Consider the following 42,338-nt stretch of genomic DNA (forward strand, 5'->3'; position numbering starts at 1 on the left):
GCCCGCACCACGCTGCTGTCGTTCCGGCTGCAGCCGACGTTGACCGTGCTGCTGGCCGCCGCCGGCGTGTTCGGCTTCGTCGAAACCGCGCGAGTATTGGCCAAACGCAGCCGCGCCGTGCTCCCAGTGGCCGGCGCGATTGGACTGGCCGGGGCGATCGCGTTCAGCCAGGACATTCCCGACGTGCTGCGCCCCGACCTCACCATCGCCTACACCGATACCGACGGCTACGGCCAGCGCGGTGACCGCCGGCCGCCCGGCTCGGAGAAGTACTACTCGGCGATCGACGCCACCATCCGGCGCGTTACCGGTACGCCGCCGGATCTGACCGTCGTGCTGACCGCCGACTACAGCTTCCTGTCGTACTACCCCTATTGGGGTTTTCAGGGATTGACGTCGCACTACGCCAACCCGCTCGCACAGTTCGACAAACGCGCCGCCCAGATCGAGAGCTGGGCCAAGCTCAAGACCGCTGACGAGTTCGTTGCCGCGCTGGACACGCTGCCGTGGCCGCCGCCGACGGTCTTCCTCATGCGCCGCGGTGCGAGCAACACCTACACCCTGCGGCTGGCCGAAGACGTCTACCCCAACCAGCCCAACGTCCGGCGCTACACCGTGGAGTTGAGAGCAGCGCTGTTCGCCGAGCCCCGTTTCGCCGTCGAAACCATCGGGCCATTCGTGTTGGCGATTCGCAAACCGATGACGAGCGGCTGATGGCCACCGAAACCGCACCGGCTGCAATTGGCCAACTACGATCTACCTCCGTGAGCGACGCGGGAGCAAACTACCGGATCGCTCGGTTTGTCGCCGCAGTGGCAGGTCTGCTGGGGACCGTCTTGGCGCTGGCCACCCCGCTGCTGCCGGTCAACCAAACCACCGCTCAACTCAACTGGCCGCAGAACGGCGCCTTCGCTAGCGTCGATGCACCGCTGATCGGCTATGTAGCAACCGAACTCAACATCACCATCCCCTGCCAGGCCGCCGCCGGTCTAGCCGGACCGCCCAACCCCGGCAGGACCGTACTGCTGTCGACCGTGCCCAAGCAGGCCCCCAACGCCGTCGACCGCGGCCTGCTTATCCAGCGCGCCAACGACGACCTGGTGCTGGTGGTACGTAACGTCCCGGTGGTAACCGCCCCGCTGAGCCAGGTGCTCAGTCCGTCCTGCCAGCGCTTGACGTTTACCGCGCACGCCGACAAGATCACCGCGGAGTTTGTCGGGTTGCAGCAGAGACCCAATGCCGAGCATCCCGGCGAAGCACTACGCGGCGAGCGCGGTGGCTATGACTTCCGGCCGCAGATCGTCGGCGTGTTCACTGACCTATCCGGGCCAGCGCCGCCGGGCCTGAGCTTCGCGGCGACCGTGGACACCCGCTACAGCAGCAGCCCGACCCTGCTGAAGATGGTCGCGATGATTCTCGGCCTCCTGGCCACTGCCGTCGCCCTGGTTGCGCTACACATCCTCGACACTGCGGACGGGACCCGTCATCGACGGATTTTGCCGCCGCGTTGGTGGTCGATCGGCGGGCTCGACGCGCTGGTGATCGCCGTGCTGGTGTGGTGGCATTTCGTCGGAGCCAACACCTCCGATGACGGCTACATCCTCACGATGGCCCGAGTGTCGGAGCACGCCGGCTATATGGCCAACTACTACCGCTGGTTCGGCACACCCGAGGCGCCCTTCGGCTGGTACTACGACCTGCTGGCTATGTGGGCACACGTCAGCACCGCCAGCATCTGGATGCGGCTGCCCACCCTGGCCATGGCACTGACCTGCTGGTGGCTGATCAGCCGCGAGGTCCTCCCCCGGCTGGGCCACGCCGTCAAACACAGCCGCGCTGCGGCGTGGACGGCGGCCGGCATGTTCCTGGCTGTCTGGCTGCCGCTGAACAACGGCCTGCGGCCGGAGCCGATCATTGCCCTCGGCATTCTGCTGACCTGGTGTTCGGTGGAGCGCGCGGTGGCCACCAGCCGACTGCTGCCGGTGGCGCTCGCCTGCGTCATCGGTGCGCTGACGCTGTTCTCCGGGCCCACCGGCATCGCCTCCATCGGCGCGCTGCTGGTCGCGATCGGACCGCTACGGACCATCCTGCACCGGCGCTACCAGCAGTTCGGCGCGCTGCCCCTGCTGGCGCCGCTGCTCGCCGCCGCGACCGTCACCGCGATCCTGATCTTTCGCGACCAGACTTTCGCCGCCGAAAGCCAGGCCAGCATGCTCAAACGCGCCGTGGGGCCGAGCTTGAGCTGGTTCGACGAACACATCCGCTACGAGCGGCTGTTCATGGCCAGCCCGGACGGATCGGTGGCCCGGCGTTTCGCCGTCCTGGCGTTGATCGTCGCGCTGGCCCTAGCGGTGGCGATGTCGCTGCGCAAAGGACGGATTCCAGGCACGGCCGCCGGTCCCAGCCGCCGCATCGTCGGCATCACGATCATCTCGTTCCTGGCGATGATGTTCACTCCGACCAAATGGACCCACCACTTCGGGGTATTCGCCGGGCTGGCCGGCTCGCTTGGGGCGCTGGCCGCGGTCGCAGTGACCGGCGCAGCGATGCACTCCCGACGAAACCGCACCGTGTTCGCCGCGGTGGTGTTGTTCTTGACGGCACTTTCGTTCGCCAGCGTCAACGGCTGGTGGTATGTGTCGAATTTCGGTGTGCCATGGTCGAATTCGTTCCCAGAGTGGCACTACGGCTTTGCCACCATGCTGCTCGGGCTGACGGTGCTGGTGCTGGTGCTGGCCGCCTGGTTTCACTTCGTCGACACCGAAAACGGGCCGCCGAAAACCCGGTACGGGGCACGGCTGGCCGGAATTATCCAATCTCCCTTAGCAATAGTGACGTGGCTGCTGGTGCTGTTCGAGGTGGTGTCACTGACTCTGGGGATGACCGCCCAGTACCCGGCGTGGTCGGTGGGCCGGTCCAACCTGCAGGCGCTGGTCGGTTTCACGGCCGGTAAGACCTGCGGGCTGGCCGAAGACGTGCTGGTGGAGCTGAATCCGGACGCCGGCATGCTGCCCCCAGTGAGCGCTCCGGCGGCCGAAGCTCTCGGAGCAGGGCTGTCAGAAGCCTTCACCCCCAACGGGATTCCCGCTGACGTGTCCGCTGACCCGGTCATGGAACGTCCGGGCGATCGCAGCTTCATCAACGACGACGGCATGATCACCGGCACCGAGGCCGGTACCGAAGGTGGCACCACAGCCGCCCCGGGGATCAACGGCTCGCGCGCCCGGCTGCCCTTCAACCTCGATCCGGCCCGCACTCCGGTGCTGGGCAGTTGGCGCGCCGGCATCCAGGTGCCGGCCATGCTGCGGTCGGGCTGGTATCGCCTGCCACCCAAGGAGCAGCGGCGCCAGACGCCGCTGCTGGTGGTCAGCGCGGCGGGCCGGTTCGACCCCCGCGAAGTCCAGGTGCAGTGGGCTACCGATGAGCAAGCATCAGCCGGAAAGCATAGTGGCTCAATGGGATTTGCCGACGTCGGCGCGGTGCCGGCCTGGCGGAATCTGCGAGCTCCGCTGTCGGCGATCCCCGACAGCGCCACGCAAATTCGCCTGGTCGCCGACGACGACGACCTGGCTCCCCAACACTGGATCGCCCTGACACCGCCACGGATTCCGCAGCTGCGCACGCTGCAGGATGTGGTGGGCTCCAACGAGCCGGTGTTCCTGGACTGGCTGGTGGGGCTGGCATTTCCGTGCCAGCGGCCATTCGGCCATCAAAACGGTGTCGATGAAACTCCGAAATGGCGCATCCTGCCGGACCGGTTCGGCGCCGAGGCCAACTCCCCCGTCATGGACAAGAACGGCGGCGGCCCGCTGGGCATCACCGAATTGCTGCTGCGCGCCACGACGGTGGCCAGCTACCTCAAAGACGACTGGTTCCGAGATTGGGGCTCACTGCAGCGATTGACGCCTTACTATCCCGAGGCGGAGCCGGCACGGCTGCAGTTGGGCACGGTGACCCGCAGCGGTCTATGGAATCCGGCGCCGTTACGCAAGGGTTAGCAGTTAGCACTATCGCGTCCGGGTTGGGCGCCCGAACAAGTGTTGCGCACACTCATCCCTGACCAACTAGCTCCACTACGACATCGGCTCAGCGTGATTGAATTAACGCACAAGGGCCGCTGAACGCTTTGAAATCTGGCGGTAGCCACTGCGTCGAGCCGTCGCTCGCAAGCACCGACCGATCCGTCAATACGGCCCCAAAAGCCATGCATTACAAGCGATTTCGATTCGATCTACAGCGCTAGTTCGGCGCGCTAACGGTTCATCAATTCGGCAATCGGGATCGTACAGCATACGGCATGTGCGGGGTGCGCACCACCGAGGACTTGCTACGCGTCCATGTTGCAGCCCGGGATTCATATAATTTCTTATAACTATAGTTTCCTCATGCAACTAAAGCCTGCGGCTTGCGCGCCGCTTACGAAGCGGGCGCCGGTCGCGGGAGAAGACATGGGCCGCTGCTGCCTGCTTCGGCATCTCGAAGTGCGACCACCGCTCAACTTCGCGGCGAGGACCAAGTTCGATCACCGTAAGAAGGCCCTGCGGTTGGCAATCCAGTATGTGGTTGTGCTCGCGTCAACTCACGCGATTGGTCTCCTCGATGCCGCCGCCATCCTGCTTCCCCTGCGCGGTAACGCTTCGGGTATTGCGCTGGCCTATTTCACCTGTAGCAACAAGAAAACTTTGTTCATGCTGCTGCTACTGGGAACGGCCCTCACCACCATCGGTGGAGTAATACTCCTCACTCCGACACTGCGCTGGTTCGTCACCGCGCAAGTGCCTACCGCGAAGCAACGGCGGAGCGCTATGCAACTTACCGGCCGTCAGTCAGCAGTCTTGGGTGCGGTTTGGGGTATCTGTGGAGCAATCTTGGTCCTGACAAACATCGATGATGCCGCGCGACTAGATACGGGTGCGAGCAAAGTTGAGTTTCTGGGCTCAATTGTGCTGTTCGCCACGCTCGGCGGATCTGCTTCGGTGACCACGGGACTCCTTCTCGTCCACCGCTTCGTGCGTCCCATCTTGATCGCCGCCACGCCGGATTCAGAGGTTCGTTCCGTGTCCCCGGGCGTGTTCGGGCGCCTGATCATCGTGTGGTTCCTGTGCAGCGTATTGCCGATCGGCGTGATCGCCGCTCTGGTGGTGATGTACTCGGAAGACTGGATTATCAGTAAAACTGGATCGCTGATAGTGCCGGTGTCGACAATGGCAATCGGCGCAGTCGTCTTGGGGCTGCCGACGATGATGCTGACCGCTCGAACCATTTCAGATCCGGTTAGCGAGGTCGTCGACGCGATGACCGAGGTCGAATACGGGCGAATCGGAAGCGGGGTCGCAATATATGAGCGCGCCCAACTAGGCCGCCTGCAACGCGGATTCAATCGGATGGTCGCCGGGCTTGTTGAACGCGACCTGCTCACCGACCTGTTTGGCCGCCACGTCGGGCGCCACGTCGCCCGTTACGCCATTGACAACGGCATCTCATTGTCCGGCGATGTGGTGGAGGTGGCGGTCCTTTTCATCGACCTGGTGGACTCGACGCGGCTGGCGGCGAGTCTCCCGCCACAAGATTTTGCGCAGGTGCTCAACAGTTTTTTTCGAATCGTCGTCGACGCCGTCGACAAACATCACGGGCTGATCAACAAGTTCGCGGGCGACGCCGCGCTGGCCATCTTTGGGGCACCACTACAAACGACCGAACCGGCATCTGCGGCACTGGCTACCGCGCGCGTGTTGCGCTCTCAATTGCGCCGCCTACCCACCGTCGACTTCGGCATCGGCGTGTCAGCGGGCCCAGCCTTTGCCGGCAACATCGGCGCTGAAAACCGATACGAATACACCGTGATCGGCGACGCCGTGAACGAAGCAGCGCGGCTAGCTGACCTTGCCAAAACTTCGCAGCGACGGACCTATTGTTCGTCTGCCGCGCTCGACCGCGCCGATGCGGACGAACGTTCGCGTTGGACTGAGCAGTATTCCACCGTGCTGCGCGGCCGCAAGGAACCTACCCATATTTCCTCGCCAAAAGACCTCACCACCTGATGAAGGGTAATTAGTGACCACAATACGGCAATGCCCGAAAACGGCTGGGGCTGATGAGCGAAACGCGCTGCGGAGTCTTCCGATGCTCGGCGAGATCGACGACGAACAACTCGACTTACTCTCGAGCGCCGTAGAGCGCCGCCATATCCACGCCAACGAGTGGCTGTTTCATTGGGGCGAACCATCGGACTCCATCTACATCGTCGACTCGGGACGATTTGCCGCCGTTGCTCCCGATGGACATGTGATTGCTGAAATGGCTTCCGGTGATTCGATCGGCGAGCTGGGCGTGATCGCCGACGCCACTCGCTCGGCCGGAGTACGAGCTCTTCGGGACGGCGTCGTCTGGCGGATAGCAGCCGACATGTTCACCAAGGTGCTCGCGACGACTCCGCAACTGCAGTCGACAATGCTGCAAGCGATGGCTAGGACGCTGCGCAAGTCTCGATCTCAGCCGGCATCACGACGTCCTCGGGTCATTGGCGTGCTGTCGACGGGGGACGATACAGCGGCCCCGATCGTTGAGACGATAGCGACTGAACTGGGTTCCCACGGTCGAACCGCGGTGGTCGCGCCGCCACCGGACACCACTGCAGAAGTTGGCAATTACGCTGACCTCGTCCGGGATTTCAGCGAGACCCTTGATCGCGCAGAGCGAAGCAACGCTTGGGTCCTGTTGGTGGCCGATCGAGGCTCGGGTGAACTTTGGCGTCGATACGTTGTCACACAATGCGATCGGCTGGTGGTGCTGGCAAATCAAACACATCCACCAGAAGTGGTCAATTCACTTGCCGCCCACGGGCCAATCCACCTGATCACATGCACGGCAGGACCGGATCCGAGTTGGTGGGATCTGCTGCAGCCCGTCTCGCATCACCCCTTCACCAGCTCGGGCATCGGCGCTCTCGCGCGCAGAATCGCTGGTCGGTCCCTCGGCCTGGTGATGGCCGGTGGTGGGGCTCGCGGGCTGGCACATTTTGGCGTCTACGAGGAGCTCACCAAGGCAGGCGTCGTCGTCGATCGATTTGGCGGTACGAGCGCGGGTGCTATCGCTGCGGCGGCCTTCGCGATGGGGATGGACGCCGAGGATGCGACCGCCGCGGCACGAACCTTCATTGCCCAGAGCAGCCCGCTTAGCGACTACACGATCCCCGCGATAGCTCTGACCCGAGGTGGACGCATCGGTCGTCTACTAGAAGGATTTTTTGGCAGTACCATGATTGAGCATCTGCCAACCGGATTCTTCTCCGTCTCTGCAGATATGGTCACCGGCGATCAAATTGTCCATCGGCGTGGGTCTGTGTCGGTTGCTGTTCGGGCATCGATCTCGATTCCTGGTCTCGTGCCGCCGGTGCAGCATGGCGAGCAGCTTCTGGTCGATGGTGGACTGATGAACAACCTGCCGGCAGACGTAATGTGCGCCGACCCGGACGGCGAGGTGATATGCGTCGATCTTCGTCGAACATTCGCGCCGTCAAAAGGCTTTGGTCTGCTGCCGGCGATCTTTCAGCCTCCCGGAATCGTCCGCCGCCTCGTGACGGGCACCGACGTCGCCCTACCGCCACTGCAAGAGACGTTGCTTCGCGCCTTTGACCTTGCGGCCTCAACAGCGAATTTGCGTGACCTTCCTCGAACTGCTGCCATCATTGAGCCCGACGTCACCACGATTGGTCCCTTGGATTTCAAGAAGATTGATGCCGCCCTGGATGCCGGGCGGATCGCGGCTCGCACTGCACTCGAGGCACAACCCAACCTCGTTGGCTGACCAGCGGTGAATTGACCCTAAGACTCAGGTGGTCCATCATCGGACCACCTGAGCGTGCGGATTGAAGCAAGGGATCGAGACGATTCATGGGGCAACGTTGCGGCCCCGCATCCAAAAGCCACTCAGCCGCGTCGCCTACGATCGAGCCTCGTGCCCCTCGACGGTAATGAGCGATCCCGCCGGATCGCTCGCCTCACAGCCGTCGTCACCGGTATCACCGGACTGCTGCTGTGCGCGTTGGTTCCGCTACTTCCGGTGCAGCAGACGACCGCGACGATCCTATGGCCTCAGGGCAGCACCCCAGGCGGGAATATCACCCAAATCACCGCCCCCCTGGTATCGGGGGCACCGCGGGCCCTGGACATCTCTATCCCGTGCCCAACCATCGCCACCCTGCCCGCCAACGGCGGCTTGGTGCTGTCCACCTTGCCGACCGGCGGGGTAGATCCCGGCAAGCACGGCCTCTTCGTCCGCGCCGACAAAGACACAGTCGTGGTCGCATTCCGAGACACGGTGGCCGCGGTGGCACCCCGCACGGCGATCGCCGAGAGCCGCTGCAGCGTGCTGCACATCTGGGCCGACGCCGGCGGCGCGCACGCGGATTTCGTCGGGATTCCCGGCGCCGCTGGAACGCTGCCTGCCGAGAAGAAGCCGCAGGTCGGCGGAATCTTCACCGATCTCAAGGTCACCGCTGTGCCTGGGCTAGTAGCTCGCATCGACATCGATACCCGATTCATCACCAAACCCACCGCGGTCAAGACGATCGCGATGACTCTGGGTGTGCTGGCCGTGCTGGGCGCCATCCTGGCCCTGACGGTGTTGGATCGCCGCAGTCGCGGCAGCCATACGCTGGTCAATTGGCGCGCCCCCATCGCCTGGCTGTCCCGATACCGCCCGCGGGCGCGCCGGGTGCGCGCGGGCTTGGCGACCTGGCTTGCCGACGCCGCAGTCATCGCCACGCTGCTGCTTTGGCATATCATCGGCGCCACCTCATCCGATGACGGCTACAACCTGACCATCGCCCGGGTCGCCCCCCAGGCCGGCTACGTCGCCAACTACTACCGCTACTTCGGCACGACAGAGGCGCCGTTCGACTGGTACCTCGGGGTGCTGGCCAAGCTGGCGTCGATAAGCACCGCCGGCGTGTGGATGCGGCTGCCGGCCACGCTGGCCGGAATCGGCTGCTGGCTGCTTATCAGTCGCTTTATGTTGCGGCGCCTGGGGCCGGGTAAGGGCGGCCTGGCGTCCAATCGGGTGGCGGTGTTCACCGCGGGCGCGGTGTTCCTGGCCGCGTGGCTGCCGTTCAACAATGGCCTGCGGCCCGAACCGTTGATTGCTCTTGGCGTGCTAGTCACCTGGGTGTTGGTGGAACGCTCCATCGCCCAGCGCCGGCTGGCCCCGGCCGCGGTGGCCATCATCGTCGCGACGCTCACCGCGACACTGGCGCCGCAGGGCTTGATCGCGATCGCCGCATTGTTGACCGGCGCCCGTGCCATCGCCCAAACCATCCAGCGGCGGCGGGCCACCGACGGCCTGTTGGCGCCCCTAGCGGTGCTGGTGGCCTCGCTTTCAGTGATCACCGTGGTGGTGTTCCGGGCTCAGACGCTGGCCACGGTCGCCGAGTCGGCGCGTATCAAGTACAAGGTCGGACCGACGATCGCGTGGTATCAGGACTTCCTGCGCTACTACTTCCTGACCGTCGAGTCCAATGCCGACGGGTCGATGTCGCGGCGATTCGCCGTGCTGGTGCTGTTGCTGTGCCTGTTCGGCATGCTGTTCGTGCTGTTGCGGCGAGGCGCTGTGCCGGGTCTGGCCAGCGGACCGGCCTGGCGGCTGATCGGCTCGGCGGCGATCGGACTGCTGTTGCTGACGTTCACGCCCACCAAGTGGGCAATACAGTTCGGTGCGTTCGCCGGACTGGCCGGCACGCTCGGTGCGGTCACCGCGTTTACCGTCGCCCGCATCGGCTTGCACAGTCGCCGCAACCTGGCGCTGTATGTCACCGCGTTGCTGTTCGTGCTGGCCTGGGCCACCTCGGGCATCAACGGCTGGTTTTACGTCGGCAACTACGGCGTCCCCTGGTTTGACATCCAACCCGTGATCGCGAGCCGCCCGGTCACGTCGATGTTCCTCGCATTATCTGTCCTGACCGGCCTGCTGGCCGCCTGGTACCACTTCCGCCTGGACTACGCCGGGCACACCGAGGTCAAGGACAATCGGCGTAATCGCATCCTGGCCTCCACACCGCTGCTGGCGGTCGCGGTGATCATGGTCTTGGGGGAAGTTGGCTCGCTGGCCAAGGCAGCCGCGTTCCGTTACCCGCTCTACACCACCGCCAAGGCCAACCTGGCCGTACTGAGCTCCGGCCTGTCCAGCTGCGCCATGGCTGATGACGTGCTGGCCGAGGCCGATCCCAATGCCGGTATGCTGCAACCTGTTCCGGGCCAGACGTTCGGCCCGGACGGACCGCTCGGCGGGATCAATCCGGTCGGCTTCAAACCCGAGGGGGTGGGCGAGGACCTGAAGTCCGACCCGGTGATCAGCAAACCCGGCGTGGTCAATTCCGACGCCTCACCCAACAAACCCAATGCCGCCATCACCGACTCCGCCGGAACCGCCGGCGGCAAAGGCCCGGTCGGGATCAACGGGTCGCATGCCGCGCTGCCGTTCGGGCTGGATCCCGCTCGCACCCCGGTGATGGGCAGCTACGACGAGAACACCTTGGCCGCCAGGGCCACCTCGGCCTGGTATCAGCTGCCGCCCCGCACCGCCGACCGGCCGCTGGTCGTGATCTCCGCCGCCGGCGCGATCTGGTCCTACAAGGAGGACGGCGACTTCGTCTACGGGCAGTCCCTGAAACTGCAGTGGGGTGCCACCCGCTCCGACGGCAGCATCGTGCCCCTAGGTCAGGTCTTCCCGATCGACCTCGGCCCGCAGCCCGCGTGGCGCAACCTACGGTTCCCGTTGGGCTGGGCACCGCCGGAGGCCAACGTGGCCCGCATCGTCGCCTACGACCCGAACTTGAGCCCCGAGCAATGGTTCGCGTTCACCCCGCCGCGGGTGCCGGTGCTGGAAACGCTGCAGCAGCTGATCGGCTCGCAGACCCCGGTGTTGATGGACATCGCGACCGCGGCCAACTTCCCCTGCCAGCGGCCGTTCTCCGAGCACCTCGGCGTCGCCGAACTTCCCGAATATCGCATCATGCCCGACCACAAGCAGACGGCGGTGTCGTCGAACCTGTGGCAGTCCAGCTCTGCCGGCGGGCCGTTCCTGTTCACCCAGGCGTTGCTGCGGACCTCGACGATCTCGACGTACTTGCGCGGCGACTGGTATCGCGACTGGGGAGCGGTGGAGCAGTACTTCCGGCTGGTGCCGGCCGATCAGGCGCCGAATGCCGTTGTGCGACAAGGTGTGATCACGGTACCCGGCTGGAGCCGGCAAGGACCGATTCGGGCCCTCCCATGAGCATGACCGAAGCGTGCCGTGACATTCGGGTGACGCGCTGGGTCGCGATCGTCGCTGGCTTGATCGGCTTCGTGTTGTCCGTCGCCACGCCGCTGTTGCCCGTCGTGCAGACCACCGCGATGCTCAGCTGGCCACAGCAAGGCCGTCTTAATAGCGTGACCGCGCCGTTGATTTCGCTGACGCCGGTCGACGTGACGGCTTCGGTGCCTTGCGATGTGGTGCGCGGCATGCCGCCGGCGGGTGGGGTGGTGCTGGGCACCGCACCCAAGCAAGGTAAGGACGCCAACCTGCAGGCGTTGTTCGTTGTGGTCAGCAGCCAGCGTGTCGACGTCACCGACCGCAATGTCGTGATCCTTAGCGTCGCGCGTGACCTGGTGGTCGGCGGCGCAAATGCGCCGGGGTGTTCAAGCATCGAGGTCACCTCGACGCACGCCGGCACGTTCGCCACCTTCGTTGGGCTCAAGGACCCCGCGGGACAGCCGTTGCGGGGCGGCTTTCCCGACCCGAACCTGCGCCCGCAGATCGTCGGGGTGTTCACCGACCTGACCGGTCCAGCGCCGCCCGGATTGCGGCTGTCGGCGACCATCGACACCCGGTTCTCCACCACCCCCACGACCCTGAAGCTGTTGGCGGTCCTCGGCGCTATTGTGGCCACCGTCGTCGCGCTGATCGCGCTGTGGCGCCTCGACCAGCTGGACGGGCGGGGCTCAATTGCCCGCCTCCTGCTCAGGCCGTTCCGGCCTGCATCGTCACCGGGCGGCATGCGTCGGTGGATTCCACAGAATTGGCGCACCTTCACGCTGGTCGACGCCGTGGTGATCTTCGCGTTCCTGCTCTGGCACGTCATCGGAGCCAACTCCTCCGATGACGGCTATATCCTGGGTATGGCCCGCGTCGCCGACCACGCCGGCTACATGTCCAACTACTTTCGCTGGTTCGGCAGCCCGGAAGACCCGTTCGGCTGGTACTACAACTTGCTGGCGCTGATGACCCATGTCAGCGACGCCAGCATCTGGATGCGGCTGCCGGATTTGTTCGCCGGGCTGGTGTGCTGGGTGCTGCTCTCGCGTGAGGTGCTGCCGCGGCTGGGGCCGGCGGTGGCGGCCAGCAAGCCCGCCAATTGGGCCGCTGCCATGGTGCTGCTGACCGCGTGGATGCCGTTTAACAACGGCCTGCGGCCCGAGGGCATCATCGCGCTGGGTTCGCTGGTCACCTACGTGCTGATCGAGCGGTCGATGCGATACAGCCGGCTCACGCCCGCGGCGTTGGCGATTATCGCCGCTGCCTTCACGCTGGGTGTGCAGCCCACCGGTCTGATCGCGGTGGCCGCACTGGTGGCCGGTGGCCGTCCGATCCTGCGGATCCTGGCAAAGCGCCGGCGCCTGGTGGGCACCTTGCCGTTGCTGGCCCCGATGCTGGCCGCCGGCACCATCATCTTGACCGTGGTGTTCGCCGACCAGACGCTATCGACGGTATTGGAAGCCACCCGGGTGCGCGGCAAGATCGGCCCCAGCCAGGCCTGGTACACCGAAAACCTGCGCTACTACTATCTGATCCTGCCCACCGTCGACGGATCACTATCACGCCGGTTCGGCTTCCTGATCACCGCGCTGTGTCTGTTCACCGCGGTGTTTATCATGTTGCGGCGCAAGCGAATTCCCGGTGTAGCGCGGGGGCCGGCGTGGCGACTCATGGGCGTCATCTTCGCCACCATGTTCTTTTTGATGTTCACCCCCACCAAGTGGGTGCACCACTTCGGGTTGTTCGCCGCGGTAGGGGCGGCGATGGCGGCACTGACGACGGTGTTGGTATCCCCATCGGTGCTGCGCTGGTTACGCAACCGGATGGCCTTCCTGGCGGCGGTGCTGTTCATGCTGGCGCTGTGCTGGGCGACGACCAACGGCTGGTGGTATGTCTCCAGCTACGGCGTGCCGTTCAACAGCGCGATGCCCAAGATCGATGGAATCACGGTCAGCACAATCTTTTTCGCCCTCTTCGCGGTTGCCCTGCTGTATGCGGCCTGGTTGCATTTCGCGCCCCGGGGCAGCGGTGAGGGGCGCGTGACGCGCGCTGTGACCAGCGCGCCGGTCCCGCTGGCGGCCGGCTTCATGGCTTTGGTGTTCGTCGCGTCGATGGTCGCCGGCATCGTGCGGCAGTACCCCACCTACTCCAACGGCTGGTCCAACCTGCGGGCGTTTGTCGGTGGCTGTGGGCTGGCCGACGACGTGGTGGTCGAGCCGGATCCCAACGCAGGCTTCATGACCCCGCTGCCCGGCGATTACGGCCCGCTGGGCCCGCTGGGCGGGACCAACCCGACGGGCTTCACCCCCAACGGCGTGCCGGAGCACACCGTCGCGGAGGCGATCGTGATGAAGCCCAACCAGCCCGGCACCGACTACGACTGGGATGCGCCGACCAAGCTCCGGTCCCCCGGCATCAACGGGTCCACCGTCCCATTGCCCTATCAGCTGGACCCGAGTCGCGTTCCGCTGGCCGGCACCTACACCACCGGCGCTCAACAGCAGAGCCGACTCGCGTCGGCGTGGTATCTGCTGCCCAAGCCCGACGCCGGACATCCGCTGGTGGTCGTGACCGCCGCCGGAAAAATCTCTGGGCACAGCGTCTTGCACGGCTACACCCCGGGTCAGACCGTGGTGCTGGAGTACGCCCGGCCCGGGTCGGGCGCGCTGGCCCCCGCTGGCCGGCTGATACCCGATGATCTCTACGGCGAACAGCCCAAGGCGTGGCGGAATCTGCGCTTTGCCCGCAACCAGATACCCGCAGACGCCGTCGCCGTCCGGGTGGTGGCCGAGGACCTGTCGCTGACGCCGGAGGACTGGATCGCGGTGACCCCGCCGCGGGTGCCGGAGCTGCGCTCGTTGCAGGAGTACGTCGGCTCCACCCAACCGGTGCTGCTGGACTGGGCGGTCGGGCTGGCGTTCCCCTGCCAGCAGCCGATGCTGCACGTCAACGGTGTCACCGAGATCCCCAAGTTCCGCATCACCCCGGACTACAACGCCAAGAAGCTGGACACCGACACCTGGGAAGACGGCGTCAACGGCGGCCTGCTCGGCATCACCGACCTGCTGCTGCGGGCCCATGTGATGGCGACCTACCTGTCCCGCGACTGGGCCCGCGACTGGGGGTCGTTACGCAAGTTCGACACCTTGGTAGCTGCTTCCCCCGCTCAACTCGATTTAGGTACCGCGACCCGCAGCGGGTTGTGGTCGCCCGGGAAGATACGCATCGGCCCTTAGTCTTAGTCTTGGTCTTTGTCCTAGCGCGGGCTCTTGGCCCAGCTTCACCGCGTGATCGGCACGCTTCGCCCGATCACGCTGCCGTCGGCCGCTAGCGCCTCGGCTTGAAAGTAACCATCTGCGTGTTTTTCGGTCAGCGGAATCGCGGTGTCGTAGCCGGCCCAGTCGACGGTGGCTAGCGGCGTCATGGTGTCACTTTCCGGGCCGTGCAGCAATCGCCAACGACTCACCCTGGTGGCGCCGTTCCACACGGCATGCGCAGTGTTGCCGGCGAAGGTCACTTGCGGTGGTTCGACGGGATCGCCGGTCCACTCGTCAAGAAACGCGCGATAGGTGCCGCCGGGCAGGGTGGCGTCAAAGACCATGTGGCCGCCGGCGGTGAACTCGGCGATGTGCTCGCCGGTGCCCCAGCCGGAGAAGGTGTTGCCGCCCGGTAGCTGTTGCAGGTTGCCCATCGCCCCCACGCTGAGGTCACCTGGATGTGCCTGCGACCGGAGCAATGTCGCTCGCCGGGCGTTGGTGTCCAGGTGGACCCACTTCAGACGACTCGGCGCGGAAGCTCCGCCTTGTTCTGGATGATTGCTTTCGAAATGGTTGTCAAACAGCGTGAGCGTGTTGGAGTCCGGCATCTCGGCGTCATGCTGGTAGCCGAACTCGACTCCGTCAGCCATGGCGAAACTGGAATGCCTACCGCCGAGTCGCCAGTTAATGGCACCAGTTCGGCAATCGACGTTGAAGACCGTGGAAAGCGCCCGCATGCTGATCACCAGGTTGCCCGCGGGGTCCAGCGCGATGGAATTCATGTGGTACACGTCCAGTACTTGGCCGGCGGTGTACTTTGCCGGTGAGTCGCCGATCGGCACCTGAGCAAGCGCGTCCCACTGGAAGAGCGTGTCTTTCGAGGCCACGTCGACCACCGACGCAACGCAGTTGTAGATCTTTCCGTCTCGGGGTCCGCCGTTGGCGGTCAGGTCGGCCTTGACCTCCGCGTAGGACGTGATCAGGGCGCGACCATCCGAGGTGAGCCGGAATTCGTGCATGTCCGACGACAGCTCGCCGCCGGGTGTGAGAGTGCTGATCAGGTTGTAATGCTCATCGACGATATAGCTGGCGCCGAGTCCGTGGCCCCATTGTTTGCGGCCCTGCCACCAGGTGAGCACGCGCTTTCCCTGATAGTGCTGGACGCGGAGGTTGCCGGCGGTCTGCCCGGCCGGCAACTCGCGCTGCCACACCACGTTTCCTGCTTTGTCGGCGATGACCAGGACGCATGGACGCGACTCGGGTCCCAGATGGGCCGCCGCGGTCCCGGACACAAAGAACACGTAACCGGGTGCGCCGCCTTTGTTGACGTTGATGGAATATCCCAGCGACTGCGGCGAGACAACCGCGGCCGACGGCGGCGTGGTCGCTGTCTTCCGGTCAGGTTTGCCGCACGCGACCGCATTGCCGAGGAGAACGGCTCCCGCCGCCGCTGCACCGAGTTGTCGCCGCGAGATTGGCACGTCGGATATCACCTCACTGGCTACCAGCTGCGCTTCATACGGTCAATCAGGGTGATTTTTGCAGCCAGCCGGCACCGGCGGAGGCGCATTCTTGCAGGCTCATAGTGGAGAGACAAAGATCACACAAGCAAGCATGCGTTGCATCGAGCTTGGGCACGCGCCGCTGCCGACAGTGATCCAAAAGTTGGCGATCGCGCGAAACCGCTTTGCCAGCGATTGCACAGCATAGGGGAGGAGAGCTAACGTCTGTCGTCGATATCTGCATCGATCGGGGCAATGTAGCCGCGGCGGCCAAGCCGACATGACTTCGACGGTCGATGCGAAAGCGAACGTTTTTCACGGAGGTTGCGCGCGTGCCGATTCATGTTCATAACGAACAATTCTCCGACACTCGGGCACCCATCCCTGCATGACCGGTAACAACCTTATGGCAGGGGCTTTCCAGTGCGTCTTGAGTACGGTCGAATCGGACGCACACATGTGGAACCTCGTGTACTTACAGAAGTTATTGGAGGAGCACGGTGCGAGCGTGCGCAACCTTGGCTGCTGCACTCCGGTGGCCGGCGTCGTGGAAGCCGTCATCACCGAACCAACAGATCTGCTGGTGGTCTCGAGCATCAACGGTCATGGATTTCACGGGGCGAAGCATTTGATGGGAGCGCTCCGCGAGTGGGGAATCGCGGTCCCCAGCGTTATCGGCGGCAAGCTTACGACGGCCGTAGCCGACAACTTTGCGGTACGTGAACAACTTCTCCGCGAGGGCTTCACCGACGTTTTTCTCGGCGCCGATGCAATCCTGCGATTTGTTGAATTCATTTCAGCGGGAAAGAACTTTGGATTCGGGTTGTGGGACGCCGAGAGCCGTACCGCTGGCGAGCGCGTGGTGACGTCGATCCGACCTACCACATTCGCCGACGTTTAGCACGTTCGCATGACTGTCGGTGAATCGTCCTTGGCGCCACGGACCCTGCCGCGGCGGACGTCAGGGACCCGTTACGTACGGTCGACACATCGCCAAGCGCAGCGCATCCAGGGTGCCGCTGGGGCCAAAGTGAGCGGTGCACGGGCAGCCGGACATTTCCGCCTCTCATCCACAACCTCGTCGATATGGTTCGTGGCAGCAACATTTTCCGCGACCATGCTGCTGCTCGCGACGTCGTGCATTACCCAGATTCAGCAATACGAGCGCAGCGTTAGCGGTGTCATTCCCGCGTTCGCTGCGACCGGGATCGTGTTTGCCTCGCTGCAGTTATCCCTCACCCGCGACTCCCATATCGGCAAAGCCGCGGCGTCCGCTTACGCCATATCGCCAAGCCACCGCTGGGCCAGCAAGTATCCGATCATCGTCAACATCACGATGATCGGCACTAATACCCTGATGCTGTTCGCGCAAATTGGTCATGGTGTCACCGTCAACCAGCCCACCACCTATGCGGCCCTGGCGGCATGGATTTCGGCATTTGCGGTGGTGCGCCTGAAGATGGGCGGCTTCAGAAGCCCGCGGGCACGGCTGTACAGCAGTTTGGGCATCAGGATGATTCCGCAGCTAATGCAGGGTATTTCCTTCGCTGTCGTAGGGGCACAGGGATTCAGCGTCGTGAGTCTTGGGCTGCTTCTTACACAGGTGTTCATGAAACTACTGCTCAGTTATCCGGCGCGTCGCGACGACGCCTTCGCACGCGCTGCATACCTAGTCGCCGCATGGGATTTCGCCGCGATTGTCTATATTGCGGCATGCTGGACTTTAGGTTGCACGACAGCGTGAGCGTGAGTTAGTCGACGCGCGTTGCGCATTCCTCGTGGGGCGGGCCGGCTACCCCGTCGTAACGGTCAGAAATGTACCTCAGCATGTGATACAAGGTGCCCGAGTCGACCTCCCGGTGCCGGGCGTTTCGATGCGATTCTGGTGGCAGCGCTAGTCGCCCCGTCGTTGCCCAACGCAGTGCGCCGCGGCTGTCGATGACCGCGGTGGCCTCACCCCGATTGTCGCGGTGAAGGCAGAACGGAACGTCCAACATTCCGGTCGCAAATCCGGTGAGAAGGGCTCGTCCGATATCGCGATCAAGGCTCAATACCGTGTCCACAAGGCAGCGCGCGTCAAGCATTGTCTCCTCGAAGAACTCGGTATCAACGTGCCCCGGGCCGGCGGCGGTGGCCGCTTCGGCCGCCAGTAGTAAGGCCTCGACATTCTCCTGAACCGTTGCTATTTGCGACGATTCGGCGATGGTCTTGACGATCAAGCGTTCGCAACCGGCCTGCGCAGCCAGTTGGGCGCTATCACGGATCAAACGGCGTGCACCTTGGGGCGTTTCGGGGAACAAACCCATGTAGGTGTACATCACGATATGCCAGTCGACATCGCCCAGATACTCATGGGCCAGCGTGCGCAACGCGCGCAGCGCCCCGCGATCTTGGGCCGCCAGCGTGCCCTGCGCGTAGCTCAATGACATGTGCCGCACTCCGTGTTGCCGAAAAAAGCAGGCTTCAATGAGCGCAATCGCCACCAGCAGCGAGGGCGGACACAGTTGACCCAGCAAGCACCCACCGAATGTCTCGATGTGACCCTCGTCGGTTTCGCCGGCCAGAAAGCGGCAGCTTTCGGACCATGCCTTGACCGCCTGCGGCAGCGGCACCCGGCTGTAGGGCAGGCAGTAAGAGACCGGGCCCCCTTCGGTGGCGTCCAACCCGACCTCGACGAGCCGGCGGAAGACTTCGAGCGGCAACGGCGTGCCGTGCCGCACCTGGATCGGATAGCTCGGCCCGTACAAGCCCTTCAACATCTGCGCCGTGGTGCTCGCCGGGTACGACACCAACGGAAACCCGTTGAGCTGCTCACCGTCAGCCAGCCGCTGCAGCGGTGTGACGTAGTCACCGACGCGCGTGTAACTGTCCAAAGTCAACGTGCCGACGACAGGTATCGCCAACTCGGCCAGTGCCCGCAATCCGGACCGCATCGCCTGGACTGCACCAAAGCCCATCCGGGGCTGCACGACCAGCGTGCCACTGCTTCGATGCTGATGGACGAACGAGTCGAGGAATCCGCTCATGCACCGGCCCGATCCCAGCTCGTAACTGTACTCACACTGTGCCTTCCCGGGCGTCGCCGACCGACCTTTCGAGTATCACGGCCATGGGTCGTCCGCGCGAGGCCCACAACCGTTCCGCGCGCATCCCAGCTCGGCTGGACAACCACATCCGGCGGCGAGGTTTGGCTGCGCTGATGCCGGCAATGTTGAGGTTTGGTCGGGCAACCGACGGTGGCAGGACGGTGACAGCGAGGCGCACACTAACAGGACTATCACGGCTCATAGCGGCAGTCGCGCTGTTGACTTCATCGGGGGCAGGATTCACGGGTTAGCCCGCTGCGGCCTCCCCAGACTCAACCAGCGCGACCAGGGTCGGGCTGCGCGCGCTCCTCCGACACTGCGACTTCAGCCCCTCAACGTCGCGCCGATGGTTTACCCCGAGCCGCTGGGCACCGGCTCAGCCCTGATCCGGAGAGCCGGGTCGACGGTGATCGCTGAGGTGCAACTGATCAACACCCCGCTGCCGGGTATGCACTACGACGTCGGATTGATTCAAGCGCCCCGCCCTTCGTCGGCTCCATGCGCCCCAGGTGATCCGGGCATTGCTTCTGCAGGCTTCGAGCTCGATGCGGTTGGCCGCGGAATGGTGACCGTTCAGGACACGATTCGGCCCGGGACGACCGGGGTGTGGGTGATGATCCAACGCCCCAGCAGCCATACCCAAGATCCCGCCGAGTTTTACACCTCCGGGTTCCTGGTAGCTGTGTAGGCCAGCGCGCTCACCGTCTGCCGAATATCTCGAGTTCTGGGACTTCGGTCCCTAGCGGGGCACTTGGGCCGAGTGGTCTGCTGTAGGGGAATCGTCAGTGGCGTCAGATGGAGGTACGGCCATGGCCGTTTCACCGGACCCGCACCAGCGCACCCGCGTGTTCGCCCGCGTGCTCGGCCCCTTCTTGGTGCTGGTCGACTTGACCGCTGTCGCACGCGCCTCAGACATGCAAAGCCTGCTTTCGCAGTTCGAGGCGAATTCGATGTGGACGTGGGTCACGGGCGCCTTCGTTTTGTTGTTCGGCCTGATAATGGTCGCCAATCACCAGTACTGGCGAGGAGTGGCGGCGATCATCATCTCCGCACTGGGCTGGTTTGTGGTGCTCCGCGGATTTCTCTTGCTGGCTTTCCCGAAGTTCTTTGCCTCGCTGGCCAACAACATGATCGGCGCGCACGCGGTGTGGATCGGACTCGCAATCGTCTTCGCGCTGGTTGGGGTTTATCTGACCTACGTTGGGTGGGCTCCGTCGCCCAGCAGGCCGACACATCACGCCGCAACCGCGAAGCCCAATCTTCCCCGCGCTGCTTAAGTGAGCCGGCACGCCGCCAGCGCCGAGCGCCAAACGACTGGGCGAAGCAGACTCAGCCTCGCCTCCCAGACAGGTAGACATATATAAAACCTATGCAATAGGGTCGCGACATGAGCCAATACCTGCTTGAGGCCGTGGACCGGCTTCCGTTTTCGACGCCGGAGAAATCCGAGCGCTACCGCACCGAGAACTATGCCGGAGCCACGGGTCTCAACTGGTATCTCACCGACCCCACGCTGCAGCTCACGATGGCGTACTACCTGACGCCGGCTGAGTTGGCGTTCGCAGAGCCGCATTTGACTCGCATGGGTGACCTGATGGGCGGCCCGGTCACGCGCTGGGCCGAAGAGACCGACCGCCACCCACCGCACCTCGAACGCTACGACCGATGGGGACACGACGTCAGCCAGGTGGTGATGCCGGAATCGTTCACCCGATCCAAACGAGCCATTCTCGATGCCCAGCAATCTTTGCGTGACGACGCCAAGCGGGCAGGTGCTAGCCCGTCGCTGGCACTTTTCGCGTCCAACTATCTGCTCAACCAGGCCGATATCGGCATGGCGTGCGCGCTCGGCACTGGGGGCAATATGGTTCGGTCGCTGGTGAGCGCCTACGCGCCGCCCGACGTTCGCGATTATGTCCTGGGCAAACTCAATGCCGGCGAGTGGGACGGTGAGGCGGCCCAACTAATGACCGAGCGCACCGGCGGCTCCGACCTCGGTGCGCTGGAGGCGACCGCGACACCTTGCGGCGACGCCTGGGTGCTCAACGGCTTCAAGTGGTTTGCCTCCAACTGCGCCGGTGAGGTGTTTGTGGTGCTGGCCAAACCGGAGGGGGCGCCCGACTCCACCCGAGGTGTGGCCTCCTTCCTGGTGCTGCGGACCCGACGCGATGGTTCCCGCAACGGCGTGCGGATTCGACGGCTCAAGGACAAGCTGGGCACCCGCTCGGTGGCCTCCGGTGAGATCGAGTTCGTCGACGCCGAAGCCTTTCTGCTCTCCGGTCAGCCCAGCGGCGACGCTGGCCCGTCCGACGGCAAGGGACTCGGCCGCATGATGGAGTTGACCAACAAGCTGCGGCTGGGCACCGCCTCGTTCGCGGTCGGCAACGCGCGCCGGGCTTTGGTCGAGTCGCTGTGCTATACCCGCCAGCGGCACGCGTTCGGCACCGCGCTTATCGACAAGGCGTTGATCCGGCGGAAGCTGACCGAGCTGATTGTCGACGTCGAAGCCGCGCTCGCGTTGCTTTTCGACGGCACTGGATTCGCCAATCACGCCCAGCCTCAAGCGATCCGGCAGCGCATTGCCGTGCCGGTGACCAAACTCCGGGTGTGCCGGCTCGGGCTCACCGCAGCCTCGGACGCGGTCGAGCTGCACGGCGGCAACGGCTACATCGAGACCTGGCCCGTAGCTCGGCTGTTGCGCGACGCGCAGGTGAACACCATCTGGGAGGGCTCCGATAACATCCTGTGCCTCGACGTGCGGCGGGGCATGGAACAGTCGCGGGCGCACGAGCCGCTGCTCGCGCGCATGCGTGAGGCGGTGTCGGTCTCCGACGACAACGAAACGACGCGCCTGGTGTCGCAGCGTATTGACGATCTCGACCAGGCCATCACCGCATGGACCAAACTCGAGCGGGGTGTAGCCGAGGCGAGACTGTTCCCGCTCGCGGTGTTCATGGGTGACGTGTACGCCGGGGCGCTGCTTACCGAGCAGGCCGCTTGGGAGCGGGCCACCCGCGCCACCGACCGCAAAGCGCTGGTTGCCCGGCTGTACGCGCAGCGCTACCTCGCCGAACGCGGGCCGCTGCGCGGTATCGACGCCGACTCCGACGAAGCGCTGCAGCGTTTCGACGAGCTCGCGGACGGGGCGCTGCGCTTGTAGCGCGAGCAGCGTTAGACCGGGATCAGGCCGTGCTTGCGGGCCAGCCGGGTCCAGTTCTGCTTGTCCCGCAGCAGGTGCATCGACCTGCGCAACAGCAGCCGCGTCTGGTGCGGGTCGATCACCGCGTCGATGAACCCGCGCTCGGCGGCGGTCCACGGGATCGCCATATTGAGGTTGTAGCCCTCGATGAAGTCCTTCTTGATTTGCTGCGCCTCCGGCGTGGTGGGGTCTGGGAAGCGTTTCATCAGCAACTGCGCGGCCCCTTCGGCGCCGATCACCGCGATGCGCGCGGTGGGCCAGGCGAAGTTGAAGTCGGCGGTCAGCTGCCGCGAGCCCATCACCGCGTAGGCGCCGCCGTAGGACTTGCGGATGGTGATCGTCACCTTGGGCACGTCGGCCTCGACCACGGAATACAGGAACCGGCCACCCCGCTTGATGATGCCCCGCTTCTCCTCCTCGGCGCCCGGCAGAAACCCCGGGGTGTCCACCACGAACACCAGCGGGATCTGGAACGAATCGCAGAACCTGATGAACCGCGCCGCCTTGTCCGAAGCTTCGTTGTCGATCGCCCCGGACAGGTGCATGGGCTGGTTGGCGATCACGCCCACCGGGCGGCCGTCGATGCGGGCGTACCCGGTGATGATGGCCGGCCCGTGCTGCGCGGCGACGTCGAGGAAGTCGCCGTCGTCGAAGATGCGCAGCAGGATCTCGTGCATGTCGTAGGCCGCATTGTCGGAGTCCGGCACGATCGAGTCGAGTTCCAGGTCGGTCGGGGTGAGCTCCGGCTCCAGACCGGAATTGATGACCGGCGGCTTGCCGAAGCAGTTGGACGGCAGGAACGACAGGAATTCGCGCACGTATGCGAACGCCTCGGCTTCGGAGTTCACCACCTGGTGGATGTTGCCGTAGCGGGCCTGTGCGTCGGAGCCGCCAAGCTCGTCGAGGGTCACCTCCTCGCCGGTGACCTCACGGATCACGTCGGGTCCGGTGACAAAGAAGTAGCCCTGGTCCCGCACCGAGACCAGCAGGTCGTCCTGGATCGGCGAATAGACCGCTCCGCCTGCGCATTTGCCGAAGATGAGGGAGATCTGCGGCACCACTCCGGACAGCAAGTCGTGTCGTTGGCCCAGCTCGGCATACCACGCCAGGGAGGTGACCGCGTCCTGAATGCGGGCGCCGCCGGAGTCCTGGATGCCGACGATCGGGCAGCCGACCATCGCGCACCACTCCATCAGCCTCGCGACCTTGCGGCCGAACATCTCACCGACGGTGCCCTGGAAGACGGTCTGGTCGTGCGAGAACACTCCGACCGGGCGACCGTCGATCAGCGCATGCCCGGTGACCACGCCGTCGCCGTACAGCGCGTTGGGGTCCCCAGGGGTCTTGCACAGCGCCCCGATCTCGAAGAATGTCCCCGGGTCGACCAGCGCGTGCACCCGGGCCCGGGCGCTGGGGATGCCCTTCTTGTCGCGCTTGGCGGCGGCTTTCTCGCCGCCCGGCTCCTTGGCCAGCTCCAGTTTTTCGCGTAGTTCGGCCAGCAGCTCGGCGGTGGTCTTAGTGCTCACTTAGGGGCCCTCTGTTCAGCCTCGACGTCGTGCTCGATCTTGTTCAAGGCGCGGCTCATGTGCTCACCCACCTTGGCGATGATCGGCTCGTCGATGGCCTGGATGTGCTCGCCACCGATCGGCACGACCTCCAGGTCGGAGACGTACTCACCCCAGCCGCCGTCCGGCTGGCGAACGGCATATCGCGGCTCGAACATGATCGCGTCGTCATGGTAGCGATCGGCCATGTAGAGGGTGACATGCCCGTCGTAGGACTGGATCTGCGCGGTGTCGATCGCCCGGTTGTCCAGGTACGACGTGCGCTGGTGCTCGATGATCCCGGCCGGGATCTGCACGCCACTCTGGCCGACGGCCTCGAGCACGAACCGGATCTGGCCCTCGTCGTCGAGCTCCTCGAGCTGCTCGTACGGGATCGCCGGGATGGTGACATTGAAAGTCTTCTCCGCGAAGCGGGCGTAGCGATCCCAGCGCTTGCGGATCTCCTCCTTGGTCTGCGGGATCTCCTCACCCGCGCGCACCGCGTCGATCAGCCCAACCCACCGGACGTCCTTGCCCTGTTGCCTCAGCCCGATCGCGCACGCATAGGCCAACACCCCGCCCAGCGACCAGCCGGCCAGAATGTAGGGCCCGTCGCCCTGCATCTCGATCAGCTTCGGGACGTAGGCCGCCGCACGCTCTTCGATCGACCCCTCGACTCGTTCGAAGCCGTACATCGGCGTGCCCGCCGGCAGCCGCTTGAGCAGCGGCTCGTACACCACCGTCGAGCCGCCGGCCGGATGGAACACGAACACCGGCGTCCGCGAGCTGCCCTCCGGGCGCGCCCGCAGCGTGCGCACAAAGCCGTCAACCACGCCCGCTTCGAGGTAGCTGCGCACCTTGTCAGCCAGCGCCTCGATGTTCGACGAGGTCAGCACGTCCGCGGCGGTGATCGGACCCTCGGCCCGCTCGGACAGCCGCTGCGCCATCTTGGCTGCGGTCGCATCGTCCAGCTTGGGCAGCGGGTTGAAGATGCCGCCCGCCGATTTGCCGGTGACAATCGCCCAGGTGGCGAAGGTAACCCGCTCGGCGGCGTCCCGCGGCGGCACGTCGGAGTTGAGGGCCTTGGCCACCGCTTCGGAGTTGAGCGCTTCCGCCGCTGCGGCCAGGTTCGGCTGCCCATTACCGGCTGGGCCGGACGGGTCGGTCGGCGGCGGCGGAATCGCAACGTCCGACACCGGCGGGGGTGCCGGCGTCTCGGGTGCCGGCTCCGCCGCAGTTGCGGGGGTCTTTGCGTGCAGCAACTCTGCCTGAGCCTTGGCGATCTCCTCGGCCGTCTGGGTCTTCTGGTAGTCGCTGAGCTGTTCAACCTCGTCCCGGTGCTCGACCGCGTATTCGATGAGCTTCTCGACGTTGTAGAGGTTGGCGTCACGCACCGCGGTCAACTGAATCGGCGGCAGATCAAAGTCGTACTCGACACGGTTCTTGATCCGCACCGCCATCAGCGAGTCCAGGCCCAGCTCGATCAGCGGCACCTCCCAGGGCAGGTCCTCAGGCTCGTAGCCCATGGCTGCCCCCACAATCGTGCCCAGCCGCTCGCCGATGGTCTCACCAGAGTCCGGTGACCACCTTCCTACGTCTGACCCCAAGTAGCGGGTGGTCAGGCTGTCGGTCAATGTTTCCGCCGCAGGCTCCTCGACCGGTGCTTCGGCAGCCACCGCCGTCGGGGCCGCAATCGCCGTGCCGACGCCCACCGCGGTCGGCAATACGGATTGCGAACCACCCCGAGCCACCAAGGCGTCGTACACCAGCGTGAAGGACTCGTCGATGCGGGCATGCACCTGAACCGCGGCGCCGCCGGGATGCCGGGTCAGTGTCGTCACCAGCCGCGCACCCTCGCCCGGCACCGCCCGCTGCTCCGCGGCGGTCAACTGGCAATCCGAAAGTACCTGGGCCGCAGCGGCTTTCACCAAGGCCGCCAGGTCCGTCGCAGCGTCCCGGGGCGCGTACTCCCAGACGTGCCGGCCGTCTGGCAATGCGACATGATTGCCCGGCATCACTACCGACGCGTCGCCGGAAAAGTGCGCGTCGAGCCAGTGCTCTTTGCGCTTGAAGCGGGTCGGCGGAATCGCGGCGTAGTCCTCGGGCCCCTTCGCACGCGTGAACAAAGTGCGAATGTCCAGGTCGTGGCCGTAGACGTAAAGCTGGGCCATGGTCGAGATCATCGACTCGACCTCGTCCTGCTTACGGGCCAGCGTCGGGATCAGCTGCGCGTCATGTAGGCCGGCGGCGGCCGTGGTCAAACCCACCTGCATCAGCGCTACCGGATTGGGTGCCAGCTCCAAGAAGGTGGTGTGCCCGCTGTCGACGGCGTTGCGGATGCCGTGGGTGAAGTAGACACTGTGCCGCAGTCCCTTCTTCCAGTACTCGACGTCGTGGATGGGCTCGCTGCCCGGCTTGATGTAGCTGCCCTCATGCACCGTCGAGTAGACCCCGCAGCTGGGGCTCATCGCCTTGATGCCCTGCAGCTCCGCGGACAGCTCGCCCAGCAACGGATCCATCTGCTGAGTGTGGCTGGCCCCCTTCGTTTGGAACTTGCGGGCGAACTTGCCTGAAGATTCCGCGCGGGCGATGATCGCATCGACCTGCTCCGGCGGGCCGCCGATGACGGTCTGGGTGGGGGCGGCGTATACGCACACCTCCAGATCCGGGAAGTCGGAAAACACCGTCTTGATCTCGTCGGCGGAGTACTCCACCAGCGCCATCAATCGGATGTACTCGCCGAACAGCATCGCCTCACCCTCGCCCATCAGATGCGAGCGCGAGCAGATGGTCCGGGTGGCGTCGCGCAGCGACAAGCCTCCGGCGAAGTACGCCGAGGCCGCCTCACCCAGCGACTGGCCCACCACCGCGGCCGGTTTGGCGCCGTGATGCTTGAGCAGCTCACCGAGGGCGATCTGGATCGCGAAAATGGTGACCTGGGTGGTTTCGATGCCGTAGTCCTGCGAGTCGTCCAGGATCAGCTCCAGCACCGAGTAGCCCAATTCGTCCTGGACCAGCGCGTCGACCTTCTCGATCCACTCGGCGAATACCGGGTTGCGCAGGTACAAGCTCTTGCCCATCTTGCGGTGCTGAGCGCCGAAACCGGCGAGCACCCACACCGGGCCGTTGGTCACCGGGCCGTCGACGCTGAACACGTTCGGCGCCTGCTTGCCCCCGGCGATCGCCCGCAGCCCCTTGATCGCCTCGTCGTGATCGTGAGCCAGCACCACCGAACGGGAACGGCCATGGTTGCGCCGCGACAATGCTCGCCCGATGGACTCCAGCGACGACGCCTGGCCTTCGGGGCTTTCCATCCAGTCCGCCAGCTCCGCGGCGGCAGCCTTTTTGCGTGAGGTGAGGAACGCCGACACCGCCAGCGGGATCAAAGGCGGGCTAACCTCTTGTGCTGCAAGCTCTTCCAGCGCAGCTTCGTTGAGCCGCAACGCTTCTTCGGTGACACCCGGCAGCTCGAGCTCTTCATCCTCGGCCGCCGGTGTGTCGGTGATGATGTTGCCGAAGTCGTCGAACCGCAGCGCGTGGCCTTCCAGCGCGGGCGCCTCGGACGGGGCCGCCTCGGCGGGCGCCGCCGGCTCGGACTCCGGTTCACGCGCCTCTTTCTCCACCACGTCGCGGGGCAACACCTCACGCACGACCACGTGCGCGTTGGCGCCGCCAAAGCCGAAGCTGGACACCCCGGCCAGGGCGTAACCGCCGTACCGCGGCCAGTCGGTGGCGGTGTCAATTACCTTCAGGCGCATCGCGTCGAAGTCGATGTAGGGGCTGGGGCCGGCGAAGTTGATTGACGGCGGCAGCTTGTCATGCTGCAACGCCAGCACCACCTTGGCCATGCTGGCCGCACCGGCCGCCGACTCCAGGTGTCCGACGTTGGTCTTCACCGCGCCCAGCAGTGCCGGCCGATCGGCGGGCCGGCCCCTGCCGACGACGCGGCCCAGCGCCTCGGCCTCGATCGGGTCACCGAGGATGGTGCCGGTGCCGTGGGCTTCGATGTAGTCAACGGTCCGGGGATCGATGCCGGCGTCCTTGTAGGCCCGGCGCAGCACGTCGGCTTGGGCGTCCTGGTTGGGCGCGATCAGGCCGTTGGACCGGCCGTCATGGTTGACCGCGCTGCCGGCAATGACCGCCAGGATCTGGTCGCCGTCGCGGCGGGCATCGTCGACCCGCTTGAGCACCAGCATCCCGCCGCCCTCCGAGCGGGTGTAGCCGTCGGCGTCCGACGAAAACGACTTGATCCGGCCGTCCGGGGCCAGCACTTGTCCGATCTCGTCGAAACCCAGCGTCACCACGGGCGTGATCAGCGCGTTTACCCCGCCGGCGACCGCGACGTCGGCTTCACCGTTGCGCAGGGCCTGCACCGCCTGGTGGATGGCCACCAACGAACTCGAGCACGCCGTGTCGACGGCCACCGAAGGCCCGCGGAAGTCGTAGAAGTAGGACACCCGGTTGGCGATGATCGAGGTGGCGGTGCCGGTGATCGCGTAGGGATGGGCGACCGTCGGATCCGACACCGCCAGGAAGCTGTAGTCGTTGTTGGAGACGCCAACGTACACACCGACGGCCTCGCCGCGCAGACTGGACGCCGGGATCCGCGCATGCTCAAGCGCCTCCCAGGTCAACTCCAGCGCCATCCGCTGCTGCGGGTCGATATTGTCTGCTTCGGTCTTGGCCACCGCGAAGAACTCGGAGTCGAAGCCCTTGATGTCCTTGAGGTAGCCGCCGCGGGTGCGGGCGGCCGCAACCCGCGCGGCCAGCCGCGGCTCCTCCAGGAACTCCGTCCAGCGGCCCTCGGGCAAATCGGTGATGGCATCGCGGCCTTCCAGCAGCGCCTGCCAGGTCTTGTCGGGGGTGTTCATATCGCCCGGCAACCGAGTCGACAAACCCACGATGGCGATGTCGACCCGTTCGGCGGGGCCGTTGCGCGACCAATCTGTGATGTCGACGCTGTCGTCGGTGGTTTCGGGCTCACCCTCGACGATGCGGGTGGCCAGCGATTCGATGGTCGGATGCTGGAATGCCACGGCGACCGACAACGTGACACCGGTCAGGTCCTCGATGTCGGCGGCCATGGCCACGGCGTCCCGCGACGACAAGCCCAGTTCCACCATCGGCACGGACTCATCGATCGAGTCCGGCGCCTTCCCGACGGCCTTGCCCACCCAGTTGCGCAGCCATTGACGCATCTCGGGGACCGTTGTTATGCGCCGCTCTCCCCCACAAGCGGGTGGGGGTACCTCCCACGTGTGGGGGCCTGCCCCCACCGCATCGCTTCGGCCCCCGCAAGCGGGTGGTGCCCCCACTGCATCGTCACCGGCGCGCATCTCGGTCTCGGTGGCGGGCGCGCTCTCCCGCTGTTGATCTACGTCAGCCATGGGTGCCTCAGGATCCGGTGGCGAAGACCGTCGGGGACGCGACGCCACTGCGCAGGCTGCCGTCGAGGTAGGCGGCACGGCAGGCGCGTCGGCCGATCTTGCCGCTGGAGGTTCGCGGAATGGTGCCGGCCTGCACCAACAGCACGTCACGCACGGTCACCCCATGCCCGACGGCGATGGCGGCCCGGATGTCATCAGCGATCGGTTGGTATTCAAGCTTGTGCGTGCCGGCGGCGCGTTCCCCGACAATCACCAGCTGCTCCGAGGTGTCGTCGGGGTCGAACTTCAGGCCGGCGTGCGGGTCGTCGAACACCTTCTGCGGCAACTGGTTGGCAGGCACCGAGAAGGCCGCCACGTAGCCCACCCGCAACGCCTTGGTGGACTCCTGCGCGGTGTATTCGAGGTCCTGCGGGTAGTGGTTGCGGCCGTCGATGATCACCAAGTCCTTGATCCGGCCCGTTATATAGAGGTGCCCCTTGAAATAGGTCCCGTAGTCGCCGGTGCGCACCCACAGCGCGTCGTCGGTTGCTCCTTCCGCGTGTGACTCGCTGACCCGCGACTTGAGGATATTTCGGAAGATCTGAGCAGACTCGTCTTCCTTGCCCCAGTAGCCCACACCCAGATTGTTGCCGTGCAGCCAGATCTCGCCGACCTGCCCGTCCGGCAGCTCGCTCGCCGTCTCGGTGTCGACGATGATCGCCCATTCGTCGACACCGACCTTGCCGGCCGAGACCTGTGCGACGGCGTTCGGGGTATCGGCGGCTACCTCGACAAAGCGCTGGTTGTTCAGCTCGTCGCGGTCCACGTGGATCACAGTCGGAGGCTCGTCCATCGGCGTGGTGGAGACGAACAGCGTCGCCTCAGCCAGCCCGTAGGACGGCTTGACGGCGGTCTCCTTCAGCCCGTAGGGCTTGAACGCGTCGTAGAACTTGCGCACCGATGCCGGGGACACCGGCTCGCTGCCGTTGAGGATCCCCTTGACGTTGCTCAGGTCCAGGGGCGGCTCGTCGTCGCGTGGTACACCGCGTACCGCGGCATGTTCGAAGGCGAAGTTGGGTGCCGCAGAGAAGGTGCCGCCGATGTCGTCGGGCTTGCGCGCGAGTTCGCGGATCCAGCGGCCGGGCCGGCGCACGAACGCGGCCGGCGTCATGAAGGTGAAGGGATGCCCGAGCACCGACGTGAGCAGGACCGTGATCAGGCCCATGTCATGGAAGAACGGGAGCCAGCTGACCCCCCGATCTCCTTCTTGTCCTTCCAACGCATTGAGGACCTGCAGCACGTTGGTGGGCAAGTTCAGATGGGTGATCTGCACGCCGGTCGGGGTACGGGTGGATCCGGAAGTGTATTGCAAATACGCCGTGGTGGACTCGTTGGCGTCCGGCTCCTGCCAGGTGGAGGCGACCTCGGTGGGAACCGCGTCGACGGCGATGACGCGGGGCCGTTCCTTGGCCGAACGGCTGCGGATGAACTTGCGCACGCCCTCGGCGGAGTCGCTGGTGGTCAGGATGGTCGACGGGGTGCAGTCGTCGAGCACCGCGTGCAATCGGCCGACGTGGCCGGGCTCGGCCGGGTCGAACAACGGCACCGCGATCCGGCCGGAATACAGTGCGCCAAAGAACGAGATAAGGTAATCCAGGTTTTGCGGGCACAGGATCGCGATCCGGTCGCCGGGTTGAGTTACCTGCTGCAGCCGAGCACCGACAGCGCGGTTGCGGGCGCTGAACTCCGACCACAGAATGTCACGTTCGATGCCATCCCGTTCGGTGGAGAAGTCCAGGAACCGGTAGGCCAGCTTGTCGCCGCGGACTCGCGCCCACTTTTCGACGTGGCGCACCAGATTAGTGTTCTCCGGGAACCGGATCTTTCCGTTCACGATGAACGGGTTGTGGTACGCCATGCCGCTCTCTCCTGTCACAACACTGCTCGGTCGGCTACGCCGACTGGGTTACATCTTGGTCGGCTCCGCCGACGATTTAGGTATGTGCCCGTAGTGGCCCCCCGCGCGGGCGCACCGATGGTGCCAGCCACGAAACCCGATGGGCCCATCCACATGCTCTTAAATTTTTCTTAATGTTAATGGGCGTGTCCCGACACACCAAATCACAAAGTAACGCTGATAGCACCGAATAGCGGTGCACTATTCGGCCATGTCGTATTGGTCGGTCCTGTCCGCCAGCGGATGCTGCCTCCCACACCGCCTGGTCCGGCCCGATCGGTTACCCGTGCTTAGGATGCGGCGCCTTGTCCAGGAGCCTGCGCGCCCAGTTCAGCGTCCATTCCGTCGCCGGTTCCCCGTCGGAGTTCCAAAAATCCGGAGTGGCATACATCGCATGGACCGGCTGGCCGGCGCCGCCGGCCAGGGTGTTAAGCGTGGTCGGCAGGTTAGCGGGACTGAACGCCTCTTGCGGGGCGGCGCAGATCAGGTCGCCCTCGGCGCAGATCTCATTGGTCCGGTCGTCAAGCGCACCGAAGCCACCGGGCCGCGCCCCCGTCATCGTCATGCCGAGCCCGGAGAGCGCCGGCACCTCGTGCAGGGTGACCTCGGCCCCCTCCCCTTGCGGACTGGGCGGGATGTCGTTACCCACGCCAGGCTGGCGGCGTCCATCGGCGATCAGCGTCACGCCCAGCACCAGGTCGTCGTCGACGGGTCCGCGGCCGTTGCCGATATCGCTGGCAACGTCGCCGGCAATCACCGCGCCCTGCGAGAAGCCGATCAGCACGAAGCTGGTCAGCGGGCACCGGTTGTTCATGTCCGTCATCGCCTGCACCATCGCGCGGGTGCCCTCTGCCCGGCTTTCGTTATAGGAAATCTGGCCGTCAGCACTGAGCGGATTATGGAACTGCGCGGTATAGGGAACCGTGAACGTCTGCACCCGGGATCCAGGGAACTGCTGGGCGATGGGCCCGGTCACACTGAGCAGCAACGCCTTCGGGTTAGCCGTCGGGGCAATAGGGTTGTCCTGCGGTGACGACTCCCAGGTGCCCGGGACCGAGATCAACTGCACATCGGGGCAGGAGGCGTCCTGCGAAGCGGGCCGTGGCTTGCGTGGGTGGGTCGCGGTCGGACCCGGAGTGAGAATGCCGGGCGGTATTGCGCTGGGCGGAGTGGAAGGGCGCCGCAGCAACATCACCCCACCCACGATGACCAGCGCGACGACGCACGCCATCGCGCCCGCCGCCACCCAGGCGAGGATTCGGTGGCGTCGTCTACGCCGGGAGTTGGTGGCCATGTTCTCCTACTAGCAGAGTCGGTACGCCTGAGCCAAGGTGCGGGGGCGGTGCCGACGCGCACGCTCCCCACCCGAGCCACCCGAACGCGCCCGCACCGCGTGGTGCGGGAATACCGACCGCTGCTGCACTCCATACACGGTACCGGCTCGTGATGAAGTCCCGTCCTGGTCTCCTAGGCCTGTGGTGGGTGGCGCTCGGTTAGCGAATGGCGCCGACGATATCGCCGGACATGGCGCCCAGCTGAGCCGACCAAGAGCCCCAGCCGTTATCCCCGCCGCCGGGGAAGTCGAAGTGGCCGTTGTGCCCACCGACGTTGCGATATTGCTGGTAGAACGAGCGGCTGTCACCCATCGCTGCGCCGGCTTGGCCGATCATGGCGGCGGGATCACTGGCCCCGATGTTAGTCGGACTCCAGACCCACACCCGGGTGTTGTTCGATGCCAACAGCGAGGCATGCACCCACGGGTCGTGCCATTTCCACCGGCCCAACTGTGGGGCGCCCCACATTCCGTTGCCGTCCACGCCGCCGAACTGTTGCAGCCCGGCCAGGATCGCACCGTTTGTCGTGGTGCTGGACGGATACAGGAACCCGGAGAGCGATCCAGCGAAGCCGAATCGGTCGGGGTGGAAGGCGGCCAGGGCCATCGCGCCGTACCCACCTTGAGAGGCGCCCACCGCGGCGTGGCCACCGGGCGCCAAGCCCTTATTGGCGGCCAGCCAATCGGGCAGCTCGGCCGACAGGAACGTGTCCCACTGCTTGCTGCCGTCCTGCTCCCAGTTGGTGTACATGCTGTAGGCGCCACCGGCCGGCGCCACGACCGAGATTCCCTTGCCGGCCAAGGTGTTCATGGCGTTGCCCGCGGTAACCCAGTTGCTGACATCGGGGCCGGCGTTGAAGGCATCGAGCAGGTAGACCGCGTGCGGCCCGCCGGCCAAGAACGCCACCGGGATGTCTCGGCCCATCGCGCCCGACGGCACCATCAGGGTTTCGTATGGGGCGGCTGTGGCCGTACCCGCGGAGCCCGCCACGCCTACGACACTGCCCAACGCGAGTGACAGCACGGCAATGCCGAGCAGCCGCAACCACACCGACAGACCCCTCATGTCCACCTCCATCGTCCAGCACTGCAATGGGTTCGAGGCAGGCCCGGCCCGCAAGGTAGCTAACCACACCCGGTACGGCGCGATAAAGGGGAGATAACGGACCAACGGCGGCGATCCCGAGGGATCGCCGCCGTTGGTTGCCGTTTAGGTGCCCTGAGTGGTGCTATTGGCGGCGCTGCTGGTGCCGCCTCCGTTGCCAGGTGTGGCGCCCAGGGTGCGCTGCAGGTCAGGCTTCATTGCGTTGAGCTGCTGGCCCCAGTACTCCCAGCTGTGAGTGCCGTTGGCGTCGAAGTTGAACACCGCGTTGTGGCCGCCGGCAGCGTTGTAGGCGTCTTGGAACTTCAGGTTGCTGGTACGCACAAAGCCTTCGAGGAACTTGGCGGGTAGATTATCGCCACCTAGGTCGGACGGCTTGCCGTTGCCGCAGTAGATCCAGATCCGGGTGTTGTTGGCCACCAGCTTGCCGACCTGCAACGACGGGTCGTTACGGGCCCAGGCGGGGTCGTCCTTCGGGCCCCACATGTCGGAAGCCTTGTAGCCGCCCGCGTCGCCCATGGCCAGGCCGATCAGTGACGGCCCCATCGCCTGCGACGGGTCCAGCAGCGCCGACAGCGAGCCGGCGTAGACGAACTGGTCGGGGTGGTAGGCCGCCAAGATCAGCGCAGAGGACCCGGCCATCGACAGACCCACCGCGGCGCTGCCGGTCGGCTTGACCTGCCGGTTGGCCGACAGGTACTGCGGCAACTCGCTGGTCAGGAAGGTTTCCCACTTGTAGGTGGTGCAACCGGCCTTACCGCAAGCCGGGTTGTACCAGTCGGAGTAGAAGCTGGACTGGCCGCCGACCGGCATGACCACCGAGATGCCCGACTGGTAGTACCACTCGAATGCCGGGGTGTTGATGTCCCAGCCGCTGAAGTCGTCCTGGGCGCGCATACCGTCGAGCAGGTACAGCGCGGGCGAGTTGGCGCCACCACTCTGGAACTGGACCTTGATTTCGCGGCCCATCGCCGCGGAGGGCACCTGCAGGTACTCCACTGGCAGGCCCGGCCGCGAAAACGCGTTCGCGGTCGCCGAGCCGCCAGTGACGTCAACGACACCGACCAAACCCGAAAGCAGGGCCGCGCCAACGGCTCCCACCATGAGTCGGCGCGGCATACCCGTCACGGCGCCACGAAACCTGTCAACAAGCTTCATCCTTGCTTCCTCATCCTCATCTTTTTGGGCGCATCCGGTGGATTGGGCGCATCCTCAACTACGTCGGACTGCGTGCACGCGGCGTCGCAGTGCCCGTGTAGTCAACCACATCTTCGGGTCGGTTCTCTCATCGAGCGCCGTGCTAAAAGCGTTACCGGACGGTTATCCGGTGTGATCATCCGGCCGTGAAAGGCGCGTCGAACTCGCCTTTTCCCATGTGCCCGCACTTCAGTGCGCGCTGGTAACGAATGGAATGTGATGTTGCTGTCAGTCCGCCGCCGCGGCCAGACCCGGCGTGACGATCGATGGATGTAGGTCTAGCGAAAAGTCTTGCTGCCAGGGCGCTCGCATGGGCGGTGTAGCCCCCAAATCACTCGCGAGGCGGGACGGGCGGGACGTCCGGTATCTCGAGCCCGCACCTGATGAGCTCGAAGAGCGGAACGCGGTCGATCCGATACCGGGTGTACTCGAATGAGTGCACCACGTTGGACACAAAGCGGTGCAGGGTCATCGGTGCCCGTACCGAGTTGAGCATCGCCTGAGTCGCCGGGCATCGCAGAGCCGCCTCCGCCTGGGCGACCCAGGCCTGATCGAGGTAACCGGGGACGCCCGGATACCACTTCACCCATGGACCGTCGGCGATCACCCAGTCCGGGAACAGGTTCTTGTCGTGGCCGATCCGGCCGTGCTGCAACCGCTGCGTATGTTGGGCCAGCGGGTTTGCCAACCCGATCTGGTCGATCACTTTGACGTCCAGCCCGACGTTCATCCCCAACATGCCCAAGTTGGTGAAAAATACTGCGTGTTGCGGCTTTTGGGTGGCCGGGATGCCCGGCGCCGTACCCGCCGGGATCATCGGCACGAGATCCCACTGAGTGTAGTTGCCAGACGGTAGCAGCAAGGCGCCGTCCGGGGTGTTGTCGAGCGCCGTCAAGACGGCGGCCATCCGCGGGTAATCGAGATAGTCGGCGGCAGTCAGCGGATGCGCGTGTCCGGTGGCCTGGGCATAGAAGCGGCGCTCGTCGACAATGCCGGTATAGGTGACGTGGGTGGCGTCGTCGCCCATTCCTGGCGAGTTCGCGGCCCACAGCGACCACCCCGCGATCCCCAACCAGAGCACGCTCACCACCCCGGCTAGCCAGTACCCGGTCTCCTTGGAGAAGTCCTTCCCGTCGGGCACTACCAAGGGGATCACCGCGACCGGAGCCAGCAAACAGAACAGCGGCGCCAGCAACACTCGGCCGTGCATGAAGTCGCCGCCCTGCCGAATCCAGTACAACGCTTGCAGCACACCGCTGCCCACCATGAACACCACCACCGCCGCCGGACTTTGCACCGCCCGGGCCACCCGCCCGTAGTCGGGCGCCAGCACCGGCCGCAGAAACGACGGCCTACGGCGCGCCAGCATCAGCACCAGCCCTAGCGGGACCAGCAGTACTACCGGTAGCCACAGCGCGTACGGCTGGTTGAAGTTGGAGAGATAAATCATGCCCTGCGACCATTTGTCGCCGGCTGCGTCCTTCGCAAGAGCAGTTCCGGGCACTAGCAACCCGTAGTAGCCCATGCGGAAGATTTGATAGGCGACTGGCAAGAACCCGCCAGCAATCACGATCAGCATGCGGCGCCGCCAGCTCCGCGCCGCGATCAGCATCATAATCAACGCCAGGCCGCCCATCAGTGCTAGCTCGGGGCGGACCAACACGCTCAATCCCGCCACGAAGGCCAATGCGCCGATGAAAGCCGCGCTCTGCGCACGGACCCGAAGCGGCTGCGACCAGCAAACCATCATCCACCACAGCAACCCGAGGTAGGTCAACACCAGACCGCTCTCCAGGCCGGACGTAGCAAAGTCCCGTGCCGGTGGTACTGCGATGTAGACCAGCGCTCCAGCCGGCAACATGATCGCTCGCCGACCCCGCAGGCTCGGCGCATACAACCGGCCCGTGCCCAACATCAGCAGCACCACGCCCAGTAGCGATAGGGCCAGGGATACCGCCAGCGCCACGTATTCCAGACGCATCGGTCCGCCCACCCAGCTCGCCGCGTACAGCAGGTAGGTCCACACGGTCGAGGTGTTCGCCTCCACCCGCTCGCCGGCGTTGAAGACCGGACCGTTACCGGCCAGCAGGTTACGCACCGTGCGCAGCACGATCAGCCCGTCGTCGGCGATCCAGCGGCGCTGCCATGCTCCCCACCCGAACAGCGCGGCAACCATCGCCGCGCTGACCCACAGGCTGATCCGGACCGTGGTGTCATACGGGAACGCCGGCCACCGGACCCGCTTGACGGCTGGCCGGCGGGTCAACGCACTGGCCTGTAGGGCTTTGAGTGTGGAGCTAGCCGAAGGCAACAGCAGCCCCAACTGTTCCTATCCAAGCCAGCGCCAGCAGCTGCAACACCCGGTCCCGCAGCGCGATGTCTTCGGGCTCCCCGGCTAGCCCGCCATCGACGTCGACGGCGTACCGCAAGATTGCGATGGTGAACGGCACCATCGACACCGCGAACCACGACCCCGAGTACCGGTCGCGTTCGAACGCCCACAGCCCGTAGGACACCACCACGGCAGTGGCCGACAGCGTCCAGACGAACCGCAGATAGGTGCTGGTATAGCTTTCCAGCGATTTACGGATCGCCGCGCCGGTGCGTTCGGCCAGCTGCAGCTCGGCGTAGCGTTTGCCGGCCACCATGAACAGCGAACCGAATGCCGCGGTCAACAAAAACCACTGCGACAGCGGAATGTCGGTGGCCGCTCCGCCGGCGATGGCGCGGATCAAATACGCCGACGACACGATGCAGATGTCGATCACGGCCTGGTGCTTGAGCCCGTAGCAATACCCGAGCTGCATGGCGAGGTAGACCGCAATCACCACGGCCAGGCTAGGTGTTAGCCACCAGGCAATGGCGAGAGCGGCTACCCCCAACGCCACCGCCACCACGTAGGCCAGCCATTCGGGCACCACGCCGGCGGCGATCGGGCGGAATCTCTTGGTGGGATGCTCGCGGTCCGCCTCCACATCGCGCACGTCGTTGATCAGGTAGATCGCCGAGGCCGCCAGGCTGAACACCACGAATGCCACCGAGACCTTGGTCAGCACCTCGAGGTAGTCGTATCGGACACCGCGGCCCGCTGCGGCCAGCGGAGCAGCCAGCACCAGAACGTTTTTCACCCACTGCCGCGGGCGCATCGCCTTGATCACACCGGCAACCAGGTTGGCCGGTGGTCCGGTCACCACATCTTCACTCATACCGACATACCCCTCTGCAGCCGGACGTCAAGTCGCGCCACAACGGTCGCGACGGTGGCGCCGAGAACGATGCCGGCGGCAACGTCGCTGGGATAGTGCACCCCAAGCAATATTCGGGACAGGGCCATCGGTGGCACCAGCACCGCCGCGCCTATGCCTTCGGGCAGCCCGAGAGCCCTGCTCATCAGGATGGCTGCGGCGGTGGTGGAGGTGGCATGCGCCGACGGAAAACTCAGCTGACTGGGGGTACCGACGTTCACGACGACGGCCGGATGATGGGGCCGTCTGCGCCGCACCACCCGCTTAACCAGCACGGCGGCGGCGTGCGCGGCGAAGGCGCCTGCACCGGCAACCATCCAATCGCGGCGTCGACGCGGCGACACGATCGCCCCGAGCGCCGATATGGCCAGCCAGCCGATGCTGTGCTCACCAATGTGGGAAAGCCCCTGAGCTATGGTCAGCGCCGCCGGGCGACTAGCCAGCGCCGACTGAACGCCCACTACTGCAGCGACTTCGCCGTGCGCCGGCGCCCCTAATGGAAGGGCTTCAGCCATGTCGTGGCTCTTGGGTCGCCGCCAGGTCTGCTGCCGGGGACAGCACCGTTTCCCACTTCTGCTTGCTGGACAGCACGGGCAATGCGCCGCGGTAAACCCTGCGCATCTGCTCGAAGCGGCGGATCAGCTGACGTTGCCGGCGCAGCGACTGCCACAGCAGTGCGAACATCTTGGCCCGATCGCGCTGGCGGTAGACCACTCCGCAGCCGTCGGCCGTGGTGACCGTGACGCCGTCGACCGTGCACAACCGGAACCAGCGCGCATCCTGAGTCGGCACGTTGAACTCGGGACGCTGATGGTGGGCCGGGTCGGCGACCTTGAGGTTGTGCACAACGCCACGGGTCAGCCGGTAGCCGATCGTCACCGGATTCACCGGCGGCTTCATCACCTTGTTGCGGTGCAGTGGCGGCGGAACTTCGCTGGCCGCGGGCAAGACCACGGCATCCGGATACTGCTTGCGGATGCGGTGCACCTCTGGCAACGCCGACTCCAGGATGGAGAAGATGTGCTCGGGACCGGCCAGGAAGTCGTCGATGGCCTTGTTCTGGATCGCCACCGTCGAGTATTCCAGGCAGGCAAGGTGTTTGAGGGTTGCCTTGAGGTGGCTACGGACCAGCCCGGTGATGTCGCCGTCCCAGTGCATGGCCGCCACCACCAGCCGGTTACGCAAATGGAAATACGCCTGCCAGTCGATGGCGTCGTCCTTGTCGCTCCAGGCCATATGCCAAATCGCCGCGCCGGGAAGGGTGACGGTGGGGTAGCCGTGCTCGGCTGCCCGCAAGCCGTAGTCGGCGTCATCCCACTTGATAAACAGCGGCAGCGGCTGTCCCAACTCTTCGGCCACCTGCCGCGGGATCATGCAGGTCCACCAGCCGTTGTAGTCGACGTCGATGCGCCGGTGCAGCAGCTTGCTCTTGTCCTCTTTGTCGTCGAGCGGGTACTCGGCGAAGTCGTGGTCGTACTCGGCGTGCGGGGCGGCTGTCCACATGAAGTTCGAGCGGTTGACGACTTCGCCCATGATGTGCAGGTGCGACGGCTCCTGCAGGTTGAGCATCTGGCCGCCGACCAGCATCGGGCTCTTGGCGAACCGGTGCATGGCCAGCACCCGCAGGATCGAATCCGGCTCGATGCGAATGTCGTCGTCCATGAACAGGATTTGTTGGCAGTCGGTGTTTTTCAGCGCCTCGTACATCACCCGGCTATAACCGCCGGAGCCGCCCAGGTTGGGCTGGTCGTGGAGGGAGAGGCGGTTGCCCAGTCGGGCGGCCGCAGCGGGAAAGTCCGGATGATCGCGAACTTTGCGGGTGCCTTGGTCGGGCACGATCACCGCGCCGATCACCTTGTCCACTAGCGGGTCGGTGGTGAGTTCCCGCAACGCGTTGGCGCAGTCCGCGGGGCGGTTGAACGTCGGGATGCCGACGGCGATGTTCGCGGTTCCAGGCGCGGGGATGGCCGCATACCAGCCGCCGTTGAGCAGCGTGACTTTGGTGTCGGTGGTGATGTCGAACCAGATCCAGCCGCCGTCCTCGAACGGCTGCAGGCTCACCTCAACCTCCACGACTTGCGGCTGGTCCTCGGCGCCGGCAAATTCGCGTCCCTCCACAAAGATGCGAGCCCCCGTGGCCTTGGTGCGGTAGACATCGACGCGCCCAGCGCCCACCAGCTCGACCCGCAGCACCACCGAGGTGCAGATCGACCAGCGGCGCCAGTAGCTGGCCGGGAACGCATTGAAATAGGTGGCGAACGACACCTCGGATTCGGCGCCAATCTGCAGCGACGTGCGGCTCGTTGCGTGCGCCCGCCGAGAGTTGGTGGTGGACTCCTGCAGGTACAGCTTGCGCACATCGAGTGGCTCACCCGGCCGCGGCAGGATGATCCGCGATAGCAGGCTTACCGCGCTCATGTTGCGGCTCCCGTAGCCACAAGCGGCACGCCGTCACGCAGATGGGGCACAAGGACGTTCTCATACATGCTCAAAGCGCTGGCAATGGCCATATGCATATCCAGATATTGATAGGTGCCCAAGCGTCCGCCGAACAGAACCTTTGACGACGCTGTCTCGGACTTCGCCCGGGCCCGGTAGGCGGCCACCAAAGCACGGTCGGCCTCGGTGTTGATCGGATAGTAGGGCTCGTCGTCGTCTGCGGCGAACCGGGAGTACTCGCGCATGATCACTGTCTGGTCCGTCGGGTAATCGCGCTCGGGGTGGAAGTGACGGAACTCGTGGATGCGGGTGTAGGGGACGTCAAGGTCGTTGTAGTTCATCACTGCGGTGCCCTGAAAATCACCAATCGGCAGCACTTCCACCTCAAAGTCCAGGGTGCGCCAGCCCAGCCGGCCTTCGGCGTAGTCGAAATAGCGGTCCAGTGGGCCGGTATAAACCACCGGGGCATCGGGACTGGCAGCGCGCAATTCGTCGCGCACGCCGAACCAGTCGGTGTTCAGCCTGACCTCGACGCGGTCATCGGCGGCCATGTTGGACAACCACGCGGTGTAACCGTCGACTGGCAAACCCTCATAGGTGTCGCTGAAGTACCGGTTGTCGAAGGTGTAGCGCACCGGCAACCGACTAATGACGGCAGCCGGCAGCTCAACGGGATCGGTCTGCCACTGTTTGGCGGTGTAGCCCTTGACGAAGGCCTCGTAGAGCGGCCGGCCGATCAGCGAGATGGCCTTCTCCTCAAAATTGGCGGCGTCGATCGCTTGTATTTCCGAGGCCTGCTCGGCGATCAGCTGCCGCGCTTGCTGGGGAGTGAAGTACTTGCCGAAGAACTGCGACACCAGGCCCAGGCCCATCGGGAACTGGTAAGCCTGCCCGTTGTGCATCGCGAACACCCGATGCCGGTAGTCGGTGAAGTCGGTGAACTGTCGCACGTAGTCCCACACCTTCTTATTAGAGGTGTGGAAAAGGTGTGCGCCGTACTTGTGGACTTCGATCCCGGTTTGGGGTTCGGCTTCTGAATAGGCGTTGCCGCCGATGTGCGGGCGCCGCTCGACAACCAGGACACGCTTGCCGAGTTGGGTGGCCACGCGTTCGGCGATCGTCAGGCCGAAAAATCCGGAGCCGACGACGAAGAGGTCAAAACGTGCGGTCATCGGTTGCCTAGGGTATCCGACCTTGCTGCCAAAACCCGATTTTGCGGCTCGCCGGAGTCCGGGTTTTCCCAGGTGCGCAACGTCGGGAGGGCATCCCGTTGGTGCTACGTCACACCTGTGAACCACTCACCTCACGATTCGATATCGCCACTCTAGTCACATCAATCTCACTCGTACCATCGGTCATGTGGGTTTTGATGCCAGGTATGGCGGGCGTGACGACCCACGCAACGAATAGTCCAGATTGAGGAGACTTCAGTGCCAAATCGACGCCGACGCAAGCTCTCGACAGCCATGAGCGCGGTCGCCGCCCTGGCAGTTGCGAGTCCATGTGCATACTTCCTTGTTTACGAATCGACCGCAGACACCAAGCCGACCGAGCAGCACGAGTTCGTGCGCGCAGCCAGCGTGGCGGATTTGCCCAGCGAGCTGATGTCTGCGCTGTCGCAGGGCTTGTCGTCGTTCGGCATCAACCTACCGCCGGTGCCAAGTCTGACCGGCAGTAGCGGCACCGGCCTCACCAGCCCCGGCCTGACCAGCCCCGGCCTGACCAGCCCCGGCCTGACCAGCCCCGGCCTCACCAGCCCCGGCCTCACCAGCCCGGGCCTGACTAGTCCCGGTCTTACCAGTCCGGGTTTGACCAGCCC

24 protein-coding genes and 1 pseudogene are annotated in these 42,338 nt (G+C 65.2%); 12 read left to right on the forward strand and 13 right to left on the reverse strand.

The genetic code is table 11. The annotated features are described in order from the left end of the window. The 6 genes from F0Q45_RS06695 to embB form a co-directional block, all read left to right on the forward strand. On the forward strand, nt 1-714 hold a 714-nt coding region (locus F0Q45_RS06695), incomplete at its 5' end, for an arabinofuranosyltransferase (protein WP_188112818.1). Next, a complete protein-coding gene (locus F0Q45_RS06700; RefSeq protein ID WP_149653203.1) occupies nt 714-3,998 on the forward strand; it encodes an arabinosyltransferase domain-containing protein in 3,285 nt (1,094 codons plus the stop codon). The genes F0Q45_RS06695 and F0Q45_RS06700, both read left to right, overlap by 1 nt. A 387-nt stretch (nt 3,999-4,385) precedes the next feature. Next, nucleotides 4,386-6,041, forward strand: a complete 1,656-nt coding sequence (locus F0Q45_RS06705) for an adenylate/guanylate cyclase domain-containing protein (RefSeq protein WP_262490894.1) — start codon at nt 4,386-4,388, stop codon at nt 6,039-6,041. A 13-nt stretch (nt 6,042-6,054) separates the two neighbouring features. Beyond that, a complete protein-coding gene (locus F0Q45_RS06710; protein ID WP_149653204.1) occupies nt 6,055-7,806 on the forward strand; it encodes a cyclic nucleotide-binding and patatin-like phospholipase domain-containing protein in 1,752 nt (583 codons plus the stop codon). A gap of 150 nt (nt 7,807-7,956) precedes the next feature. Beyond that, complete coding sequence (locus tag F0Q45_RS06715; RefSeq protein ID WP_149653205.1) at nt 7,957-11,271, forward strand: arabinosyltransferase domain-containing protein; 3,315 nt, start codon at nt 7,957-7,959, stop codon at nt 11,269-11,271. Next, complete coding sequence (gene embB / locus F0Q45_RS06720) at nt 11,268-14,528, forward strand: arabinosyltransferase EmbB (RefSeq protein ID WP_149653206.1); 3,261 nt, start codon at nt 11,268-11,270, stop codon at nt 14,526-14,528. Before F0Q45_RS06715 ends, embB begins: the two co-directional genes overlap by 4 nt. 44 nt (nt 14,529-14,572) lie before the next feature. Here the strand turns inward: embB and F0Q45_RS06725 are convergent, their stop codons facing one another. Further along, nucleotides 14,573-16,030 carry an arylsulfotransferase family protein gene (locus F0Q45_RS06725; protein ID WP_149653207.1) on the reverse strand — a complete coding sequence of 486 codons (1,458 nt, stop codon included), beginning with the start codon at nt 16,028-16,030 and terminating at the stop codon, nt 14,573-14,575. Nucleotides 16,031-16,439: 409 nt separating this feature from the next. Here F0Q45_RS06725 and F0Q45_RS06730 point away from each other — a divergent pair, with 409 nt between their 5' ends. Both F0Q45_RS06730 and F0Q45_RS06735 read left to right on the forward strand, forming a co-directional pair. Further along, complete coding sequence (locus tag F0Q45_RS06730; RefSeq protein WP_262490895.1) at nt 16,440-16,952, forward strand: cobalamin B12-binding domain-containing protein; 513 nt, start codon at nt 16,440-16,442, stop codon at nt 16,950-16,952. Nucleotides 16,953-17,144: 192 nt separating this feature from the next. Then, nucleotides 17,145-17,795 (forward strand): hypothetical protein, encoded by a 651-nt coding sequence (locus tag F0Q45_RS06735; RefSeq protein ID WP_149653208.1) that lies wholly within the window; start codon nt 17,145-17,147, stop codon nt 17,793-17,795. A 7-nt stretch (nt 17,796-17,802) separates the two neighbouring features. On the opposite strand, the gene F0Q45_RS06740 is transcribed toward F0Q45_RS06735, so the two are convergent. Beyond that, complete coding sequence (locus F0Q45_RS06740) at nt 17,803-19,077, reverse strand: methylaspartate mutase (protein WP_149653209.1); 1,275 nt, start codon at nt 19,075-19,077, stop codon at nt 17,803-17,805. 406 nt (nt 19,078-19,483) lie between these two features. On the opposite strand from F0Q45_RS06740, the gene F0Q45_RS06745 reads away from it, so the two are divergent. The 3 genes from F0Q45_RS06745 to F0Q45_RS06755 all read left to right on the forward strand — a co-directional run bounded on the left by F0Q45_RS06745 (nt 19,484) and on the right by F0Q45_RS06755 (nt 22,297). Beyond that, nucleotides 19,484-19,825 (forward strand): hypothetical protein, encoded by a 342-nt coding sequence (locus F0Q45_RS06745; RefSeq protein ID WP_188112819.1) that lies wholly within the window; start codon nt 19,484-19,486, stop codon nt 19,823-19,825. A 121-nt stretch (nt 19,826-19,946) separates the two neighbouring features. Next, the gene (locus F0Q45_RS06750) at nt 19,947-20,414 is read left to right on the forward strand and encodes a hypothetical protein (protein WP_149653210.1); all 468 of its coding nucleotides are present in this window, start codon (nt 19,947-19,949) and stop codon (nt 20,412-20,414) included. Nucleotides 20,415-20,524: 110 nt separating this feature from the next. After that, complete coding sequence (locus tag F0Q45_RS06755; RefSeq protein WP_149653211.1) at nt 20,525-22,297, forward strand: acyl-CoA dehydrogenase family protein; 1,773 nt, start codon at nt 20,525-20,527, stop codon at nt 22,295-22,297. Between the two features lie 11 nt (nt 22,298-22,308). Here F0Q45_RS06755 and F0Q45_RS06760 read toward each other — a convergent pair whose 3' ends face one another. From F0Q45_RS06760 to glf, 11 genes are all read right to left on the reverse strand, one after another. Then, the gene (locus F0Q45_RS06760; RefSeq protein WP_149653212.1) at nt 22,309-23,862 is read right to left on the reverse strand and encodes an acyl-CoA carboxylase subunit beta; all 1,554 of its coding nucleotides are present in this window, start codon (nt 23,860-23,862) and stop codon (nt 22,309-22,311) included. Beyond that, nucleotides 23,859-29,267, reverse strand: a complete 5,409-nt coding sequence (gene pks13 / locus F0Q45_RS06765; RefSeq protein WP_262490896.1) for a polyketide synthase Pks13 — start codon at nt 29,265-29,267, stop codon at nt 23,859-23,861. The genes F0Q45_RS06760 and pks13 overlap by 4 nt, the downstream gene beginning before the upstream one ends. Before the next feature lie 7 nt (nt 29,268-29,274). Next, on the reverse strand, nt 29,275-31,164 hold the full coding sequence (fadD32, locus tag F0Q45_RS06770) for a long-chain-fatty-acid--AMP ligase FadD32 (RefSeq protein ID WP_149653213.1): 1,890 nt from the start codon (nt 31,162-31,164) through the stop codon (nt 29,275-29,277). 319 nt (nt 31,165-31,483) lie between these two features. Continuing rightward, nucleotides 31,484-32,497: a carboxylesterase Culp6 gene (culp6, locus tag F0Q45_RS06775; protein ID WP_149653214.1), complete on the reverse strand. Its 1,014-nt coding sequence runs from the start codon at nt 32,495-32,497 to the stop codon at nt 31,484-31,486. Between the two features lie 199 nt (nt 32,498-32,696). Next, a complete protein-coding gene (locus tag F0Q45_RS06780; RefSeq protein WP_149653215.1) occupies nt 32,697-33,602 on the reverse strand; it encodes an esterase family protein in 906 nt (301 codons plus the stop codon). Nucleotides 33,603-33,746: 144 nt separating this feature from the next. Then, nucleotides 33,747-34,796 carry a diacylglycerol acyltransferase/mycolyltransferase Ag85A gene (gene ag85A / locus F0Q45_RS06785; protein ID WP_149653216.1) on the reverse strand — a complete coding sequence of 350 codons (1,050 nt, stop codon included), beginning with the start codon at nt 34,794-34,796 and terminating at the stop codon, nt 33,747-33,749. Nucleotides 34,797-35,166: 370 nt separating this feature from the next. Then, nucleotides 35,167-37,101 carry a terminal beta-(1->2)-arabinofuranosyltransferase gene (aftB, locus tag F0Q45_RS06790; RefSeq protein ID WP_306439425.1) on the reverse strand — a complete coding sequence of 645 codons (1,935 nt, stop codon included), beginning with the start codon at nt 37,099-37,101 and terminating at the stop codon, nt 35,167-35,169. Nucleotides 37,102-37,132: 31 nt separating this feature from the next. Beyond that, nucleotides 37,133-38,041: a decaprenyl-phosphate phosphoribosyltransferase gene (locus tag F0Q45_RS06795; RefSeq protein WP_149653217.1), complete on the reverse strand. Its 909-nt coding sequence runs from the start codon at nt 38,039-38,041 to the stop codon at nt 37,133-37,135. Beyond that, nucleotides 38,038-38,595 (reverse strand): phosphatase PAP2 family protein, encoded by a 558-nt coding sequence (locus F0Q45_RS06800; RefSeq protein WP_149653218.1) that lies wholly within the window; start codon nt 38,593-38,595, stop codon nt 38,038-38,040. Before F0Q45_RS06800 ends, F0Q45_RS06795 begins: the two co-directional genes overlap by 4 nt. Next, entirely contained in the window at nt 38,588-40,498 is a 1,911-nt protein-coding gene (locus tag F0Q45_RS06805; RefSeq protein ID WP_149653219.1) for a glycosyltransferase, read from the reverse strand. The genes F0Q45_RS06800 and F0Q45_RS06805 overlap by 8 nt, the downstream gene beginning before the upstream one ends. Beyond that, the gene (gene glf, locus F0Q45_RS06810) at nt 40,495-41,691 is read right to left on the reverse strand and encodes a UDP-galactopyranose mutase (RefSeq protein WP_149653220.1); all 1,197 of its coding nucleotides are present in this window, start codon (nt 41,689-41,691) and stop codon (nt 40,495-40,497) included. Before glf ends, F0Q45_RS06805 begins: the two co-directional genes overlap by 4 nt. A gap of 258 nt (nt 41,692-41,949) precedes the next feature. Between glf and F0Q45_RS06815 the strand changes: the two are divergent. Then, nucleotides 41,950-42,338: pseudogene (locus tag F0Q45_RS06815) on the forward strand (hypothetical protein); the annotation flags it as partial.

Source organism: Mycobacterium simiae (assembly GCF_008370645.1).
GTDB classification, from domain to species: domain Bacteria; phylum Actinomycetota; class Actinomycetes; order Mycobacteriales; family Mycobacteriaceae; genus Mycobacterium; species Mycobacterium simiae_A.

What these genes read in the sequence shown, in the direction of transcription:
- F0Q45_RS06700 (WP_149653203.1), top strand. Translation starts at nt 714, where the DNA reads ATGGCCACCGAAACCGCACCGGCTGCAATTGGCCAACTACGATCTACC.
- F0Q45_RS06705 (WP_262490894.1), top strand. Translation starts at nt 4,386, where the DNA reads ATGCAACTAAAGCCTGCGGCTTGCGCGCCGCTTACGAAGCGGGCGCCG.
- embB (WP_149653206.1), top strand. Translation starts at nt 11,268, where the DNA reads ATGAGCATGACCGAAGCGTGCCGTGACATTCGGGTGACGCGCTGGGTC.
- F0Q45_RS06730 (WP_262490895.1), top strand. Translation starts at nt 16,440, where the DNA reads ATGACCGGTAACAACCTTATGGCAGGGGCTTTCCAGTGCGTCTTGAGT.
- F0Q45_RS06740 (WP_149653209.1), bottom strand. Translation starts at nt 19,077, where the DNA reads ATGAGCGGATTCCTCGACTCGTTCGTCCATCAGCATCGAAGCAGTGGC.
- F0Q45_RS06745 (WP_188112819.1), top strand. Translation starts at nt 19,484, where the DNA reads ATGGTTTACCCCGAGCCGCTGGGCACCGGCTCAGCCCTGATCCGGAGA.
- F0Q45_RS06750 (WP_149653210.1), top strand. Translation starts at nt 19,947, where the DNA reads ATGGCCGTTTCACCGGACCCGCACCAGCGCACCCGCGTGTTCGCCCGC.
- F0Q45_RS06755 (WP_149653211.1), top strand. Translation starts at nt 20,525, where the DNA reads ATGAGCCAATACCTGCTTGAGGCCGTGGACCGGCTTCCGTTTTCGACG.
- pks13 (WP_262490896.1), bottom strand. Translation starts at nt 29,267, where the DNA reads ATGGCTGACGTAGATCAACAGCGGGAGAGCGCGCCCGCCACCGAGACC.
- fadD32 (WP_149653213.1), bottom strand. Translation starts at nt 31,164, where the DNA reads ATGGCGTACCACAACCCGTTCATCGTGAACGGAAAGATCCGGTTCCCG.
- culp6 (WP_149653214.1), bottom strand. Translation starts at nt 32,497, where the DNA reads ATGGCCACCAACTCCCGGCGTAGACGACGCCACCGAATCCTCGCCTGG.
- F0Q45_RS06780 (WP_149653215.1), bottom strand. Translation starts at nt 33,602, where the DNA reads ATGAGGGGTCTGTCGGTGTGGTTGCGGCTGCTCGGCATTGCCGTGCTG.
- ag85A (WP_149653216.1), bottom strand. Translation starts at nt 34,796, where the DNA reads ATGAAGCTTGTTGACAGGTTTCGTGGCGCCGTGACGGGTATGCCGCGC.
- F0Q45_RS06795 (WP_149653217.1), bottom strand. Translation starts at nt 38,041, where the DNA reads ATGAGTGAAGATGTGGTGACCGGACCACCGGCCAACCTGGTTGCCGGT.
- F0Q45_RS06800 (WP_149653218.1), bottom strand. Translation starts at nt 38,595, where the DNA reads ATGGCTGAAGCCCTTCCATTAGGGGCGCCGGCGCACGGCGAAGTCGCT.
- F0Q45_RS06805 (WP_149653219.1), bottom strand. Translation starts at nt 40,498, where the DNA reads ATGAGCGCGGTAAGCCTGCTATCGCGGATCATCCTGCCGCGGCCGGGT.
- glf (WP_149653220.1), bottom strand. Translation starts at nt 41,691, where the DNA reads ATGACCGCACGTTTTGACCTCTTCGTCGTCGGCTCCGGATTTTTCGGC.